The following is a 57,129-nucleotide window of genomic DNA, read 5'->3' on the forward strand; positions in this document are numbered from 1 at the left end:
CGGCGCTGGTGTCGGTGCTCACGGGTATTCCGGTGCGAGCCGACGTTGCGATGACGGGCGAGATCACGCTGCGCGGTGAAGTGCTGCCCATTGGTGGCTTGAAGGAAAAGCTGTTGGCAGCGCACCGTGGCGGCATCAAGCTCGTGCTGATTCCGGAAGAGAACGTGAAGGATCTCGCAGAGATTCCGGACAACGTGAAGAACGCGATCGAGATCGTGCCGGTCCGCTGGATCGACAAGGTTCTTGAGCTGGCGCTCGAACGTACGCCGGAAGCCTTGCCGGAAGAAGAGGTGAAGAGTACGCCGCCGGTTGGCGAGCCGGGCAAAGAGTCTGGTGCGACGGATGTCGTGAAGCACTAGGAACCGATAGCCGTTCTTCTTGCAGTCGTCCTGAAACCCGCGGTTTTTGCCGCGGGTTTTTTATTGCCCAGAAAGCTTCGAAAGTTCGCCGGGAAGGCCTGCCCGATCAGGCTCAACCCCGCTTGACACAAGGGTTTCGGCCTCTTCTAATGACCGGGCCCGGCGCGTTGCCGGGGCCGTCATTTCCCGCGCTTCGTGCGCACTCAGAATTGCCCAAACACATTCTCGGGGGCTGGAATGAATAAAACGGAATTAATCGACCACATCGCTCAACAGGCTGACATCTCGAAGGCCGCAGCGGGACGTGCGCTCGAAGCCGTGATCGCTGGCGTGAAGGGGACGTTGAAGAAGGGTGGTACGGTCACGCTCGTCGGCTTCGGCACATTCGCCGTCGGCAAGCGCACCGCGCGCACGGGCCGCAATCCGCGTACGGGCGCGGCGATCAAGATCAAGGCAGCCAAGGTGCCGAAATTCAGGCCTGGCAAAGCTCTGAAAGATGCGCTAAACTAGCGGGCTCGTTGGTTGATGAGTTGGGCGCTGCAAACAATGCCGCGTCTTACGCGCAGTCAACCGGCAGGCAGTCATGAAGCGTCGCAGCCGAAAGGTAATGGCGCAAGACCGAGGGACGGGTGCTTAGCTCAGTTGGTAGAGCGGCGCCCTTACAAGGCGTAGGTCGGGAGTTCGAGCCTCTCAGCACCCACCAGTTCCCGGTCGGTCCGCCACGTGATTCAGGTACATCGAGCTTGAGGCAGGTGGCAGGGCATCAATAAGGAGTGGTAGTTCAGTCGGTTAGAATACCGGCCTGTCACGCCGGGGGTCGCGGGTTCGAGTCCCGTCCACTCCGCCAGTCAAGCAAGAAGGCGAACTCCGGTTCGCCTTTTTTATTGCCCGCTGTTGTAATATCGGGCGTTCTGTTTTAGGGCTAACGGCTACGCATGCTCGATTTTTTCCGCAATCACCAACGGCTGATGATGTTCATGCTCATCCTGGTTGTGCTGCCAGGTCTGGGCTTCGTAGGCATCCAGGGTTTCCGCGGCTTTTTTGACGACAGCGCGAATATCGCGAGCGTCAACGGGCACAAGATCACGCGTGTCGAGTACGACAATGCGATCCGTCAGCAACTCGATCGCGCCCGGCAGGTGCTCGGCGCGCGCTTCGATCAGAAGCAGTTCGATACACCCGAGCGCCGGCGCCAGATGCTGGACGGACTGATCCAGCAGCGCGTGCTCGCCGATGAAACCCAGCGTCTGCATCTCACGGCATCGGACGAAGCAGTGCGGCGCGTGCTGCTGGCCGACCCGATCATCTCGTCGCTGAAGAAGCCTGACGGCACGATTGACCTGGAGCGATACAAGGAACTGCTCGCCATGCAAGGCATGACGCCCGAGCAGTACGACGAACGTATCCGTTATGGCCTCGCGACTCAGCAACTGCCCGACGCAATTCAAAGTTCTGCGTTCACACCCAAGGCGCTCGCCACGCAGCTCACGGATCTCGCTGAGCAGCAGCGTGAGGTTCAGGGGTTTGCGTTCCGCGCGCGGGACTACGCCTCGAAAGTGCAGCCTACCGATGCGCAACTTCAGGCCTTCTACGACGCACACCGCAACGACTTTGCGACGCCCGCCACGGCTACGATCCAGTATGTCGTGCTGTCCCCGGCCACGGTGGCTGCGGCCGTCCAGCCTTCCGATGCCGACCTGAAGAAGTACTACGACGACAACATCGCGCGCTATCGCACCGAAGGCGAAGTACGTGCGAGCCACATCCTGATCGCGGCGCCGAAGGATGCAAGCGCGGCCGACAAGGAGAAGGCGAAGCAGAAGGCGCTCGCCGTGCTCGCCGAAGTGAAGGCGCACCCGGACCAGTTCGCGCAGATTGCGCAGAAGGAATCGCAGGATCCGGGCTCGGCATCGAAGGGCGGCGATCTTGGCTATTTCACGCGCGGCATGATCGCAGGCGGCCAGGCGTTCGACGACGCAGCGTTCAACCTCAAGAAGGACGAAGTGAGCGACGTCGTGCAGACGGACTTCGGCTATCACATCATCAAGGTCACGGACGTCAAGCCGTCCGCCACGAAGCCGTTCGATGAAGTGAAAACCGCGATCGCGAGCGAAGTGAAGTCCCAACAGGCCGCGAAGCTGCTTGCGGACGAATCGGAGGGCTTCTCCTCGACGGTGTACGAACAGGCGAAAAGCCTGCAACCCGCTGCGGACAAGTACAAACTGACGCTGCAGACCGCTACCGTGTCCCCGACGCCCAACCCGGCGCTGCCGGCTGACAGCCCGCTCAACAACCCGAAGTTGCTGGCCGCTGTGTTCGCAGACGACTCCGTGAAGTCGCACAACAACACCCAGGCCATCGACGTGGGCAACAGTACGCTCATTTCGGCCCACGTCACGGAGTACAAGCCGGCCGCCGTGCCTGCCTTCGACGCCGTGAAAGACGCTGTACGGCAAAAGGTGATCGCGGAACAATCCGCTGAGCTTGCACGCAAGGACGGCACGGCCAGGCTGGCCGCGTTGCAGAAGTCGAAGTCGACGGACGGTTTCTCCTCGCCCCTCAAGGTGTCGCGCAACGATACGCAGGGCGTGCCGCCCGCTGCGCTGAGCGCAATTTACAAGGCCGATGCGAAGAACTTGCCAGCCTACGTTGGAGTGGATCTTGGCGCCGACGGTTACGCAATCTACCGCGTGAACTCGATCGTTCCTGCCGCTCCCGTCGATGCTCAGCGCCTTGCAGGTGCCCAGCAGCAGATCGCTCAGGTGTCCGGGCAAGCGCAGGTGCAAGCCTACGTCGATGCTGTACGCGCCCGTTCGAAGGTGAAGTTGTATGGCTCGGCGGATTCGCCGAGCCAGTCTCAGAGCAGTAACTGAGCCGAGCGCACGCGCCCGCTAACAACCGTATCGGGCGGGCCCGTTCGTGGCGCTGCACATGAGAACAAAGCCCCGCATTCGCGGGGCTTTGTTTTTCTACACACCGGTTTGGCGTGCGTCGTTTGCAGACGAACTCAACGGTACACGCGAACGATCAAACGAACGCCCGAGCGAACACGACAGTCACAGGCACGCACTGATGTCGCCCGTTGCGTCGCTGCCCGCGGCGCCGTTCGGGCGGAAACCAGCCCACGTGCCGCCCTTGCCCGACCACGACGGACGAATCACGGCAGCCGCGCCATTGGGTGGCTGCTGGCCCGGCGCGTAGACATCGACGGCCTGGCCGTTTGCCAGCATGACCTGCGACGTGACCTGCTGCTGCGACTTGTCGGCCCATTTCTGGGCGACGCACTGCGCGACAGTGGCCGGCGGCTGCCGGCTTTCTCCAACGGATTGCACGCCCGCGGGACGCGTGGCGCACGCCGATATTGCAACCGTAAGCGCGATAAGCGGTAAGTATTTCACGGCATCTCCCTCCTGTTGCGCTCTGAACGAGCCGGTTGTTGAAGGTGAAGCGAACGTGTCAGATCACCCCTTGCCGGTCATGTTCCGCATCTTCCGGAAACAAGATGTAAAGCGCGCCTTACTGCGTGGCGGGGTTGCGCAGGAGCGGCTTGAGCGTCGGCCAGACGTTGTCGAGCAACGCGGGCTGTGCCTGCTGCGTGGGATGGATCTGGTCCGCCTGGAACATGTCCGGTTTGTTCTCGATCCCTGCGAGCAGGAAAGGTACCAGGGGTATGCGCATGTCCTGCGCGAGCTGGCCGTACAGGCTGTGGAACTTTTGCGTGTAGGCCGGGCCGTAGTTGGGCGGTACGTACATACCGACCAGCACCACTTTCGCGTTGCCGCGCCGCACGCTTTCGACGATTGCGCGCAGGTTGGCTTCCGTGGTCGCGAGCGGTACGCCTCGCAGGGCGTCGTTGGCCCCCAGTTCCACGATCACGATGGCGGGCTTGAGCCGTTGCATCAGCGCAGGCAGGCGCGAGCGGCCGTCGCTGGTGGTGTCGCCGCTGATGCTTGCATTGGCAACGTTATAATCGAGCCGCTCGCTGGCGAGGCGCTGACGCAGCAGCGCCACCCAGCCGCTGTCGCGCGGCAGGCCGTATTCGGCGGAGAGGCTGTCGCCCAGCACCACGATGACGGGCTTGCCGGACGGCTGATCGTTCGCGGCAGACGCATCCTGCGGCAAGCAGGCGGCTCCCACGGTGACAACGGCCGCAGCAGCCGCAACAATGCCCCGTGCCGCGACAAGTCGCATGGCGCGTACTTTCAACCTGTGCTTCATCATGCAAAAGAAAACCGATCCAGTCATCGAAGTGCGGGGTGTGTGCAAGAAGGTGAAGGACGCGACAGGCGAGCTCACGATTCTCGACGACATCAATCTGTCGATCGAGGCCGGCAGCAGCGTGGCGATCGTCGGCGCGTCCGGCTCGGGCAAGTCCACGTTGCTCGGATTACTCGCCGGATTGGACAGTGTCACGTCCGGCTCGGTTCGGCTGCTGGGTCATGAACTCACCGAACTCGACGAAGACGGCCGCGCCGCATTGCGCAGCGGCTCGGTCGGTTTCGTCTTCCAGTCATTCCAGTTGATGCCTCACCTCACGGCGCTTGAAAACGTCATGCTGCCGCTCGAACTGCAAGGCGGCGTGTCGGCTCGTGAAGCCTCGGCGCGCGCGCGGGAACTGCTCGAGCAAGTGGGCCTGCGCGAGCGCACGGGGCACTATCCCAAACTGCTTTCGGGCGGCGAGCAGCAGCGCGTGGCGTTGGCGCGCGCGTTCGTCACGCGCCCGGCCATCCTGTTTGCGGACGAGCCCACGGGCAGCCTCGACGCCGCAACCGGCCACGCCGTGATCGACCTGATGTTCGACATGAACCGCGCACAGGGCGCGACGCTCGTGCTGGTCACGCATGATGTCGAACTTGCGCGCCGCTGCGACGCCACCGTGACGATCGAAGCGGGCCGTCTCGTCTGAGCGGCCCTCTGCCTTTCCCCGCTTCGTTTGCCGTTCAGCGTTTCAACGCCGCCCGCGCCCGCGCGATCAGGGCGGACGTCGACGAATCGTGTGCCTTCACGTCGCCGGCAGCGGCAGTGAGATCGGCCTCGACTACCTTGCCGAGAATCTTGCCGAGTTCCACGCCCCATTGGTCGAACGGGTTGATGTTCCACACCGTGGCCTGAACCAGCACCTTGTGCTCGTAGAGCGCGATGAGCGCGCCGAGCGAGCGTGCCGTCAGGGCATCGACGAGCAGCGTGGTGGTTGGGCGGTTGCCCGGAAACACAATGTGCGGCACGAGTTCGGGCTTGTCCGGGCCGGCGATCTTGCGTGCTTCCTCGACCGTGCGCCCCAGCATCAACGCCTCGCTCTGCGCGAAGCAGTTGGCGAGCAGCTTCGCATGGTGGCTCGCGAGCGGATGCTCGGGCGTGAGCACGGCGATGAAGTCGATGGGTACGATCGTCGGGCCCTGATGCAGCATCTGGAAGAACGCGTGCTGGCCGTTCGTGCCGGGTTCGCCCCACGTCACGGCGGAGGTCGGGTAATCCACCGTCGCGCCGTCGAGCCGTGCCGACTTGCCGTTGCTCTCCATCTCCAGTTGCTGGAGGTACGAGGGCAGGTAGTGCAGCGCCTCCGAGTAGGGCGCAACGAGATAGCTCTGCGAGCCGAAGAAGTTGCGATACCAGATACCGACGAGCGCTTGCAGCACCGGCAGATTGCGTTCGAGCGGCGCCTCGCGGAAGTGCCGGTCCATGTCGTTCGCGCCGGCGAGCAGTTCGTCGAACTGCGCGGGGCCCACGGCAATCATGATCGAGAGGCCCACCGCCGACCACAGCGAATAGCGTCCGCCCACCCAATCCCACATTTCGAATACGTTTTCGCGGTCGATGCCGAACTTCACGACTTCCGCCGGGTTCGCCGAAACGCCGACGAAATGCTTCGCGAGCCCGCTCTCGGCGCAGCCGCTCGCCACGAACCAGTCGCGCATGGAGCGCGCGTTGGTCATGGTTTCGAGCGTGGTGAACGTCTTCGACACCACGATGGCGAGCGTTTCCTCGGGGTTCAGTCCTTCGAGCGCGCGATGCAGGTCCGCGCCGTCCACGTTGGACACGAAGTGCGTCGAGATGTCGGGCGTCGCGAGGTGATGCAGTGCGTGCACGACCATCTTGGGACCGAGGTCCGAGCCGCCAATGCCGATGTTCACCACGTGGCGGATGCGCTTGCCCGTGTGTCCCGTCCAGGCGCCGCTGCGTACCTTGTCGGCGAACGCGGCCATCTTCGCGCGCTCGGCCTTCACCTCGGCGTGGAAGGGCGTTTGGGGGTCTGTGGCGCGCAGCGCGGTGTGCAAGGCCGCGCGGCCTTCGGTGGGGTTCACGACTTCGCCCGCGAACATCGCGTCCCGACGCGCTTCGACACCGGTCTCGCGTGCAAGCTGAACGAGCAGGCGCAGGGTTTCGTCGGTGATGCGGTTCTTCGAAAAATCGGCGGCGAGGCCGCCGCCCGTGAACGTGAAGCGTTCGGCGCGGGTCGGCGCGGTATCGTTCTGCGGCGCGAACCAGTCGCGCAGTTGGGCGTCGCGAATTTGCCCGTAGTGCGTTTGCAGGGCGGACCAGGCGGGAAGCGATTTCAGCGTCGTCATAACGGTTCGTCTAACGATGGGGGCGAAGGGGAAAGGCGGCGCAGTCGCAAATCACCGCCGGCGATGAGGCGTACGAGCCCCGGCGCGCCATGCACCTGCTGCTCATGAGGAACGACGGGCTTGCCGCGAAACAGAGCGACGTGGGGCGCAGTCGCATCACGTCGATCACTCGCGGGATCACATCGCATCGCGAAGGCAACAGGACCGCCGATCAGGCATTGCAACACATAAGCATTGCAGCAGGGCGGCGGCGGAAGGCGGCGCAGTGGGTCAGTATAGCGTCGTCGTGTGATCGCGGCATGCTCAGGGCTCAGGGGCTTAGACCGCGTCGCGATAGAAGAGCCGGTTGAGCAGCGCACGGACCATCGGCGCGAGTTCGCCCGCCGTGAGCCCCGCGGGGCCGTCGCCGCGTGCCGTGAGATGTTCCGCGGCAAGACCATGCAGATAGACACCGGCGAGCGCGGCTTCCCAGGCCGGCAGCCGCTGCGCGAGCAGCGCACCGATGATGCCCCCCAACACGTCGCCGGTCCCTCCCGTGGCGAGGCCGGCATTGCCCGTGGGATTCACCGCGAGTCGGCCGTCGGGCGCAGCAATCACCGTGCCGCTGCCTTTGAGCACCACAACCGATGCGAAGCGCGAGGCGAGCGCCCGTGCGGCAGCGAGCCGGTCGTGCTGCACGCTGCGCGCGTCGGTCCCGAGCAGGCGCGCTGCTTCCAGCGGATGCGGTGTGAGCACGCAGGGCGACGCAGGCGCCTTGCGTGTCGCCAGTTGGCCGGCCAGTGCTTCGTCGCGGGAAAGCAGGTTCAGCGCGTCGGCATCGAGCACTGCGGGCACGCCCGTTTGCAACGCGCGGGTCACCACGTCGCGCGCGTGGTCGCTGCCGCCCATGCCGCAGCCCACGGCGAGCGCGTCCATCGTGTCGAGCGGCAGATCGTCTGCGGCATGGAGCATGAGTTCGGGATGCGGCGCGTCGTAGGGCGGCCAGCCGCTACCGATGAACGCAACGTGAACCTTCCCCGCGCCCGCGTAGAGCGCGGCGCGTGCCGCGAGCACCGGTGCGCCGCACATGCCGGTGTCGCCGCCCACCACCGCGAGGCTGCCGAACGTGCCCTTGTGCGTGGCGAAGCCGCGTGCCGGCAGATGCGATGCGAAGAGGGCGGGCGCGTTGAGCAGCGCGGGCGTATTGAGAAGTGCGGGCGTCTGCATATCGACGCCGATGACGCCGATGGGCGCGACCGTGACCGCCCCCGCGCAATCACGCCCCGCGGTCATGAAGAGTCCCGGCTTCGCACCGATGAAGGTGAGCGTGTGCGTTGCGCGCACCGCCACGCCGCCGCCCACGATGTTGCCGGTATCGCTGTCGAGCCCGCTCGGCACGTCGAGCGCCAGCACGCGCCCGTGAGTGCGCGCATGCTCGCCCAGACGCCCGGCGAGGGCAGCGAACACGCCGTCGAGCGGCCGTCCGAGCCCAATGCCGAACATGCCGTCCACCAGCCAGCCGAAGTTTTCGAACGAAGCGGGCGGCTCCACCGAAATGGGCACGCCCGCGGCGCGGGCTTCGGCCAGCGCCCAGCGCGCATCCTCGGGCTTCACGTCGACCGGCATGCAGACCTCGACGGCGACGCCTGCGCGCAGGAGTTGCGTCGCCATCACGAGCGCATCGCCACCGTTGTTGCCGGGGCCGGCGACCAGCCAGACCGGGTGGGCCGCATCGACGGAACCGTCATGCGCGGCGTGCTCCCGCAGCCAGTGCGCCGCAGCGGCGCCGGCCCGCGCCATCAGCGTGTGGGCGGGCAGCGTGGCTTCGGCGTGCGCCTCGCAGGCGCGCAGGTCCGCTACCGTGAGCAGCGGCAGCGCGCGGTCCTGAGTGGAAACAAGCGCGGGGGAGGTAGGCGAGACGGGCGAAGAGACGGGCGAAGAGGCGTCGGTCATGGCGGCGGGTCGGAGAGGAGCCCCGCCACGGCGCGTCGGCTAGTCTTGCAGCCGCTCGGGCCGCAGCGCGGCGAGCGTGTCGGGCGGCACGGCAGGCGTTGCGCCCGACACGAGGTCTGCAACCACTTTAGCAGAGCCGAGCGCCACGCCCCAACCGGCCGGGCCATGTCCGGCGTTGACGAACAGTCGCGGGTGGAGCGCATTGCCGACAGCGGGCAGGCCGTCCGACGCGAGCAGCTTGAGCCCTTCCCACGGCAGCGCAGCGGAAATCTTCGCCGCCCCGGGCACCCAGTCGCGCGACGCTTCGCCGAGCAGCGCGAGCGCGTCTTCGGTGAGCGCTTCGGGCAACGGCTTGTCGGCAAGTCCGGCCGCCTGCAGCACCGCGCCCCCGGCAATGCGCAGGCGTTGGCTGAGCGGCGCGATCACGATGCGCTTCACGCTGTCGATCACGGTCATGTGCGGCGCGCATTCTTCGTGCGCGATGGGCGCGGTGAGCGTGTGCAGCCGCAGCGGATAGAGCGGCAGGCGCAGCCCGAGGCGAGCGGCGAGCGGCAGGCTGCCCGCGCCCGCGGCGAGCACCACGGCGTCACCCGAAATCACGTCGACTTCACGCGATCGTGCCGGTTCGCCTTCGCGCGGCGCCAGCTCGACTGCGGCGCGCGTGTTATCGAGGCGGATCGCGGTGACTTCGCGGCCGGTCTGGAATTGCACGCCGCCTTCGGTGTCGAGCACCTGTTTGAGCAGTTTGACGAAGAGCGGGCAGTTCGCGGTGCGTTCGGACTCGAACAGCACGCCGCCCGCAAAGGCGGGCTCGGACGGCACGGCGCGCTCGTGTTCGGCGCATTCGGCAGGCGTGAGCACGTGATGCGGCACCTCGAAGCGGCGCAGCAGGTCGAGTGCAGGCTGCGTGAGTTCCCAGTCGGTGCTGCCGCGCACGAGGTGCAGCACGCCGGTGCTCTGCTCGAATTCGAGTCCGAAGCGACTTTCGATATCGGTAAGCGCGTCGCGCGCGGATTCCACGAGCGGGCGCAGCCGCTCGTACTGCGCGGCGAACGCATTCGCGTCCTGCAGCGCGGCGAGCCGGCGTACGAAGGCGCGCGCGGGCCCGTTGAAGCCGGTCTTGCTGATGACGCCGCTTGCCACGCCGCGGCGGCCTGACATGAAGGTCGGTCCGAACCAGACGTCGAGCGGCGTGGGCAGCACGATGCCGCTGTGTCCCCACGTGGCGCCCTGCGCGACCGTGGCGTGGCGTTCGACGACGCACACGCGGTGACCCGCGGCGCGTAACTGGTAGGCGGTGGCGACGCCGACAATCCCGCCGCCGATGACGATGACATTCATGATGATTCGATCTGCCGGCCGGAGCACCGCCGTGCGCTGTGCTTGCCGCGCGGTGCTGGCTCTGTAGGGACATGCCCTTTGGGAGCATGTGGCGCGCACAGCGCGCGCCGGTCCGATGAAACCGGCAATGATAGCAGTCAAACGGTGCAAAGAGCCGCACGCATGCGGCAGCGAGCGCGGCCGGGGACGAGCCCGGGGCGAGGCCGCACAGGAACCCGAAAACGCCCGGCACAGCCCCGTCGCGCCAAGCCGGGCGGCCCCCACGAGGGGCGGAAAGAGGCGCTTCCGGGTTATAATCGCGGTCTCCCTTTCGCCTCACGTCGCCCTCTCGCGCGACGCATCAGTCCACCGACGCAAGGTCTAGTCCAGTCCATGGCTCACTTCTCGTGTTTCCCCGGCGCGTCCGCGCTTTCCGATTTCCGTCAAACCCGCCTGCTCGAAACGCTCGGCCGGATCGACGCCAACATCGTCGGCGTGCGCGGCCAGTTCCTGCATTTCGTCAACGCGACGAGCCCGCTCGGCGAGGAAGACCGCGCGAAGATCGAGGCGCTCATGCACTACGGCGCGCCGTTCGACGCGGACGAGGCGCGTGGCGCCGAGGAAAGCTTCCTCGTGCTGCCCCGTTTCGGCACCGTGTCGCCGTGGGCCAGCAAGGCGACGGACATCGCCCACCATTGCGGTCTGCATCAGGTGCGCCGCATCGAACGCGGCATCGAATACACGGTGGTGCTGAAGACCGGCCTCTTCGGCGGCAAGAAAGGGCTCACGGACGAGGCGCGCGCCGCGGTGGCCGCCGCGCTGCATGACCGCATGACCGAGAGCGTGGTGGCCTCGCGTGACGACGCCCGCCATCTGTTCGACGAACTGCCCGCGAAGCCGCTCGCGACCGTCGACGTGATTGCCCACGGGCGCGCCGCGCTCGTGACCGCGAACGGCGAGCTGGGGCTCGCGCTGGCGGAAGACGAGATCGATTACCTCGTGGAGGCGTTCACGAAGCTCGGACGCAATCCCACGGACGTCGAACTCATGATGTTCGCGCAGGCCAACAGCGAACACTGCCGCCACAAGATCTTCAACGCGCAATGGACTATCGACGGCGAGCCGCAGGACGTGTCGCTGTTCCAGATGATCCGCAACACCGAAAAGCTCAATCCGCAGGGCACGATCGTCGCGTACTCGGACAATTCCGCGATCATGGAGGGCGCCACCGCCGAGCGCTGGTTCCCGCGCAAGGCAACGGACGGTCCGAACGAGAAGTACGGCCGCCACACCGAACTCGTGCACACGCTGATGAAGGTGGAGACGCACAACCACCCCACGGCGATTTCGCCGTTCCCGGGTGCCGCCACAGGCGCCGGCGGCGAGATCCGCGACGAAGGCGCGACCGGGCGCGGCGCGCGCCCCAAGGCGGGTCTCACAGGCTTCACGGTGTCCAACCTCGAGTTGCCCGATGCCCGCGAGGCCTGGGAAAACGCCCGCGACGTGGCCCAGCCGCTCGCGCACCGCGATCCGTCGGCAGAGGGCACGTACGGCGCATATGGCCGCCCGGACCGCATCGCGTCGCCGCTGCAGATCATGATCGACGGCCCGCTCGGCGGCGCCGCGTTCAACAACGAATTCGGCCGGCCGAACCTGGGCGGCTACTTCCGCGTCTACGAGCAGAACGTGGCCGGCACCGTGCGCGGCTATCACAAGCCCATCATGATCGCGGGCGGCATCGGCAACATTTCGTCCGGGCATACGCACAAGCACGATTTGCCGGAAGGCTCGCTGCTGATCCAGATCGGCGGACCGGGCATGCGCATCGGCATGGGCGGCGGCGCGGCCAGCTCGATGGCCACCGGCACCAACACGGCAGAACTGGACTTCGACTCGGTCCAGCGCGGCAATCCTGAAATCGAACGGCGCGCGCAGGAAGTCATCAACGCGTGCTGGCAGCTGGGCGACGGCAATCCGATCCTGAGCATTCACGACGTGGGCGCCGGTGGTCTCTCGAACGCGTTCCCGGAACTGGTCGACGGCGCGGGCAAGGGTGCCTGCTTCGAGTTGCGCAAGGTCGCGCTCGAAGAGAGCGGCCTCTCGCCGCGCGAAATCTGGTCAAACGAGGCGCAGGAGCGCTATGTGCTCGCCATCGCGCCGACCGACCTCGCCCTGTTCGAAGCGATCTGCGCGCGCGAGCGCTGCCCGTTCTCCGTGGTCGGCGTGGCGACCGCTGAGCGTCAGTTGAAGCTGATCGATGCCGAGCATGCCGCCGCGGGTGAACCGCAGCCCGTCGACATGCCCATGGACATCCTGCTCGGCAAGCTGCCGCGCATGCATCGCGACGTGAAGCGCGAGGCGAAGACGCTGACGCCCGTGGACGTGACGGGCGTCGCCTTCGACGAAGTGGCTACGAGCGTGCTGCGCCACCCGACGGTGGGCAGCAAGTCGTTCCTCATTACGATTGGCGACCGCACGGTGGGCGGCACCAGCGTGCGCGACCAGATGGTCGGCCCGTGGCAGGTGCCGGTGGCCGACTGCGCGATCACGACGATGGACTACGCCGGCTTTCACGGCGAAGCCATGACGATGGCCGAGCGCACGCCGCTCGCCGTCATCGACGCGCCCGCATCGGGCCGCATGGCCGTGGGCGAGGCTATTACGAACATCGCGTCGGCGCCCATCGCGTCGCTCGACAAGCTCAAGCTCTCCGCGAACTGGATGGCCGCGTGCGGCTCGCCCGGCGAGGACGCGGCGCTCTTCGAAACCGTGAAGGCGATCGGCATGGAGCTGTGCCCGGCACTCGGCATCGGCATTCCCGTGGGCAAAGACTCGCTTTCCATGCGCACGAAGTGGGGCGAGAACGGGGTCGCGAAGGAAGTCGTGGCGCCGGTCTCGCTCATCATCTCGGCCTTCGCGCCCGTGGAAGACGTGCGCCGCCACCTCACGCCGCAACTGCGCACCCACGACGAAGCCGGCGAGGCGCTGGACTCGGTGCTGATCGCCATCGACCTCGGCCGCAGCAAGCATCGCATGGGCGGCAGCATCTTCGCGCAGGTCACGCAGCAGATCGGCGACGCGGTGCCTGACGTCGACGACGCCGAAGACCTCAAGCGCTTCTTCAACGCTATTCAGTCGCTCAACGCGAAGGACCAGTTGCTCGCCTATCACGACCGCTCGGACGGCGGCCTCTGGGCCACGGTCTGCGAAATGGCGTTCGCGGGGCACGTGGGCGTGTCGCTGAACGTGGACATGCTGACGCTGGACGCGGACCACGAGTTCGACTACGGCGACGCCAAAGACTGGGCGAAGCAGACGAGCGGCCGTCGCGAAGACCGCACGCTGCGCGCGCTGTTCTCCGAGGAACTGGGCGCCGTAATCCAGGTGCGCGCAGCGGAGCGCGACGCGGTGCTGGGCGCGCTGCGCGAGCATGGTCTTTCGACGTGCTCGCATGTGATCGGCAAGCCGAACACACACGACACCATCGAGATCTATCGCGACGCGAAGAAGGTCTACAGCGCGCCGCGCACCGAACTGCAACGTGCGTGGAGCGAAGTAAGCTGGCGCATCTCGCGCCTGCGCGACAACCCCGCGTGCGCCGACGCCGAATACGACGCGCTGCTCGACGCGAACGACCCCGGCATCACGCCACGCCTCACGTTCGACCCGGCCGAAGACGTGGCTGCGCCGTTCATCGGCAAGGGCGCGCGGCCGCGGGTGGCGATCCTGCGCGAGCAGGGCGTGAACTCGCATCTCGAAACGGCCTATGCCTTCGACCGTGCCGGCTTTGACGCGCACGACGTCCACATGAGCGACCTGCTGGAAGGCCGCGCGACGCTCGCCGACTTCACGGGCGCCGTGGCTTGCGGCGGCTTCTCGTACGGCGACGTGCTGGGCGCAGGCGAGGGCTGGGCGAAGACGATCCGCTTCAATGCCCAACTGGCCGACATGTTCGCCGCGTTCTTCGCGCGCGAGGACACGTTCGCGCTCGGCATCTGTAACGGCTGCCAGATGCTGTCGAGCCTCGCCTCGATGATTCCGGGCGCCGAGGCCTGGCCCAAGTTCACGCGCAACAAGTCGGAGAAGTTCGAAGCGCGCTTCTCGTTCGTCGAAGTTCAGGCGTCGCCGTCGCTCCTCTTCGCGGGCATGGAAGGTTCGCGCATTCCGGTGGCGGTCGCGCACGGCGAAGGTTTCGCCGACTTCTCGCAGCAGGGTGACGCGTCGCGCGTGGCCGTGGCCATGCGCTTCGTCGACCATCAAGGCACGGCGACCGAGCGCTATCCGTTCAATCCGAACGGCTCGCCGAACGGCATCACGTCGGTCACCACGCCGGACGGCCGCTTCACGGTGCTGATGCCGCACATGGAGCGCGTGCATCGCACGGTGCAGATGAGCTGGCACCCCGAGGGCTGGGGCGAAGCGAGCCCGTGGATGCGCGTGTTCCAGAACGCGCGTCGCTGGCTCGGTTGACGGGTCTTTCGGGCGGCACGCCGCCATAAACGACAATGCCGCCCGAGGGCGGCATTGTTTTTGGAAGCGCGCCGCTGTGCAACAGCAACGGCGCCGTTCCGTTCGGCGTTACTGGATCTTCGCCTGCTTGCGCAGGTTTTCCTCGAACGCCTGAAGCTTTTCCTGCTGCATCTGCTGGACGATCTGCGTCTTCACCTGTTCGAGCGGCGGCGGGGTGATGTCGCGAATGCCGTCCACGCGGATGATGTGCCAGCCGAACTGCGTGTGCACCGGCGTATCCGTCATCTGGCCTTGCTGGAGCTTCTGCGCCGCTGCGGCGAACTCGGGCACGTAGGCGCGCGGATCCGACCAGTCGAGGTCGCCGCCGTTCTTGCCCGATCCCGGGTCCTTCGAGTACTGCTTCGCGAGGTCTTCGAAGCTCGCGCCGGCCTTGATCTTTGCGATCAGGTCTTTGGCCTGCTGCTCGTTGTCCACGAGGATGTGGTGCAGGTGATATTCCTTGCCGCCCGCCTCATGAACCAGCTTGTCGTAGCGTGCCTTGATATCCGCGTCCGTGGGCGCGTTGTTCTTCATGAAGTCTTCGATCAGCGCGCGCAGCACGACGGTCTGCTGGGCAACGGCGATCTGCGCCTTGATGTCAGGCCGCGTGGGCAGCCCGCGGCGCGCCGCTTCCTGCATGAGGATTTCGCGATTGACCAGCTCTTCGCGCACCGCCGTCTGAAGTTGCGGCGTGTCCTGCTGGCCTTGATGCACAAGCTGTGCGATCAGCGCGTCGGCGCGCGACTTCGGAATCGGCGTGCCGTTCACGACGGCGATGTTCTGTGCAAACGCGGGCGCGGCCGCGAACGCAGCCAGCATCACCCAGAGACGGGTCTTCTTCAAGGTCATCGGAAAAGTCCTAACGGAGCAAAGAAATGTGGGCTTGCTAGCGGGGCAGCGAGCCGGCTTCTTCGGGCGTGTACGCCGTGATGGCGAGCGCGTGAATGCCGCGCTGCAGCGCATCGGCCAGCGCATCATACACCATGCGATGCCGCGCCACGCGTGGCTTGCCGGCGAATGCGGCGGCCACGATCGTCACGCTGTAATGGCCGCCGGCAGAGGCGCCGGCGTGGCCCGCATGCTGCGCGCTGTCGTCGCGAACGTTGATGGAAACCACGGGCGCAAGCGCTGTGCAAAGGCGGCTGCGGATGAGCGCGAGGCGCTCGTCGGGGCTGGCGTGCAGGAAGGTGTCGCTCACGTCTTACTCCTCTTCCTTCATGTACTTCGCGAGCCACAGGCTCTGCCCGACGATGAACACCACCAGCAGGCCGGTTGCGCCGAAGAGCTTGAAGTTGACCCAGGTGTCGGTCGTGAAGTTATAGGCAACGAACAGGTTGACGAAGCCGAGCAGCACGAAGAACACGGCCCACACGATGTTGAGCTGGCCCCACACGCGGTGCGGCAGCGTGATCTGCTTGCCCATCATCGCTTCGATCAGATTTTTGCCGAATGCGAACTGCGAGAACACGAGCACGACGGAAAACGCCCAGTACAGCACCGTGGGTTTCCACTTGATGAACGTGTCGTTGTGAAACACGAGCGTTGCGCCGCCGAACACGGTGACGACGCCGAGACTGATCCACAGCATCGTGTCGACCTTGCGATGCCGGAACGCGACCCATGCGATCTGCACGAGCGTCGCGGCAATCGCGACGGCCGTGGCCGGGAAGATGCCCCACACCTTGAACGCGATGAAGAACAGGATGATGGGGAACAGATCGAACAGGAATTTCATCGTGGGTTGAGGTTCCGGAGAATGGGAGGTGCGGGCGCAGCCGGGGCGGGTACGGCGCGCGAAACATCTTGCGTCGTGCCGCGTTGCCGCCCGGCGCGAGGCGGCGTGGAATCGCGGGGCCGGGCAATACGCTCAGTCGTTGCCGGAATCGGGGGCGTACCGGCGATGATCAGCCAAGACTGGCAAAACCCGGCGCCACCAGCAAAACCCGCCGCTATTTCGGCTCGAATTGTAGCGCAGCCGAATTGATGCAGTACCGCAGGCCGGAGGGTACGGGACCGTCTTCGAAGACGTGGCCCAGATGGGCGCCGCAATGCTTGCAGCGCACTTCGATGCGAAGCATGCCGTGCGAGCGGTCGGTGCGTTCTTCGATGACCTCGCCGTTGATCGGGCGGAAATAGCTCGGCCAGCCGCAACCCGCGTCGAACTTCGTGTCCGATTCGAACAGCGGCGTGCCGCAACAGACGCAGTCGTAGACGCCGCGGTCCCAGTGGTCCCAGTAGCGGCCCGTGAACGGGCGCTCGGTCGCGGCGTGGCGCGTCACCTGGTACTCGGTTTCGGAAAGCTTCGAGCGCCAGTCAGCGTCGTCCTGGTGTCCGGGGTAGGCGTCGGAGTTGTGATCGTCCTCGGTCATGGTGTGTCCTGTGGGTTGTTTCTGTGGGTCTCTCCCGTGGGTCTTTCCCATGGGTCTTTCCCGCTAAAGGGCGAAGAACGGTGGCATCGCGAATCGTGCGATCACGACGAGCAGCTCACTTCGAGCGAGCCGGCCCAGTCGGGCGGCAGCGCCGCATAGCGCTCGTATTCGGGCTGTTCGTCGAATGGGTGTTGCAGCACGGCGGCGAGGCGTTCCACCTCGCTGAAGTCTTTTTCCTTCGCGCGGCGAATCGCCGTTTCCGCAAGGTGATTGCGCAACACGAACTTCGGATTCACGCGATTCATGGCCGCGGCACGCGACGCGTCGTCGCGCGCTTCCGCTGCGAGCCGCGTGCGATAGTCGGCGGCCCAGGCGTCGAAGGCGGCGCGGTCGAGGAACAGGTCGCGCACCGGCGCGTCGGCGCTCACGTCGTCTTTTCTGTGCTTGGATACACGGGCGAGATGGCGGAACGTCAGCGTGAAGTCGGCGCGGTTGGCGTGCATGATTTCGAGCAACCGGTTGGCGAGTGCGTCGTCGCCGTCGCGCGCGGTCTCGAGACCGAGCTTGTCGCGCAGCCGCTGTTCGAGTGACGGCGCGAAGCGTTCCTTGAAGCCTTCCAGCACGCGCTGCGCGTCTTCCACGGCACGCTCGCCGCGCTTCGCTTCTTCATGGCGCTCACCGATGACGGGCAGCAGCGCCTGCGCGAGGCAGAACAGGTTCCAGTAAGCGATCTGCGGCTGCATGCGGTACGCGTAGCGGCCCTGCGAGTCCGAGTGATTGCAGATGTGACCGGCGTCGAAGCCGTCCATGAAACCGAACGGACCATAGTCGATGGTGAGGCCGAGAATCGACATGTTGTCGGTGTTCATCACGCCGTGGCAAAAACCCACCGCTTGCCACTGCGCGACGAGTCCGGCCGTGGACTGCACTGCCTCGGCAAGCAGCGCGAGGTATGGGTCGTCGGCTTCGCGGCAGTGCGGATAGAAGCGGTCGATGACGTGATCGGCGAGTGTGCGCAACGCGTCGACGCGGTCGTTCGCGTAGAAGTGTTCGAAGTGGCCGAAGCGCACAAAGCTGGGCGACACGCGCGTGACCACTGCCGCCGTTTCGATCTCCTCGCGTCGCACCGGCTGGTCCGAGCCCGTTACGCAAAGCGCGCGCGTGGTCGGAATGCCCAGGTGGTCCATGGCCTCGGAGCACAGGAACTCGCGAATCGACGAGCGCAGCACGGCGCGTCCGTCGCCCATGCGCGAATAAGGCGTGCGGCCGCTGCCTTTCAGTTGCAGCTCATAGCGCCGGCCGGCGTGCTCGACTTCGCCGAGCCCGATCGCGCGTCCGTCGCCCAGTTGCCCGGCCCACACGCCGAACTGGTGTCCCGAATACACGGACGCGTAAGGCATCGCATGATCGGACCAGTCGCGGGTGGTGTTGCCGCTGAACCAGGCGGCGAAGCCGGGGTCTTTTACGACAGCAGGATCGAATCCGAGCAGCCGCGCCGTCTCTGCCGAAAAGCCCACGACGTAAGGCTCCGGCAGCGGCGCGGCGGGCAATCGCGTCATGAAGGTCGGCCCGAGCCCCGCGAACGCGCCTTCGCGCGACGTCGTGATGGACGACGTGACGCGCGAGAGCTCGGACGTGGATGCGCCCCGTTCGACAGTGCCCGCCGTGGCGGAAGAATCATCGGAATGGGCGGTCGCAGCCGCGTCGCTACGGCCGGCGGCTTGTGAAGTGCCTGGTGAAAACGACATGTTGAGCGCCTCTGGATTAACCGATATTGTAAGTCCGCGTCCGCGGGCCTGCAGGCGGCCTGGCCGGCCCGGTCAAGGCCTCACGGCTGGGCCGTAGCGAGGCTTCAGTGGCGAGGGCTTCACACTGCCGCCGCGGCTACCGCGGTTCTGTCCGCCGCGGCGCCTCGCGCAATGTCGAGCGGCCTGCCATCGCAGCGCCGTGACAGACACGGTAAAGACAAAACGAGCACAGAACGAGGTGAGGAGACCCGTGCCAATGACAACGCCGCTCCTGGGACAGATGATGGACGTGCCGCTCAACGTGTCGTCGTTGATCGCGCACGCCGCACGCTATCACGGCACCACCGAGATTGTGTCGCGCCGCATCGAAGGCGACATTCACCGCTACACCTATCGCGATTGCGAACGGCGCTCGAAGCAGCTTGCCCAGGCGCTCATGAGGCTCGGCATCACAGCGGGCGAGCGCATCGGCACGCTGGCCTGGAACGGCTACCGGCATCTCGAGGCCTACTTCGGGGTGACCGGTTTCGGCGCGGTGTGTCACACCATCAATCCACGCCTTTTTCCCGAGCAGATCGCGTTCATCGTCAACGATGCCGACGACCGCTACGTGCTGTTCGACACCACCTTCGCGCCGCTCGTTGCGCAACTCGCGCCGCAGTGCCCGAACGTGCGCGCCTGGGTCGCGCTGACCGACGAGGCGCACCTTGCTGCCTGCGCGTCCATCGCGGCGCCCGTGCTCTGCTACGAAACGCTGCTCGCAGCCGAAGACGGCGCGTTCGACTGGCCCGTGCTCGACGAACAGAGCGCATCGAACCTCTGCTACACGTCAGGCACCACGGGGCATCCGAAGGGGGCGCTGTATTCGCACCGGTCGTCTGTGCTGCATGCGTTCGGGGCGTCGCTGCCCGACGCCATGGGGCTGTCGTCGCGCGATTCCGTGCTGCCCGTCGTGCCGATGTTCCATGTGAACGCATGGGGCATTCCGCATGCCGCGCCGCTTTCGGGCGCCAAGCTTGTGCTACCGGGCAAGGACCTCGACGGCAAGTCGCTGTTCGAGCTCATGGAGGCCGAACGCGTCACGTTTTCAGCGGGCGTGCCGACCGTCTGGATGGGCCTGCTCAACCACGTGCGGCAACACGGCACGCGGTTTCACTCGCTCGAACGAACGGTGATCGGCGGCTCGGCCTGTCCGCCTGCGATGCTGCGCGCCTTCGAGGACGACTACGGCGTGCGCGTGATCCACGCCTGGGGCATGACGGAGATGTCGCCGCTCGGCACGCTGGCGAGCCTCAACTGGGAGCAGTCCCAGCGGCCGCGCGAGGCGCAGCACGCGCTGCTGCAAAAGCAGGGCCGAACGATGTTCGGCGTGGACATGAAAATCGTCGGACCGGACGGCGCGGAGCTGCCCTGGGACGGCGTGGCGTTCGGCGACCTGCACGTGCGCGGGCCATGGGTGATCGACCGCTACTTCCGCCACGACGAATCGCCGCTCGTGAACGGCTGGTTCCCGACCGGCGACGTCGCCACGATCGACGCCGACGGCTTTCTCAACATCACCGACCGCAGCAAGGACGTCATCAAGTCGGGCGGCGAGTGGATCAGCTCCATCGACATCGAGAACATTGCCGTGGCGCATCCCGCCGTGGCCGAGGCCGCGTGCATCGCCTGCGCGCATCCGCGCTGGACGGAGCGGCCGCTGCTCGTGGTCGTGAAGCGTGCGGGCAAGACGGTGACGCGCGAAGACCTGCTCGCCTTCTACGAAGGCAAGGTCGCGAAGTGGTGGATTCCGGACGACGTGGTGTTCGTCGACGAACTGCCGCACACCGCAACGGGCAAGCTGCAGAAGCTCAAGCTGCGCGACATGTTCCGTCACCACGTGCTGCCGACTGCGCTGGCTGGGGAATGCGGTGGCCTGGGTGGAGACTGAGCCACCACTCGCGCAGTTAAATTGAACGACCGTTCTTTTTTGTGTATGCTCCAGCTGACCCGGGTTTGTCGGACAATGCAGCCGACAGCGCCCAACGCGCACCGGCAAGCATGGAGACAGACACATGGCAGTCGACTACACGACCCGGGACGGCGTCGCCGTCCTTACCCTCAATAACCCGCCCGTCAACGGATTGGGCCACGCCACGCGGGCCGGCATCGTGGCAGGGCTCGACCGCGCGAATGCCGACCCGGACATCGTCGCGATCGTGCTCACGGGCGCCGGCAAGGCCTTTTCGGGCGGCGCCGACATCACCGAATTCAACACGCCCAAGGCCACTCAGGAGCCGATGCTCGGCACCGTCATCAAGGCGGTCGAAGCGAGCGCCAAGCCGGTCGTAGCCGCCATTCACAGCGTCGCGATGGGCGGCGGACTGGAGCTTGCGCTGGGTGCGCATTACCGCATCGCGGCCCCCGGCGCGCAGATCGCGCTGCCGGAGGTCAAGCTGGGCCTGCTGCCTGGCGCGGGCGGCACGCAGCGTCTGCCGCGTGCGGTGGGCCTCGAAACCGCGCTCAACATGATCGTGTCCGGCACGCCGGTGATGTCGGAAAAACTCGCCGGCACGGGGCTCTTCGATGAAATCGCGCAAGGCGACCTGCTCGACGCGGCGCTCGCGTTTGCGCGCAAGGTGGCGCACAAGGGCGGCACGCATCCGCTGTTGCGCAAGCGCGAGATCGAGCATGCGAACGCCGCGGGCTTCATCCAGTTCGCGCGCAACAGCGTGGCCGCTGTGGCAAAGCACTATCCGGCGCCGCACAAGTGCATCGACGCAGTCGAGGCTGGCGTGAAGAACGGCTTCGACAAGGGCCTCGTCATCGAGCGTGAATGCTTCATGGCGCTCGTGCAAACGCCGGAAAGCCGCGCGCTGCGCCACGCGTTCTTCGGCGAACGGGCAGCAAGCAAGATTGCCGACGTACCCGCCGGCACGCCGGTGCGCAAGATCGAAAAGGTCGCGGTGATCGGCGCGGGCACGATGGGCGGCGGCATCGCGATGAACTTCGCCAACGCCGGGTTGCCGGTTACGCTGCTCGAAACGAAGCAGGAAGCGCTTGACCGTGGCCTCGCCACGATCCGCAAGAACTACGAAGCGAGCGTGAAGAAGGGCAAGCTCAACGCCGATTCGCTCGAAAAACGCATGGCGCTGATTCGCGCGACGCTCGCGTGGGACGACCTGAAGGACGCGGATCTCGTCATCGAAGCCGTATTCGAAGAGTTGGGCGTGAAAGAGCAGGTGTTCCGTCAGCTTGACGAAGTGGCGAAGCCGGGCGCGATTCTCGCCTCGAATACCTCGACGCTGGACCTGAACCGCATCGCGTCGTTCACGAAGCGGCCGCAGGACGTGGTGGGCATGCATTTCTTCAGCCCCGCCAACGTGATGAAGCTGCTCGAAGTGGTGCGCGGCCGCGAGACCGCCAGGGACGTGCTTGCCACCGTGATGCAGGTCGCGAAGACCATCCGGAAGACCGCAGTGGTCTCCGGCGTGTGCGACGGCTTCATTGGCAACCGCATGATCGAGCAGTACCTGCGCCAGGCGCTCTTCATGCTGGAAGAAGGGGCGCTGCCTGCGCAGATCGATCGGGCCATCGAAAAATTCGGCTTCGCCATGGGCCCGTTCCGCATGAGCGATCTCGCCGGCAACGACATCGGCTGGGCCATCCGCAAGCGCCGCTATCGCGAACAGCCTGAAATGCACTACTCGAAGATCGCCGACCGCCTTTGCGAAGCCGGCCGCTTCGGCCAGAAAACGGGTGGCGGCTGGTACGACTACCAACCGGGCGACCGTACGGCGCAACCGTCCGTCGTGGTGGACGAGATGATCGTCGCGTACTCGAAGGAAATCGGCGTGGCGCGCCGCAAGATCGCCGACGACGAGATCGTGGAGCGGCTCGTGTTCGCGCTCGTCAACGAGGGCGCGAAGATTCTGGAAGAGGGCATCGCATCGAAGGCATCGGACATCGACATGGTCTATCTGACCGGCTACGGTTTTCCGCTGTGGCGCGGCGGCCCGATGCTGTACGCCGACACGGTGGGCCTTTACAACGTGGAGCGGGCCATTCGCCGCTACGCCGCGCAACCCAACGGCGACGCCTGGCAGATCGCGCCGCGCATCGTCGAACTGGCGGCGCAGGGGCGTGGTTTTAATTGACTCATTGACCTTTAGCCGCAGCGAACACCAGCGGAGTGACGAGATGAAAGGCGTACACGAAGTCCTGCTCGTCGTGGACGTGCAGAACGATTTCATGCCCGGCGGCGCGCTCGCCGTGCCGCACGGCGACGAGATCGTGCCGCTCGTGAACCGGCTTGCGCGCGGCTTCAGTCACGTGATGCTCACACAGGACTGGCACCCGGCCTCGCACGTTTCGTTTGCGGCGAACCATGCGGGCCGTGCGCCGTTCGAAACCATCGCGCTGCCGTACGGCGACCAGGTGCTGTGGCCCGTGCACTGCGTGCAGGCCACGTCCGGTGCGCAGTTCCATAGCGAGCTCGACGTGCCGCATGCGCGCGGCGTGATCCGCAAAGGGCACCACGCGAACGTGGACAGCTACTCGGCGTTTCTCGAAGCCGACCGCAAGACGCCCACGGGTCTTGCAGGCTATCTGCGCGAGACGGGCGTCACGCGCGTGTGGTGCTGCGGACTCGCCACGGACTACTGCGTCGCGTGGTCCGCGCTCGATGCGCGCGCGGCCGGGTTCGAAGTAGCCGTGATCGAAGACGCCTCGCGCGCCATCGACCTCAACGATTCGCTCGCCGCCGCCTGGCAGCAGTTGCAGGCCGCGGGCGTGAGCCGCGTGCAGAGCGCCGAGGTGCTGCGCTGAAGGCAGAGCCGCTAAAAGCGCCCCAAAAGCGCGGCTACACCCACACATCAACAGCAACATGAATGGCAGGAGACAGGCATGACTGACGCAGTAATCGTATCGACGGCCCGCACGGGTCTCGCCAAATCGTGGCGGGGCGCATTCAACATGACGCACGGCGCGACGCTGGGCGGCCACGTGACGAAGGCCGCCGTCGAGCGCGCGAAGCTCGACCCTGCGCGCATCGAAGACGTCATCATGGGCTGCGCGAATCCCGAAGGCGCGACGGGCGGCAACATCGCGCGCCAGATCGGCCTGCGCGCGGGGCTGCCCGTCAGCGTGCCCGGCATGACGGTGAACCGTTTCTGCTCGTCGGGCCTGCAAACCATCGCACTTGCCGCGCAGCGGGTGATGGCGGGCGAGGGCGACGTCTACGTGGCGGGTGGCGTGGAGTCAATCTCGTGTGTGCAGAACGAGATGAACCGCCACATGATGGCCGAAGGCTGGTTGCTCGAACACAAGCCCGAAATCTACTGGACGATGCTGCAGACGGCGGAGAACGTCGCGAAACGCTATTCGATTTCGAAGGAGCGCCAGGACGAATACGGCGTGCAATCGCAGCTGCGCGCGGCCGCGGCGCGCGAGGCGGGGTTGTTCGATGCGGAGATCGTGCCCCTGACCGTGCTCACCGGCGTCGCGGACAAGGCGAGCGGCCGTCTCTTCACGCAGGAGGTGACGATTGCCGCCGACGAAGGCATTCGTGCGGACACCACGCTCGAAGGCGTGACGAAGATCCGCACGGCGCTGCCGGGCGGCGTCGTCACGGCGGGCAACGCGAGCCAGTTCTCGGATGGCGCCTCGGCCTGCGTGGTGATGAACGCCAAGGTGGCGGAGCGGGAGGGGCTCGAGCCACTCGGTATTTTCCGCGGCTTCGCGGTGGCGGGCTGCGAGCCGGACGAAATGGGCATCGGCCCGGTCTTCGCCGTGCCGAAACTGCTCAAGCAGGCGGGGTTCAAGGTCGAGGACATCGACTTGTGGGAACTCAACGAAGCGTTCGCCGTGCAGGTGCTCTATTGCCGCGACAAGCTCGGGATTCCGAACGAACGGCTCAACGTCAACGGCGGCGCGATTGCGGTGGGCCACCCGTACGGCGTGTCGGGCTCGCGGCTCACGGGGCATGCGCTGATAGAAGGCAAACGCCGCGGCGCGAAGTTCGTGGTGGTCACGATGTGCATCGGCGGCGGGCAGGGCGCGGCGGGATTGTTCGAGGTGGTGTGAGGCGAGTAGGAGGGCGGGAGCGGCGGGGCAGTAAGAAGTGACGTTGGCGTTTATCGAGGGCTGCGCCACGAAGTTGCCCCCCGAAGTTGCGCCATGAAGCTGCGGGCGCGGCCGGATAAACGGCGGCGCGCCCGCGAACCTTGCTGCCTGTCGGACCATAGGACCATAGGACCATAGGACCATCAGCCCATCAGGCTTGCGGATCGGCGTTCTGATCCGCGGATGCATCCGCGGCGGGCTGGGCGGCTGCATCGTCTGCCTGCTCGTCGTCTTTTTTCTCCAGACGCTTTTCGAGTGCGCTGGCGCCTTCGAAGCCGGCGACTGCGGCGAGCCCCTTGGTGAGAAGCGATGCGTCCGGATCGACCTTCTCCGTTGCCTCCACTGCTGCGATCGCACCCGCGATCTCACCTACCGTATTCAGAATTCCCATGGCAATCACCGTCAAAGTGGAACATCAATCGTACGAATCGACTCGCTGGCCACTCGGGTAGCAGGCGGATAGCGAGTCTCTGCGGCGGCCGTTACCGTCGCGCCGCCGGAGGGAACATTAGCACCGCGACGCGCTGGAAAGTGCGAAGAATTGTTAAACGGAAACCCGGCATGAAGCCGACGCATGGCGTGCGCGAGGAGTCGCGACTGAAGCGGCCAACCGGATGACGGAGAAGGCACGATGCCTCCGCGCGGCGCGGTTCGCGGCCATCCAGGCCGCTCAGGCGAGCAGGTATCATGGCGGCTTGCCACCCGCACGGCGTGGCACCGCGCGCCACGGCGGGCGAGCCCGCGCCGTTTCAGACCAACCCGACTACAGGTGAACAAGTTGATCCGTCATATCGTGATGTGGAAGCTCAAGGAAACCGCCGAAGGCGCCACGCGTGAACAGAACGCGCAGACCCTCAAGGCGAAGCTCGAAGCGTGCCGCGGCATCGTGCCGGGCATCGAGCATCTGGAAGTGGGGCTTGCGGCGCCCGGTCTCGAATCGACCTACGACGTGGTGCTGGTCTCCGATTTCGCCGACAAGGCCGCGCTCGACGCCTATCAGATCCATCCCGTGCACGAGGAAGTGAAGAAGTTCATCTCCGGGGTGCGCGAAGCGCGCCAGTGCGTGGACTACGAAGTGTGAGCCTCGCGATGAGCGACGCACAGCCTCCGGCGGGAGCAAGCCCACAAACGCCGCCCATGGTCGAAAGCCCATTCGTCGATCATCTCGGCGTGCAGGTCGTCCGTGCCGCCGACGGCGCGAGCGAAGTCGTGCTGCCGCTTGCGCCGATGCATCTGAACACGTGGGACGTCGCGCATGGCGGCGTCACCATGACGCTCGCCGACGTCGCGCTCGCCATGGCGGCGCGCAGCCTCGCGCCGGACGGCGTGGGTGTAGTCACCGTCGAAATGAAAGTGAACTTCATGCAGCCGGGCCGCGGCGAATTGCGTGCGTCGGCGCGCGTGCTGCATCGCTCCACCACCATGGCCTACTGCGAAGGCGAGATTCGCGACACGGCAGGCCACTTCGTCGCCAAGGCGCTCGGCACCTTCAAGTACATGCGCCGCCTCGCCGTGGGCCGCGAGATCACGCAGCAGCGGCTGCGCACCGATCCGACAGCGCGTCCCGGGCCGAGCGACGGCTGAGCATTTCATTCGCCGCGCGCGCCGCGCATGAATCGTGGTGCGCCGTTTTTCTGTCTCGCTTCTGTCCCACCACCTGTCCCGCTGGCTCAACCCACTCGAAGAAGAGGTGCCTGTCATGTCACCGACCAATCGTCAGATCCTGCTGGTCTCGCGGCCGCCCATGCCGGGGCCCGCCACGCCGGACAATTTCCGGCTCGTCGAAACGCCGTTGCTGCCGCTCGAAGCGGGTCAGGTGCGCGTGCGTAATCACTACCTGTCGCTCGATCCGTACATGCGCGGCCGCATGAACGATGCGAAGTCGTATGCGCCGCCTCAACCGCTCAACGAAGTGATGCTGGGCGGCACGGTGGGCGAAGTGGTGGAGTCCACGCATCGCGACTTCGCTGTGGGCGACAAGGTGGTCGGCATGTTCGGCTGGCAGGAGTACGGCACCTCCAACGGCGAGGGGCTGCACAAGGTGGACGACACCCACGTGCCGCTGTCGGCTTATCTAGGCGCCGTCGGCATGCCGGGCGTGACCGGCTGGTATGGCCTCAACCGCATCATCGGACCGAAGCCGGGCCAGACCGTGGTGGTGAGCGCGGCGAGCGGCGCGGTGGGCAGCGTGGTCGGGCAGCTGGCGAAGCTCGCCGGATGCCGCGCGGTGGGCATCGCGGGCGGCGCGGAAAAATGCCGCTACGTGGTGGAGACGCTCGGCTTCGATGCCTGCGTCGACTACAAGGCCGGCAATCTCTACGCCGACCTCAAGGCCGCGACGCCGCAGGGCGTGGACGGCTACTTCGAGAACGTGGGCGGCGCGGTGCTCGACGCCACGCTTGCGCGCATGAATCCGTCCGGACGCATCGCGCTGTGCGGCATGATCGCCCGCTACGACGGCGCGCCCACGCCGCTCGCCCATCCCGAACTGATGCTCACGCAGCGGCTGCTCGTACAGGGTTTCATCGTGACCGAACATCTCGATTGCTGGCCGGAGGCGCTGCGCGAACTCGGCGCGCTCGTCGCGCAGAAGAAGCTGCATTACCGCGAGAGCATTGCCCAAGGGCTCGAACGCGCGCCCGAGGCGTTCATCGGTCTGCTCAAAGGCCAGAACTTCGGCAAGCAGCTAGTAAAGCTCATCTGAACTGTGCGGAGCCTATCTTCGATATGACCGTTCCTTTCGAGTTCGACGGCAAGGTCGCCGTCATCACCGGCGCCGCGAGCGGATTCGGCCGGGCTTTCGCGCAGAAGGCAGCCGCGCTCGGCATGAAGCTCGTGCTCGCCGATGTCGACGGCGACGCGCTCGCCGCGTGTGTGACCGCGCTGCGCGACGACGGCGCCGAAGCCGTGGGCGTGGCGACCGACGTGTCGCAATCCGCGCAGGTCGAGGCGCTCGCGCAAACGGCGCTCGATACCTTCGGCAAGGTGCATCTGCTTTTCAACAATGCGGGCGTCGGTACGGGCGGCTTCCTGTGGGAGAACACCGAAAACGACTGGACGTGGGTGCTCGGTGTCAACGTGATGGGCGTGGCGCACGGCGTGCGCGTGTTCGCGCCCATCATGCTGCGGCAGAAGGAGCCGGCACACATCGTGAACACGGCGTCGGTAGCCGGGCTGCTGGCGCCGCCCGCCATGGGCGTCTACAACGTGTCGAAGCATGCGGTGGTGGCGTTGACCGAAACGCTCTATCACGATCTGAACATCGTGGGCGGCGAGGTGGGCTGCTCGCTGCTGTGCCCGGCGTTCGTGCCCACCGGCATCGCCGAATCGCATCGCGCGCGGCCCGAGGCGCTGCGCAACACAGAGGCGCCCACGCGCTCCCAGGCCGTTGCGCAAGTGCAGCTTCAGCGCGCGGTGAAATCGGGCAAGCTCTCGGCCGCCGACGTGGCCGAGCTCACCTTCGACGCCGTCCGCGAACGGCGCTTCTACATCCTCACGCATCCCGCGATTCTGCCCTCCGTGCATCTGCGCCACGAGGACATCGAATTGATGCGCAACCCTACCGATCCGATGTCGTTGAAGCCTGAGACGGGGTACTCGGCGTGACGCCACTGAACCCCAAGATCGCGCTGGTTCTCGATATGGTGGCGCGCGCAAAGCGGCCGCCGTATCACGAACTGACGCCGGCCGAGGCACGCGCCTCTTACGAGCGCAGCGCGCCCATTCTCGAGATTGCGAGCGCCCCGATGTTCTCCGTGGAGGACATCGAGGTGCCCGTGCGCGACGGCGCCGCCATTCGCGCGCGGCTCTACTTTCCCGTCGAGCCGCAATGGGCGGAGCCGCTGCCCGCGCTCGTCTACTACCACGGCGGCGGGTTCACGGTGGGCAGCGTGGATACGCACGATGCGCTGTGCCGCATGTTCGCGCACGACGCGCATTGCGCGGTGCTCTCCGTGGACTACCGGCTTGCGCCCGAGCATCGCTTCCCCACTGCGGTGAACGACGCATTCGATGCGCTCGCGTGGCTTCATGCGAACGCAGCCGTCTACGGCATCGACGCGGCGCGCATCGCGGTGGGCGGCGACAGCGCCGGCGGCACGCTCGCCACGGTCTGCGCCGTGCTCGCGCGCGACGCGGGCATCCCGCTCGCGCTGCAACTGCTGATCTATCCGGGCGCCTCGGCGCACCAGCAGACGGAGTCGCACGCGCGGCTCTCCGAAGGCTATCTGCTCTCGGGCGACACCATTCAATGGTTCTTTGCCCAGTACGTGCGCGAGCCCGACGATCGCAACGACTGGCGCTTCGCGCCGCTCGACGGCGAGCGTGATGCGCCGTCGTTCGATCGTCTCGCGCCGGCGTGGATCGCGATTGCCGGGTACGACCCACTCAGCGACGAAGGCAACGCTTACGCCGCCAAGCTCCGGGCTGCGGGTAACGTCGTCACGTTGGCCTGCTATCCGGACATGATCCACGAGTTCTTCAAGATGGGCGGCTTCGTGCCCGAGGTCGCACACGCGCATGCCGATGCGGCAGCGGCGCTGCGCGCGGCGTTTGGGGCGGTTTGAGGTGGTCTGAGACGGTTTTGGGGCGGTTTGAGTGGCGCGAGCGGGCGGCGCGGTATTTCACCGCGTGGCCTGCCTCTTGCCGTGACCGCGCTCTGTGTGCGCTGCGACTACCACGCGCCACAACGCGTCGCAACGCGCGCTACGTCCCGCTACAACGCGCGCGTCACGTCGAACGCGTACTCGCGTTCATAGTGGCCGGGCCGGGCGATGCGGTGAGAACCGTTGTCGTCGCTGCGCTCGGTCGCTTCCACGCTGATCGCTTCACCGTGTACGGCCACGCGTAAGGCCGTCGTGCCGCGCGTGCCGTAGTCGGGCGTGTCGATGAACGCCGCCGAAAGCGCGCGCTCGCGTTCGAGCGTGATGCCGGTGGCCGGCAGTTCGTCGTCGCGCGCAAGCTGCGGGTCGCGCATCATCTCGACGAGGCTCGCGAGCGGCGCATGAGGGTCTGCCGCGAGGCGCGCGGCCAGCTCGCTGCGCTTTCGCACGAGCTTGGGCCACGGCGTGTCGAGCACGGCGTTCGAAATGCCGTGCGTGCCGGCTTCGAGCAAGGCGGGCGGGGCGCTCGACCGGTTGCAGTACCAGCCCAGTTCGCGCCGCGTCCAGTCGCCCACGATCAGGTTGAAGCCGTTGTAGATCTCGCCGTCGCGCGCCACGCGCCGCAAGTAGTCGAGCGGCGTTGTGCGGGGTTGCGTCAACCACGCCGAGACGAGTGTGCCGCGTGTCGGCGCGTCGGCGCGCATTTCACGCGGCGCGCGGTAGTTCGTGAGCGCGGCGAAGCGGCCGTCGCGCGTCATGCCGAGCCACGTGCCGCCGCCCACGAGATCGCGCCCGGCCAGCAGCGTGGGCGCCTCCGACCACCAGTGCATCGGCTCGGCGGTGCGCCGGAAGAATTCGTCGCGGTTGGCAGCGAGCGTGAAGAGCGCGCCCTCGGTGGCGTCGGGGCGCCAGTCGAACACGATCAGGCACATGGCGTCGCACCGGCCACGCCGTGAAGACTGCCGGCCGTCACCGCGTCAAGCCTCGACCGGCAGCGAATAGGGCAGCGGCTCGAACGCGAGCGCCGGGCCGTCTGCGGCGCCCAGGTGCACGGAGCCGGATTCGAGCGCGGCGAGCTTGATTTCCGCGAGCACGTCGTACACGCCGGCGGGCGCCGCCGCGGCGTTGACCACCATCCCGCACGGTTGGCCGGGATCGTCCGAATGGAACAATTCGGCGCCGGCATGAAGAGCGCCGGCTGCAGCCCCGGCAGCCGCGTCGGCCTCGGCGCCGATTCGCGCGAGCGCCGTGCGCCGCTTGATCGTGCCGCGATACTGGCTGCGCGCCACCACTTCCTGGCCGGGGTAGCAGCCTTTGCGGAAATTGACGCCGCCCAGCACGTCGTAATTGACCATCTGCGGCACGAACTGCTCGACGACGGGCTGCGTGATGCGCGCTTCACCCGCGCGGATGTCGAGCCAGTCCCACACGGCAGGCGACACCTGCGCGAGTTCGGAGAGCGTCCCAAGCCGCGCTTCGACCTCGGCCTTCGGCCCGACCCACAGATAACGCAGGCGCCCCGCGGCGTCCGGCACGCGGATGAGCGACCCCGCCGCGCCGTCCACCTTCACGTGCACGCCGTCGGACAGCGCGTCGAACACGCGCGAAAGCGCACCGCGCACGTCGCCGGCGAGGCCCACCACGGCGACCGCATCGCTTGCGTCCGCGAGCCTGGCCTTGGCGCGCAGGATGAACATCGAGAGGCGCTTTTGCACCGCCGGCTGCACGTCCTTCGACACCAGCAGCCGGATCGTCTCGCCCGTGCGCCAGGTGAGGAACGACGCGAGCAGCCGGCCCTTCGGCGAGCAGTAGCCCGCAAGGCGCGCGTTTGCGGCGTCGAGGTGCTGGATGTCGTTGGTGAGCTGGCTGTGCAGGAAGTTGGCGGCGTCGTCGCCCGTGGCGTCGATGGCGCCGAACTGCGTGAGACGCATCCAGGCGCCGCGTTCCAGCACGGCGTCGAAGTCGCCGGCAGCGGGGCGTTCAAGGGGAGCAGCGGCGGTGGTGACGGCCGCCGTGGCCGGAGCGGGAGCGAGCGGTGAGTTCATGGAAACGGGATTGAGTCAATCCTGACTTGAGCGAGGGCAAGCAAGTATTATATGGGGTCCATCTGAGCCCTGTTTCGCATGTCCCTGCTGAAGAAATGTCTCGCCGCCGGCACGGCGCTCGTCGTCCTGGCGGTTGCCGCTCTGGCGGGCGGTGTCTGGTATTGGGCGACGAGCCCCGTCAAGCTTGCCGCTTCCCAACTCGACGTCTCCATCGCTCCGCACAGCACCTTGCGCAGCGTGACCGCGCAGCTCGTGCGCGGCGGCGTACCGGTGCAGCCGGAGCTGTTCGTCGCCATGACGCGCGTGGTGGGCCTGCAGAGCCAGGTCAAGGCGGGCAATTACGAGTTCAAGGCGGGCGTCACGCCGTGGCAGGTGCTGCAAAAGCTCGCGCGCGGCGACGTGAACGAGTTCGCGGCGACCATCATCGAAGGGTGGACGTTCAGGCACATGCGCGCGGAGATCGACGCCAATACCGCGCTCACGCACCAGACGGCCGGCATGAGCGACGCCGAACTGCTGAAAGCCATCGGCGCCGCCGATACACCGCCCCTCGGCAACGCCGAAGGGCTGTTCTTTCCGGATACGTACCTGTTCGACAAGGGCACGAGCGATCTGGACGTGTACCGCCGCGCCTACCGCCTGATGCAGCAGCGCCTCGCCGAAGCGTGGGCCGGCCGCGCGCCGGGCTTGCCGTTCCGCACGCCGTACGAGGCGCTGACCATGGCATCGATCATCGAGAAGGAGACCGGCAAGCCCGCGGACCGGCCGCTCGTGGCCGCCGTCTTCGCGAACCGGCTGCGCGCGGGCATGCCGCTGCAGACCGACCCCACCGTGATCTACGGAATGGGCGCGAGCTATACGGGGCGAATCCATCGGCGCGACCTGCAGACGGACACTCCCTACAATACCTACACGCGGATGGGGCTGCCGCCGACGCCCATTTCGCTGCCGTCGGTCGCGTCGCTGCAGGCGGCCGTGAATCCGGCACCCAGCGCGGCGCTCTATTTCGTGTCGCGCGGCGACGGCACCAGCATCTTTTCTGACACGCTCGGCGATCACAACAAGGCCGTCGACAAGTACATCCGAGGGCAATAAATGGCGCGCGGCAAATTCATTACGCTCGAGGGCATAGACGGCGCGGGCAAGACCACCCATCTCGCGTGGCTGCGCGAGCGCCTCGAGCAGCAGGTCGGCCCCACCGGGCACGCCGTGGTGATGACACGCGAGCCGGGCGGTACGCCGCTTGGCGAAGCGCTGCGCAATATCCTGCTGCACGAATCCATGGACCTCGAAACGGAGGCGCTGCTGATGTTCGCCGCGCGCCGCGAGCACCTCGCCCAGGTGATCGAGCCGGCGCTCGCGCGCGGCGACTGGGTGCTCTCGGACCGCTTCACCGACGCCACCTTCGCCTACCAGGGCGGCGGCCGCGGACTGCCGCGCGACAAGCTCGAAGCGCTGGAGCGCTGGGTGCAGGGCGGCTTCCAGCCGGACCTCACGGTGCTTTTCGATGTGCCGCCGGAAACCGCCAGCGCCCGGCGCGGCGCGGCGCGCGAACCGGACCGTTTCGAAAGCGAGTCCGACGCCTTTTTCACGCGCACGCGGGCCGAGTATCTGCGTCGCGCCGAAGAGGCGCCGTATCGTTTTGCGATTGTCGACTCGACGCAGAGCATCGAAGAGATTCGCCGGCAGCTGGATGAGATCGTGACGGCGCTGTGAGACCGGCAATATCCTCATGCATCGCACGAACAATTTCTCGTAATCGATTGATTCAAAAATAGAAAAGATGATCTATCCGTGGCAGGCCGACGACTGGAATCGCCTTCAGCAACTCCGTGCGCACTGGCCGCATGCGCTGCTGCTGCATGGGCAGGCCGGCATCGGCAAGCTCGACTTTGCCCGGCATCTCGCCAAGGGGCTGCTCTGCGAGGCGCCTCAGGCCAACGGTGAGCCGTGCGGCGCCTGTGCCGCCTGCAACTGGTTTGAACAGGGCAATCACCCGGACTACCGGATCGTGGTGCCCGAAGCGCTCGCCGCTGAACTGGGCGCCATCGCCGCAGACGAAGGCAAGCCCGAAAAGGACGACGCCGACGACGGCAGCGGCAAGAAGACCCGCACGCTGAGCAAGGAAATCAAGATCGAGCAGGTCCGTGCGCTACTGGACTTCAGCGGCATCGGCTCGCACCGGGGCGGCATGCGCGTGGTCGTGCTCTATCCAGCCGAGGCACTCAACGTCGCGGCGGCCAACGCGCTGCTCAAGACGCTCGAGGAGCCGCCGGCGGGCGTCGTGTTCCTGGTGGTGTCGGCGCGTATCGACCGGTTGCTGCCCACCATCGTGAGCCGCTGCCGCCAGTGGCCGATGGGCACGCCCTCGGCGCAAGACGCCACCGCCTGGCTCAAGGCGCAAGGCGCCGATGACGCCGAAGCGCTGCTCGCCGAAGCAGGCGGTGCGCCGCTCGCCGCGCGCGCGCTTGCGCACGACGAAAACCGTACGCTGCGCGACTGGACGCTGGCCCAGCTCGCCGCCGGGGCACGCTGCGACGCGTTCGCCTGCGGCGAGACGCTGCAGAAACTGCCCGTGCCGCTCGTGATCGGCTGGCTCCAGCGCTGGCTCTACGATCTTCTGGCGCAGCGCACGGCGGGCCGGCCGCGTTACTTTCCGCAGGCGTCATCGGCGCTCGCGCGTTGCGCCGGCGAGATGAACACCGACGCGTTCGCGCGTTTCCAGAGAACCGTGACGCGCCAGCGCAGGGTGGAGAACCACCCGCTCAACGCGCGTCTGGTATTCGAGGAACTGTTTCTGGGTTATCGGGAGCTGTTCGGCTGACGGCGGGCGCGGTCAAGTCGACATTGCGGCGTCATTGCGCCACCGTCGCTTTGCCCCGTTGCCGTTGCAGGCGCCTTGCCTTCCCGAAATCCTCTGTAAGCCTAGCCGGATACTTGCCATGACCCTTTCGTATCGCGATGCCACGCTCGACGATCTGCCCGCCATTGTCGCCATCTACAACTCCACGGTCGCTTCCCGCCAGGTCACGGCGGATCTGGAGCCGGTCAGCGTAGACAGCCGGGTGCCGTGGTTCCATGCGCACGGGCCCGCCACGCGACCGCTGTGGGTCGTGGAGGAGGCCGGCCGCGTGGTCGCGTGGCTCAGCTTCTCGGACTTCTATGGCCGCCCGGCTTACCGGTATACGTCGGAGGTCAGCATCTATCTGGACGAGGCCGTGCGCGGCAAAGGCCTCGGCCGGCAATTGCTCGCCGCAGCCCTTCAGGCAGCGCCCGGGCTCGGCATTCACTCTGTGCTGGGCTTCATCTTCGGCCACAATGAGCCGAGCCTGCGGCTCTTTCGCGGCTACGGCTTCGAGACCTGGGGCACGCTGCCGCGCGTCGCGGTGCTCGACGGCGTGGAGCGCGATCTCGTGATTCTCGGCAAGCGGGTCGATGCCGAGGGGTGATAGCCGGTCGATCCCGTCGCGCTGATGCCGCGTAACGGTCGCTGAGGCTGGCGCCTCGCGCGTTGCCGGTTACCGGACGCAAACCTGGACACAAGCTATCCGCACGTCCGCCGCACGTCCGGCACACTTGCCGGTCAAACCCGCAACCGTCATTCATAACCCACCACAACCGACCCGCGCAGGATTTCCCCATGTTTGTCGACTCGCATTGCCACATCAACTTCGAAGGACTCGGCGACCGCCTGCCGCAGGTGCTCGAAAACATGCGCGCGCATGACGTGAGCCACGCGTTGTGTGTTTCCGTCGATCTGGAAACGCTGCCCTCGGTGCTCGACATCGCGGGCACCTACGAGAACGTCTACGCGTCCGTGGGCGTGCATCCCGATCACGAGGAGGCGAAGGAGCCGACCGTGGCCGAACTCGTCGAACTGGCGCAGCACCCGAAGGTAGTGGCGATCGGCGAGACCGGGCTCGATTACTACCGCCTCGGCGAGCGCACCATCGCGGACATGGAATGGCAGCGCGAGCGTTTTCGCACCCACATTCGCGCGGCGCACGCCACGGGCAAGCCGCTCATTGTCCATACGCGGGCGTCGTCGGACGACACGCTGCGCATCATGGAAGAGGAGCGCGCCAGCGGGCCCGGCGGCGTGATGCACTGCTTCACCGAGCCCTGGCCCGTGGCCGAACGCGCGCTGGCGCAGAACTTCTACATTTCGCTCTCGGGCATCGTCACGTTCAAGAGCGCCACCGACGTTCAGGACGTGGCGCGGCGCGTGCCGCTCGAACGCCTCCTGATCGAAACCGATTCGCCGTATCTCGCGCCGGTGCCGTACCGCGGCAAGCCCAATGAACCTGCGTACGTGAGTTATGTCGGAAGGTTCATTGCCCAGCAACGCGACGTCACCGACGCCGTGGTGGCCCAGGCCACCACGCGCAACTTCTTCCGCCTGTTCCGCATTCCTGCTCCACAGGATGTCTGAAGGCACGGCGGTACATGCGGCGAGTGTGCGGGCAATATTTCAGTATTATCAGTAAGATAGACAAATAATTTAAGGTAAAACATGAAATTCGATCTTCGGCCTTCGCGCGCTATTGCAGGCTTCCTGGCAGACGGTTCTTCGGTGAACCGTCGGGCTGCATCGTCCCGGCATGCCGGTGTTGCATCGGTATCGGCTTTGCTGCGGCGCGGCGTTGCGTCTCTGGCGCTCGCCGCCGGGTTCGCCGGCACGCTGGTGGCCACGCCCGCGCAGGCAGCGCCTGCGGACACGATGATCAAGGCCGTGAAGTTCGACGACGTGAAGGAAGTCAACAAGCAACTCGCGAACGGCATGGACCCGAACCTGACCGACGACCAGGGCATCCCGCTCCTCGTGCTGGCGGCGCGCGAGCAGTCCAACAAGGTGGCCGCGGCGCTCGTCGCGAATCCGAAGACGAATATCGAGGCGCAAGACAAGGCAGGCGAGAACGCGATGATGCTCGCGGCGCTGAACGGCGACCTCGACCTCGTGAAGCTCTTGATCGCGAAGGGCGCCGAGGTCAACAAGAAGGGCTGGGCGCCGCTGCATTACGCGGCGGCGAACGGCCACGACGACGTCGTGAAGTTGCTGCTCGATCAGTCGGCCTATGTCGACGCGGGCTCGCCCAACGGCACCACGCCGCTCATGATGGCCGCGCGTGGCAACCACATTTCGACAGTCAAGCTGCTGCTCGACAATGGCGCGGATCTCAACGTGAAGAATCAGCTGGGTCTCACGGCGCTCGACTTCGCGAAGCACTACAAGGCGCCGGACGTGGTGGAAGGCTTGACCGCCCGTATCGCCCAGATGCAGCAGCAGGCGCCCGCGGCTGCGTCGGCACCGCAAAACAGTGCAAAATAGCGGATTGATGCGCCGCGCGCGGAAATGAAGGGCCGCCCACGCGGCGCATCGTTGCATTGCTCGCTTTTCTTGCGCGATCGTTGCATCCTCTTTTTCGGCCGGCAGCGGGGCCGGGCGCATCCTGCGCGCGACCGCGCCGGACCACACGTATGCATCAAGGGAGAATCATGCTGCGGGTTCTGATCCGGGCCGGCGCTTGCGCCGGCGCGCTTGTCTTGCCGGTTGCCGCCTTCGCGTTCACGGCGAGCGACCTCAACCGCCTTTGCATGAAAACGGACGTGGCGTCGCGCGCCGCATGCGCTGCCTACATCGAAGGCGCGGCAGACGGCGTGTTCAATACCATCGACGCCATTGGCGGCACCACCGGCCCGCGCGTGGGTCAATACTTCTGCCTGCCGCCGGACGCGCGCTCCGCGCAACTGACGGACGCGGTACGCAAGTACATTGCCGACAATCCGAACGTGGCCGGCTACAACGCGAGCACGGCGGTTTCTTTGGGGCTCGGCAAGGCCTTTCCCTGCAAGACCGGCAACTAGCCGCGAGCCGCCGGGTAACGGGGCGCCGTTGCCGGCCTGGGGCTGTGCCAGCGGTGGACTGCGCGGGCGGGCAGCGTTGCTGAGGGCGGCCACGCGGGCGCGCCGCGGCAGATTGCGGGAGCGGCGTCGCTGCGTGACGCAAGGCTGCTTGCGTGAAAGGTCGCCCGGGAGGCTGCCCCGCAGGCCGCACCACAGGTTGCCTGATAAGTCGCCCGTCTTCCCGCTACCGGGAGAAGGAGGAGAAGGTCGCTCATGATCACGATCGACGATCTCGAACGCATCGCCTCGGCACCGCTGGAAGCGTGGCCGGGAACGTTGCTCTTCACCGTGATCGGGCTTGCGTTCGCTTTCGGCGTCCACTGGGCGGGCGGCCGCGTGCTTATCCGCATCGCGCGGCCTTATCCGATTCTCAGCGTCTTTCTGCGCTACATCGACAAGCCGGCGCTCTTCGTCGTCGCGATTCTCATGCTCGAAATCGTCTGGTGGGAGGCGCCGGACACGCTCCATTTCATCGGCAGCCTGCGCGATCTCGCGGCGTTCGCGCTGATCGGCGGGATGACCTGGCTTTCCGTGCGCTCGGCCGCCGCGATCGGCGAAGCGATCATCGAGGCGCATCCGCTCGATACCGCGGACAACCTGCAGGCGCGGCGCATCCATACCCAGGCGCGGGTGCTGGCGCGCTCGGTGATGGTGGTGATCGTGATCGTCGGCGTAGGCGCGGCGCTCATGACCTTTCCGAACGTGCGGCAGATCGGTGCGAGCCTGCTCGCCTCGGCCGGCGTGGCGGGTCTGGTGGCCGGTATCGCTGCGCGGCCGGTGCTCGGCAACCTGATTGCGGGCTTGCAGATCGCACTGTCCCAACCGCTTCGCCTCGACGACGTGGTGGTCATTCAGGGCGAGTGGGGCCGCATCGAAGAGATCACGGGCACCTACGTTTCGGTACGGCTCTGGGACCAGCGCCGGCTCATCGTGCCGCTTCAGTGGTTCATCGAAAACCCGTTCACGAACTGGACGCGCAGCAGCGCGGAGATTATCGGCACCGTGTATCTCTGGCTCGACTACCGCATGCCGCTCGCACCGCTGCGCGAGGAACTCGCGCGCATCGTCGCCGAAGCGCCCGAGTGGGACCGGCGTGTGCAGGTGTTGCAAGTGACCGACACCAGTGAACGCGCGATGCAGTTGCGTATTCTCGTCAGTTCGCAGGATTCGGGGCTGAACTGGGACCTGCGCTGCCGCGTGCGCGAAGGGCTGCTCGACTTCGTGAACCAGCATTACCCGCAATACTTGCCGCGTGCACGGGCCGAAGTGTCGGCGGAACTGGAGAGCAGCACGCATGGCGCGCACGGCCGCCACGTGCCAGGCTCGCGACACCACGCATCGAGCACGGCGGCGCATACCGAGGCGGACCCGGTGGCGGGCCGCAGCGCGCGTGCCGGAGGTCGCGCGGCGCGTCCGTCTGACGGCGACGAACGGGCTGCCGGCGACGTGCCTGCCCCCGTCGACGGCGAGGCGAGAGGCAGCCAGCCGGCCCAGGCGCAAGCGCCGGACCGATAGCGCGCGACTGGACGCGGCCACGGTGGCTGGCCCGCCAGATCGGTCCGCCTTGATACGACACGGCAGCCATCGCGTTCACGGCGACCGCCACGGCCAAGCCGCGCAGGTTCCGGCAACCCGCACAAACACAAGAACGAGGCACCGCAGCGACAGGCGCGATAACCTCACCACCACACGCCACGAGACCGGCGCAACGCGAGCAGACGAACACTCGGCACAACAGGAATCGGGAGAACAGGTTTCATGGGCAGACTGATCGTAGTATCAAACCGTGTGGCCACGCCCACGGAGACGAAAGGGTCCGCGGGCGGCCTCGCCGTCGGCGTATTCGGCGCGCTCAAGGACGCGGGCGGCGTGTGGTTCGGCTGGAGCGGCGACGTGGTGAGTGAGACGGTGGCCAACGCGGGGCCCGTGCTGGAGCAGGAGGGGTCGGTGACCTTTGCTACCGTGGGCCTCACGCGCAAGGACTACGACCAGTACTACCGCGGTTTTTCGAACGCCACGCTGTGGCCGGTTTTCCATTACCGCAACGATCTGGCCCGCTACGAGCGCGACGAATACGCGGGCTACCGGCGCGTCAACGCCTGGCTCGCGCACAAGCTCACCAGGCTGATTGAGCCCGACGACGTCATCTGGGTCCACGACTACCACCTGATTCCGTTTGCCGAGGCCTTGCGCGCCGAAGGCGTGACGAACCTGATCGGCTTCTTCCTGCACATTCCGTTTCCCGCGCCTCAGATCCTGCTCAACATTCCGCCGCACGAAGAACTCGTGAAGTCGTTGTGCTGCTACGACCTGATCGGCTTCCAGACGCGCAACGACCAGGTCGCATTCCACGACTACCTGGTGCGCCATGCACGCGGCGAAGTGACGGACACGGGAGAAAGCGAAGGCGCAGTTGCTTCGGCCTTCGGCCGCATGCTGCACACCGGCGTGTATCGCATCGGCGTGTTCCCCGACGAGATCGCCGAGCAGGCGAAACGCTACGAAAGCCGCCAGCACGTGCTCGACCTCAAGCAGAGCCTGGAGGGCCGCAAGCTCATCATGAGCGTCGACCGGCTCGACTATTCGAAGGGGCTCGTCGAGCGCTTTCGCGCCTTCGAGCAACTGCTGGAGCGCGCGCCCGAATGGCGCGGCAACGTTACGCTCGTGCAGATCGCGCCGCCCACGCGCTCGGATGTCGATACCTATCAGCAGATCCGCCAGGAGCTGGAAGGGGAAGCCGGGCGCATCAACGGCCGCTTTTCCGCGCTCGACTACACGCCCATCCGCTATCTCAACCAGCGCTACGACCGCTGGAAGCTGATGTCGCTGTTCCGCGAATCGCAGATCGGGTTCGTCACGCCGCTGCACGACGGCATGAATCTCGTCGCCAAGGAATACGTGGCGGCGCAGAACCCCGACGATCCCGGCGTGCTCGTGCTCTCCATCTTCGCGGGCGCGGCTGCCGAGCTTTCGGGCGCGCTGCTCGTCAATCCGCACGACGCCATCGGCATGAGCGAGGCGCTGCAAGAGGCGCTGGCGATGCCGCTTGCCGAACGCAAGGCGCGCTACGAAACCAACATGACGGCGCTCCGGAAGAACGATCTCGGCGTGTGGCGCGACTCGTTCCTGCGCGACCTGCGCAGCCTGGAGCGCGAGGCGTGACGGCGTGGCGGCATGGCGGCGCGACGACATGAGCTCAGCAAACGGGACAGCCGCGGCATGAACGGCGAGCGCGAACGCGAGCCGATGCTCGGCACGCTCGCCATCGCGGGTTACCGGTCGCTGCGCGAACTGGTGGTGCCGCTCGCGGCGCTCAACGTGGTGACGGGACCGAACGGCAGCGGCAAGTCGAACCTCTATCGGGCGCTGCGCCTGCTCGCGGCGACGGCGCGCGGCGGATTGATTGCGTCGCTTGCGCGCGAAGGCGGCTTGCCGTCCACGCTCTGGGCCGGCCCCGAGCGCTTCTCGCGCGGCATGCTCGCGGGCGAGGTGCCCGTACAGGGAACGCGCCGCAAGGAGCCCGTGAGCCTGCGGCTCGGCTTTGCGGGCAGCACGTTCGGCTACGCGATCGACCTCGGCTTGCCGCTGCCGGGCATCTCGCAGTTCCAGCTCGACCCCATCGTCAAGCGCGAGTGCATCTGGAGCGGGCCGGTGCTGCGCCCGTCGGCGTTGCTCGTGGACCGGCAGGGCCCGACGCTGCGCACGCGCGACGAGGAGGGCGAGTGGGCGCCCGTGGCGCAGCCCATCGCGAGCTTCGATAGCATGATGACCGAGTTCTCGGACCCGAAGACCGCGCCCGAGATGATCGCGGTGCGCGAACAGATCCGCTCGTGGCGCTTCTACGACCATTTCCGCACCGACGCCGAGGCGCCTGCGCGCCAGCCGCAGATCGGCACCCATACGCCGGTGCTGGCCGACGACGGCGCGGACCTCGCCGCGGCGTGGCAGACCATCCGCGAGATCGGCAATCCGCGGGCGCTCGACGCTGCCGTGGAAGACGCGTTTCCCGGCTCGAGCGTGGCCGTGGTCAACCACGAGGGGCGCTTCGAGGTGACGATGCAGCAGCACGGCCTGCTGCGCGCCCTCAAGGCGGCCGAACTCTCGGACGGCACGCTGCGCTATCTGCTGCTCGTCGCGGCGCTGCTCACGCCGCGCCCGCCTGCGCTGCTCGTGCTCAACGAGCCGGAAACCAGCCTGCATCCCGACCTGCTGCCCGCGCTGGCGCGGCTGATTGCCGATGCGTCCACGCGCTCGCAGGTGCTCGTCGTCTCGCATGCGGCGCGGCTCATCGCGGCGCTGGAGCGCGAGGGCGGCAGCCACTCGATCGTGCTCGAAAAGACGCTGGGCGCCACGCGCATCGCCCAGGCCGACGAACTCGATTTGCCCGCCTGGAAATGGCCGGCACGCTAAGGCCGACACGCTAAGGGCCCGCACGCTAAGGGCCGCCACACTGAGCGCCGGCACGCTGAGCGCCGTCCGCGACGAGGCCGGGCGCGCCATTTTCTCTTGAAAAGCATACTGTTTCGCGACTGTAACAGCGCTTTTCAATTGAAATACCAGGGGCGCGGGCGCGGCGGCTGAACAATAATCCACCCATCGGCCGTACCCGCCGCGCGGGCAGACGCGTGCGCGCGAGCCAGCGTTCAAGGTTCAGGCCGTTTCATGGAGAGACCAATGAGAATTGCGCAGATCGCACCGTTGACCGAATCGGTGCCGCCGAAGCTCTACGGCGGCACCGAGCGCGTCGTGTCGTACATCACCGAAGCGCTGGTGGAACTCGGTCATGACGTGACGCTCTTTGCCAGCGGCGACTCGATCACGAGCGCGAAGCTCGAACCCGTGTGGCCGCGCGCGCTGCGGCTCGACCCGGGCATTCGCGACCGCGTCGCGCCGCACATGCTGCTCATGGAACTGGTGCGCCGCCAGGCCGACCAGTTCGACGTGCTGCATTTCCACATGGACTACTACTCGTTTTCGGTATTCAAGCGCCAGGAAACGCCGTTCGTGACCACGCTGCACGGGCGGCTCGACCTGCCCGAACAGCAGCCGGTGTTCGATACGTTCAACACGCAGCACGTCGTCTCTATCTCGAATGCGCAGCGCCAGCCGCTGCCGCAGGCGAAGTGGCTCACCACCGTTTATCACGGGTTGCCGGAGCGGCTCTACACGCCGCAGCCGGTGGAGCAGCGCTACCTTGCGTTCCTCGGACGCATCTCGCCGGAAAAGCGCGTGGATACCGCGATCCGCATCGCGGGCCGCTGCGGCATGAAGCTGCGCATCGCGGCCAAGGTGGATGCCGCGGACCGCGAATACTTCGACCGCGATATCCGGCCGCTGCTCGAACTGCCGCATGTCGAGTACATCGGCGAAATCGACGATTCGCAAAAGGCCGCGTTTCTCTCGGGCGCCCATGCGTTGCTGTTTCCGATCGACTGGCCCGAGCCGTTCGGGCTCGTGATGATCGAGGCGATGGCTTGCGGCACGCCGGTGATCGCGTTCAATCGCGGCTCGGTGCCGGAGGTGCTGGACGAAGGCGTGAGCGGCTTCATCGTGGAAGACGAGATCGGCGCGTGTGCCGCCGTGAATCGGCTCAATCGCGTGTCGAGGGCTGGGGTGCGCCGCCGCTTCGAGGAGCGCTTCACGTCGCACCGCATGGCGCAGGAGTACGTGGACGCTTATCAGTCTGTGATTCGCGCGCAAAAGCGCTCGCGCTTCAAGGTGATCGACGCGTCCACGACGTGAAGCGCTTTCACGCTGCGGCGCACGCGAACGAAGCCGTGCCGTCGCGGCCGTGCTGATGTGCTGATGAAACGACACAGGCGCAGCCGAGGCCCGCAGAGCAGGCTCCGGCTGCGCCTGAGACATGGCGGGCCCGACGCCCGCCGACGCCCGTGATACTCAGATGTGAAGGCGCGAAACCTTCGTGCCAGTCAGCGACAGGTCGCCCATCAGGCCGGCGTTGGTCAGCACGATGACCTGCACTGGCGCGGTGGCCGTGTTCGAGTCGATGGCGCCGTTGGCGCCCACCTTCACGAGCGCGACCGAGGCGTCGCCGCCCACCGCCCAGCCGTCCGAACTGCGGAATTTGTCGAGGGAGTCCTGCGTCATGAACAGGAAGACGATGGCCTTCGACTGCGCGCCCGCCTGCAGTCCGAACGAGCCGGTTGCGGTGCTGTAGTAGCCCACGCTGCTGCCGCCCACGCGCAGCGCGCCTTCGCCGTACTGGCCGCCCACGATGAAGCCGGCCTGGATCACCGACGGGAACACGAGCACGCCACGCGCCTTGGCCACGAGTTCGCGCGAGCCCGGCACGGTCTGATACAGGCGCGACAGGGTGCCGTCCACGCTCGCGTCGATGGAGTGGCGCTTGGACGCATTGGTCGACGCCGTATTCGACTCGTTGGGCGTGGTCGTGCAGCCCGCGAGCGCCAGCGCGCCGAGCAGGACCGCGGTGGAAGCCTTCAGAATCAGGTTGCGTTTTTGCATCGTTTTTTCTCCGTTGTGGTTTCCGGAAGCGGCCGCCGACCCTCGGCGGCGGCCGGGAACTGCCTGGCCCGTTATAACACGGGGACCATGACGGCCGCCCTGGACGCGACATCGTGCTACATCGCACCCGTCACGCTTGTGGCTGTGTGCTCGAGGGCGTTTAGCCATGCGCGGCGGGTCTCGCTTGCCGTACGGGGACGCCCGCGGCAAGCGGAGGGTGACGTCGGCTACTCGAGGTTAGCCACTGTGTCACTGCGCGGCGGGTTCACATGCCGCGCGTGGCTCAGTCATGGCTGGAGTAGCAAGCGGTGTGCCCCGGTGGCATCAGGGCTCGCGGGCGAATGGACGGCGTGCGGGGGAAGTTGTGACCGACTGGAATGCCAATCGAAAGGAATCGGGTGCGCGACACACACTCAATGGGGAGCCGGCCGCTTGACGGGAGGGCGCTCGACGGGCGGCCGTCTGAGCGCGCGGCGGATGCCCGCGATCAGGAGCCCCACGGCGAAGAGGGTGGCAGCCGGCACGATCCAGTAACCCACGAAGGCGTGCCACAGATAGCTGGCGAGGGTGGCGCGCCGCACGGCGTATTCGTCGCGCGCCTCCTGTTGGCGCGTGGCGTTCGCGGCGAGCACGTCTTGCGGACACCCGGCGCCGGCCGCTTCATCGGGGGTGCCGTGGCAGCGTTGCGGAGCACCGGCGGCACGCTGGGCATCGGTGAATGTCCAGGTGCTCAGCGCCTGTTGCAGGTCCGCCCGGTTGTAAGCCATTTCTTCCTGGATCTCGCGCACAGCCACGATCGCCACGGGCACTGCCCAGAAGACGATCACGATCAGCCAGCGCCGTACCCAGCGGTTTTGTCTCCATGCCATCCCTGCCTCCGTTCAATGCACTGCGGCATCAACGACCGGTCGGCGCCCGATGGCTCATTGTGTTTGCATGTGATGGAAGCGCCGCCTTGGCCGCCATCATAGAAGAAAACGGCCGACGTGGTGTACGGGCGCGCTGCGGCAAGGGGAAGGGGAAACGGGGCTGAACAGAAGGACTGCGCTCGGCCCAGGCGGGCGCCCGGGCCGGATAGAGCGTGTACGACCGGCCGGTGTCAGTTCTTGGTCGAGAGGCACGACTTCATGAACGCCTTGCGCTCGTCGCCTTTCTTGCCGGTGGCCTGCTGGTTGCACATCTTCATGCGGTCTTGCTGGCTCATCGGGCCGGACGCGGCGGCGGGAGCATCGGCCGAAAGGCACTGCTTCATGAACGCCTTGCGCTCGTCGCCCTTCTTGCCGCTGGCTTGCGTGTTGCAGGCCTTCATTTTTTGCTGCTGCGTATTGGCAGCGGCAGGTGCAGCAGGAGCGGCGGTTTGAGCAAACACCGGCGCAGCGAATACGCCACCCAGCACGACTGCGGCGATAGCAGATTGGATTTTCATGGACACACTCCCATCAGAGATTGGACTTTCTCGTTGTCATGTCAGGGCGGCATGGACGGCGCCAGTTTATCGGCACCGTCCCGCGCGTGGCAAAGCCGCTCTGAAAACGAGGCGGCGGCGGCTTTGGTTGACACAGGGCAGGCAGGTTATACCCTGGGCAGGCGAGGACACACGGCCTGGCGCGCACGCTTTCACGTTTGGCCTGCGGCGATATGATTCACATGCAATGCGCCGTGGCCGGCACAGATTGCGGCCGCCCGGTTTTACCTCAAGCTTCGTCACGGAGACGTCAATGCACTATCTGCTCATGTACGACGTTGCACCCGACTATCTTCAGCGCCGCGGCGAATATCGCGCCGCGCATCTGGCGCTCGCCTGGGCCGCGGCCGAGCGCGGCGAATTGCTGCTGGCGGGCGCATTGACCGACCCCGTCGACGGCGCAGTGCTGCTCTTCACGGGTGAAACGCCCGCCGTCGCCGAAGACTTCGCACGCGCCGATCCCTACGTGCGTGAAGGGCTCGTCACGCGCTGGCACGTGCGGGGCTGGCAGACCGTGGTCGGCGAGCAGGCCGCCACGCCCGTGCGCGCCCAGTGAAGCGCGTTTACCCAGGCCGTATCGCAGATTGAAGCGCTGTGCAGACTATGCGTGAAGCATCGCAGGCGTATTGCGCATTACGCAATTGGCATGGAATGACGGTATTCAGCGCAAGCTATATCGACGTGATAAGAAATTCATAAAAAAATCGATAAGCAGCGAGTGCTCCGCTGATATGTGACATTAGCTGTCACAAAGCCGGTTGAAGCCGCCGGACCTGCGTCCGGCGTGCTGCCGCTGCCATCATTTCCGTTTTCAAGCCAGCCGCATCTACGCCGCAAAAAGGACAAGTTTGTTTCCATGCGTAACAACTGTCTCTGTCATATTCATGCAAACCCTGGTGATGGTATGCTTCGTGCACAAATTCTCCCATGCACGAGTGAGACCCCGTTTTGTGCGTCGCGCCGGGGAATGTTCGCACTACCTCAGTGCGACCGTTCGAAAGTGGCACAAAACGCATAAGCCTATTGTGCAACCGAGGGCACGACACGAATCACCGTTTCATGAAATTCGTGCGTGTTCAAAGCCGCAGCCCGGCCTGGCTGCGTGGAGAAACACATGTTTTTCGATGAGCTAAGCAATGAAGAATGGGCGCAGGTGGCCGCGCTCGTTTCCGACGAGCCAGTCGTGCGCCTGAACCGGCGCGGCCGGCCCCGTGCCGAGCCTCGCGTCGTGGCCAACGCTGTCCTCTGGATACTGACCACGGGCGAGCCGTGGTCGAAACTGCCGGGCCGTTATCCGTCCGGGCCAACCTGCCGGCGCCGCTTCGAAGAGTGGCAACTGAACGGCACGCTGGCCGAGGTGGTCCGCATTCTCTCGCAAGGCGGCCGCAAGTTCGCCTACGTGCCTGAACCGTCGGCCCCGGTCGTACGCCAGACTGCGCCCGCCAGCCCCCCGCCCGCGCGCGAAGAAAGCGGGCGCGCGGACGGCATGCGCGGCGTGTTCTGGAAGAGCCCCGAATCGTGGCAGACACCGGATGCCACGCCGGGCTGGCGCGCGTTCGGCCGTTCGCTCGATTCGCTCGGCCGTCTCGATCCCATCGCGAACATCACGCGTCAGCTTACCGGTGCACCTGAAAGCGATGCGGCGGATGCGAACGCGTCGGGCGCAGCGGCGGCGGCCGGGCAGAACGTTACAAATTTGCCTTCGTCGCCCCAGTCGACTCGCCCGCTTCAGACGTCCGACGGCCAGGAGGTCGTTACACGCGACCCGATGTGGTCGAGCCTGCCTGTACAGGGCGAGCAACTGGTGGATCGCCGCGGCTATGTGATTTACGCGATGGCGCAGCCGATTCCCAATCGTCTGTATCGGGCCGCCGCCGAAATCATGCGCGATGGACGCCGTGTCGAGCGCTCGGGTCTCGTCGGTCCGCGTTTCGACGATGCCGACGCTGCGCAACGCTATGCGCTGGAGTGGGCGCAGCAGTGGATCGACCGCGATTGCCGCACGCGTGCAGCGGCGCAGCAGCTCGCGCAACAACGCGAAGGCGGCGCCGTGAGCGCGCCCGTGGCCAGCCGGCCGCCGCTTGCCAATCAGGTGCAGCGGGCATTGCCCACCGTGCCGAACGCAGGCCCTGTAACGCGCAGTGCGGCGGACGCGCTCAACGTGAACGCGCGATGGGTGGCGCTGCGTCGCTACCCGACCGACGTCGTATCAAGAAGCGAAGATGCCGCGCTGGATGGGCTCGGCAACAGCGAAGCGCAAGGCACGAGCCTTTCGACGAGTCTTTCGCAGCCCGCGCAGCAACGCACGGCCGAACGCATGCCGGAACGCGCACCGGACCACGGGCCCGAACGCGCACCGAGAGTCTCGCAGTTCCTGACGCATGCGAACTGAGGCACGTGAACTGAAGCATCGCAGGCCACTGCACGCGACCCGCGTCTGAACTAATGCAGTGATCTAACGCAGTGATCCGAGGCAAGGGCACAACCTCATCGCAATCGCGACCGGCCCATGGGCGGCAGGCGAGCGAAAGTCGCTTCGCCGCCGCAGGAGCCGTCTAAACAGGCAAACAGGCTCACCCCGCCGGTCCACCTCCACGCGTCACTGTCGCCCGTAGGTATCGTCGAAGCGCACGATGTCGTCTTCGCCCAGATAGGAACCCGACTGCACCTCGATGATTTCGAGCGGCATCTTGCCCGGGTTCTCGAGCCGGTGCGTGACACCCAGCGGGATATAGGCCGATTCGTTTTCGGAGACGATGAAGCGCTCCTCGCCGCGCGTGACGAGTGCCGTGCCGCGCACGACGATCCAGTGCTCCGCGCGATGGTGATGCATCTGCAGCGAAAGGCGCGCGCCCGGTTTCACGACAATGCGTTTCACCTGGAAGCGCTCGCCCATATCCACGGAATCGTAGTGGCCCCAGGGGCGGTGGACCTTGCGATGGTTCGCCGCCTCGGTGCCGCGGCTGCTGCGAATGCGGCCCACCACTTTCTTCACGTCCTGCACGTGCGCCTTGTCGGCCACGAGAATGGCATCGGGCGTTTCCACCACGACGAGATCGTGCGTGCCGACGCAGGCAATCAGGCGTCCTTCCGAATGAGCGAAGGTGGTTTGCGCGCCTTCGAACAGCACGCGGCCGCGGCCCACGTTATGGGCCTCGTCCTTCGGCGAAATCTCCCAGATCGCGTCCCACGATCCCACGTCGGACCAGCCCGCCGCGAGCGGCACCACGACGCCCGTGACCACGGAAGTGTCGCTGCCCAGTTGTTCCATCACTGCATAGTCGATCGAATTGGACGGCGACGAGGCGAACGCTTCGCGGTCCACGCGAAAGAAGTCGCCGTCGTCACGGCCGCGTTCGCAGGCCGTGACGCACGCTTCGTGAATGGCCGGCTCGAAGTGGCGAATCGCCTTGAGCCACGTGGACGCACGCATGATGAAGATGCCGCTGTTCCACCAATACGCATTGGAGGCCACGTACTGCTGCGCGAGTTCGAGATGCGGCTTTTCGACGAAGCGTTCGAGGCGCCGCGCTTCATCGCTTGCCTCGTCGCTTGACCCGTCGTTCGACCCGTCGCCCTGAGCGAACGGCTCGCCCACGCGGATATAGCCGTAGCCGGTCTCCGCACGCGTCGGCACGATGCCCATCGTCACCACGCGACCCGCCGCGGCATGCTGCACGCCGGCCGCCACCGCGGCCTGGAATGCGGCGAGGTCGGTTACGGCGTGGTCTGCGGGCATGATGACCATGATGCCGTCTTCATCGGCGGCCGTAATCGAGAGTGCTGCAACGGTGAGTGCGGGCGCCGTGTCGCGCCCCGCGGGTTCGAGAATCAGGCGGGCCACCTTGCCGCTCACGCGCAATTGCTCCGCTGTCGTGAAGCGGTGCTCCTCGTTACCCACCACGACGATCCGCTCGGCGAGCGGATAGCCCGCGTCGAGCGCATCGAGCCGGCATGCCGTGGATTGCAGCAGCGAATCATCGCCAAGCAGTCCGATCAATTGCTTCGGATACTGCTCGCGCGACATGGGCCACAGGCGCGTGCCGGAGCCGCCCGCGAGTATCACCGGATGGACCTTCAGCTTCACGCCGGCCGGAGCGGCCATACGAGCGCCGGCGCCAGCCGCCGCCGCAATTACCGGATGAGACATATCGTTCTCCTCACACAGGATCGAAGATCAGTGCGAGCAGTTGTAGCACGACGTAAATAGTCAATAAAACGCATTACGAAACTTCTGCAAAAGCGCTTTATTGAAACGAATTCGATATTCGATAAATCGCATAACGATTTGTGGCGTTTTTATTTCGCCGGCAGATGAAATTAAAAAAATAAAAGGAAAGAAAAGCCGCCATGGCTCGACCCGGGAAAGGTGCACATTGGACGAACTGCGGAGCGGGGCGGCGCGAAATGTCTGACAAGATGCGCCCGTGTACCGCTGGAGGGCCTCTGCGGCGCCCCGTTGGCCCCGTAAACGCCACAAAAAAGCAGCAATTACCGAACAAAAATAGACAAAATTCGGTAATGTCTACCGATACATTTCGAGATATTTTGCGTGCTTGCGGGCCGAATTTTAATACCGCTTTATTGATACCTGTACGAGGGTATTCACTCATATTCCCGGACGGAACACGAACTTGATCGACAATCCGAGGTGCGGTTCATGCTGAGCGTTCTATCCAGAGTCATCGATATTGCGATGGTTGCCGCGGGCGCGCTGATTGCCGCTGCCTTGCATGGTGGGTCGCTCGTCTGGCTCACGGACATGCAGAACGTCGCGCTGGCGTTCAACTGCCTGCTGATGATCTGGATATTTCCGGCCTTCGGCATCTATCAGTCGTGGCGCGGCAAGCCGCTCTACGACCTGCTGGGCCGCGTGGCGCTCGCGTGGCTCGCGGTGGAAGGCATGGGCATTCTCATGAGCTTCAGCCTGCACCGCGCGGACATGCTGTCGCGGCTGTGGCTCGGCTACTGGGCAATTGCGACCGTCGCGCTCCTGATCGTGACGAAGACCGTCGTGCATACGGTGCTCAAGGGGCTGCGCCGCGAGGGCTACAACCAGAAGGCCGTGGCGATCGTGGGCAGCCCACGCTATGCGCGTTTTCTGATCGAGCAGATGCGCGGGCGCCCCGAAGCCGGTTTCAAACCTGTCGCGGTATTCGACGACGGCAGCTTCGGCGCAACGGGCGAGGTGGCCGCACCCGACACGGGCGCGATCGAAGGCGTGCCAGTCGAGCACGGGTTCGCCGCGATGATCCAGGTGATCCGCCATCGCGGTATCCGCGAACTGTGGCTCGCGCTGCCCATTTCGCAGGAGCGCACGATCCATCGCTTCGTGAAGGAATTGCGCCACGACTTCGTCAACATCCGGTTCATTCCGGACGTGCAGAGTCTCTCGCTCTTCAGCCAGCCCGTGGTCGATCTGCTGGGCGTGCCGGCGATCAACCTGGCGGCGTCGCCCATCACGGATCTGCGCGTGCTGCCGAAGCTCGTGTTCGACCGGCTCTTCGCGCTCGCGGCGCTCACGGCGCTCTCGCCGCTGATGCTCGTGATCGCCGTGCTCGTGAAGCTCTCGTCGCCGGGCCCGGTGTTCTTTCGCCAGAAGCGCAAGGGCATCGACGGCAACGAGTTCGAGATCTACAAGTTCCGCTCGATGAAGGTGCATCGCGAAGAAGCGGGCAAGGTGACGCAGGCGCGTCGCGGCGATCCGCGCATCACGGCGGTTGGAGCCTTCCTGCGCCGCACGAGTCTCGACGAGTTGCCGCAGTTCATCAACGTACTGAAGGGCGAGATGTCGGTGGTAGGTCCGCGCCCGCATGCGCTGGAACACGACGACATCTACAAGGACCTCGTGAAGGGTTACATGCACCGCTACCGCATCAAGCCTGGCATTACGGGCTGGGCGCAGATCAACGGCTATCGCGGCGAGACGGACCGCATCGAAAAGATGATGGGGCGCGTGAAGCTCGATCTCTACTACATGCAGCACTGGACCTTCTGGCTCGACCTCAAGATCGTCGCGCTGACCATGTGGAAGGGCTTCGCGGGCCGCAACGCGTATTAGTGGAATAGCGCAACAGAGCGGCGCTGCGGTGCACGAGACGCACGCCACACGATTCGACACGGCGCGGCCCGTCCCGCTCCGTTTTCTGAAACCGGATGTTTTGTTCTCGAGGTGTGATTCATGAACCTGACGATCATTGGAAGCGGCTACGTTGGCCTCGTTACCGGCGCGTGTCTTGCCGACATCGGCAACGACGTATTCTGCCTCGACGTGGATGCACGCAAGATCGACGTGCTCAACAGCGGCGGCGTGCCGATCCATGAACCGGGTCTGCAGGAACTCATCGCGCGCAACCGCAAGGCGCGCCGTCTCACGTTTTCAACCGACGTGGAAGCCGCGGTCGCCCACGGCGACGTGCTCTTCATCGCCGTGGGCACGCCGCCCGACGAAGACGGCTCGGCGGACCTGCAATACGTGCTCGCCGCGGCGCGCAACATCGGCCGCTACATGAACGGCTTCAAGGTGATTGTCGACAAATCGACGGTGCCGGTGGGCACTGCGGCGCGCGTGCGCGAGGCCATTGCGGGCGAGCTGCGCGCGCGCGGCGTGCAGCACATGTTCTCCGTGGTCTCGAACCCCGAGTTCCTGAAGGAAGGCGCGGCCGTGGAAGACTTCACGCGGCCCGACCGCATCGTACTGGGCTGCGACGACGACGTGCCCGGCGAAAAGGCCCGCGAACTCATGAAACGCCTGTACGCGCCGTTCAATCGCAACCGCGAGCGCACGCTGTACATGGACGTGCGCTCCGCGGAGTTCACGAAGTACGCCGCGAACGCGATGCTCGCCACGCGCATCTCGTTCATGAACGAGCTTGCCAATCTGGCTGACCGTGTGGGCGCCGACATCGAAGCCGTGCGTCGCGGCATCGGCTCCGACCCGCGCATTGGCTACGACTTTCTGTATGCGGGGTGCGGCTATGGCGGCTCGTGCTTTCCGAAAGACGTCCAGGCGCTCGTGCGCACCGCCGACGAGCAAGGCCAGAGCCTTCGCATCCTGCAGGCGGTCGAGGCGGTCAATGAAACGCAGAAGAAGATTCTTGCGCACAAGATCGTCGCGCGTCTGGGCGAAGACCTGACAGGGCGCACGTTCGGTGTGTGGGGTCTCGCGTTCAAGCCGAATACCGACGACATGCGCGAAGCGCCCAGCCGCGCGCTGATCGCGGCGCTGCTCGCGCGCGGCGCCACGGTGAAAGCCTACGACCCGGTCGCGACCGATGAAGCGCGCCGCGTGTTCGCGCTCGACCTCGAAGGCGCGCCGCAGCAGCAGGCCCGTCTCGTGTTCGTCGACGACGAGATGGAAGCGGCCGAAGGCGCGGACGCGCTCGTGATCCTCACCGAATGGAAGGTCTTCAAGATGCCGGACTTCGAAGCGCTGAAGGCGCAGCTGACGATGCCGCTCGTCTTCGATGGCCGCAATCTCTACGAGCCCGAAGCGATGGCCGAACTCGGCATCGAGTATCACGCCATTGGGCGGCAAGGCGCGATTGCAGGCGCACGCGCCAACGTGCAGCCGCGCACGGCAGGCAGCGTGCCGGCGGACGAAACCGCCAGGGCATGAGACCGCAATGAGACCGCTGTGAGATCGCAATGAGATCGCAACAGGCGACGGAGAACCCGCGATGTTCAACAACGTCCTGATCGTTTGCCATGCGAACGTGTGCCGCTCGCCGGCCGCGGAGCGGCTCTTCCGCGCGCAGGCGGGGCACGCCGCAAGGGCGGCCCGCTCGCCGCGCACGCCGGCCTTTCACTCGGCCGGCATTCGCGCCATGGAAGGCGGCGGCATGGACCCCGTGATGGAGCGCCTGCTCGCGGAGCGCGGCATCGCGGCCGGCGCCCATCACGCGCGGCGTCTCACGCGCCGGCTCGTTCGCGACGCGGACCTCGTGCTCGTGACCGAGCGCCGTCAGGTGAAAGACGTGGAAGCGCTCGAGCCCACCTCGCGCGGCAAGGTCTACGCGCTCGGGCAGTGGGAAGACTCGGACGTGATCGACCCGCATGGCCGCGACGAAGCGGCATACCGCGACAGCTTCGCGCTGATCGAACATCTGGTGAAGGGATGGCTGGACAAAATATGCTGAAGAGAAACATCGGAATCGTCTTGACGCTGACCGCTTTCCTGTCGGCCTGCGCAACCGCGCCCGGTAACTACCTCGATACGTCGAGTCTGAAAGACTCCAACGAGCAGAAGCAGCAGGAAACGTATCCGGTGCACCTGATCGACTCGCAGCTCGTGGCCACGCAGATGCAGGCCGCTGCGGTGCCCGTGGATCTGCCGGCCTCGCGCTACGCGAGCCCCGCGGACTACGTGTACCACCTCGCGCCGCAAGACATTCTCGGCGTGACTGTCTACGACCATCCCGAACTTTCCACGCCCCAGGGCAGCACGTTTTCCACGGGCGGCAATACCACGCAGACCGTCGCGCAGGCGCTCACGCAGCCCTACACGAACGCGCTCTCGGGCCAGGCCGACCCGTATGGCCAGACCGTTGCCGCCGACGGCACCATCTACTTCCCGTTCGTGGGCCGTATCCGCGCCGCGGGCAAGACCGTCAACGAACTGCGCGACGAACTCTCGAAGGGGCTCGTGCGCTACATCCGCAATCCGCAGGTGGACGTGCGCGTGCTCGCGTACCGCAGCCAGAAAGTGCAGGTGACGGGCGAAGTGAAGCAGCCCGGACCGCTTGCCATCAGCGACGTGCCGCTCACGCTCGTGGATGCCATCACGCGCTCGGGCGGCACGACGGCGGACGCCGACATCCAGCGCGTGCGCCTCACGCGCAACAACAAGCTCTATGTGCTCGACGCGAACCGTCTGCTCGATCGCGGCGACGTCACGCAGAACGTGATGCTGCAAAACGGCGACATCGTCAACATTCCGGACCGCTCCGACAGCCGCGTGTTCGTGCTGGGCGAAGTGAAGACGCCCACGCAGATGCCCATGCTGAAGGGCCGGCTCACCATTGCGGACGCGCTCACGCAGGCCGGCGGCATTCTGGACACCGACGCGAACCCGCGCCAGATCTACGTGATGCGCGGCATGATGGACAACCCCACGAAGCCGGACGTGTACCGGCTCGACATGACGCAGCCGAACTCGATCATGCTCTCCACGAAGTTCCAGTTGCAGCCGCTCGACGTGGTCTACGTCGGCACGGCCGCCTCGACGACGTTCAACCGCGTCCTTCAGCAGGTGCTGCCGACCATCCAGACCATCTTCTACACGAAGCAGATCACGCGCTGATGCACGACATGACGCGCACGAACTGCCTCTTATCCATCGGGACCGAACTGTGAGCACGCAAGCAAACACTCCACTGGGCATCACGGCCCGAACCGAAGAAGAGGACGTGGTCCTCGGCGATCTGCTGCAGGTATTGCTCGACGACATCTGGTGGTTGATCGCCATTGCCGCCATGGTCGTCGGCATCGCGGTGTTCTACTGCTACGTCGCGAAGCCCGTCTACACGGCCGATGCGCGCGTGCGCGTGGAGGCGGCGGACTACACCTCGCAGCCGCTCACGCAAACGCAGACGGGCGCCGCGGTGTCCACGGGTTCGTCCGCGCTGCCCACCGACGCCGAGATCGAAATGATCAAGAGCCGCAGCGTGGTGGAGCCCGTGGTGGATCAGTTCAAGCTCAACTTCTTCGTGGCGCCGAAGACGTTCCCCGTGCTCGGCAGCCTTGCCGCGCGGCTCGCCACGCCGGGCGAGCCCGCGAAGCCGTGGCTCGGCCTCGATTCGTACGCGTGGGGCGGGGAAGTGGCGAACGTCGATTCGATCGACGTGGACCCGTCGCTGGAGGGCAAGAAGCTCACGCTCGTCGCTCAAGGCGCGAACCGCTACACGCTGGAGGACAGCGAAGGCCGTCTGCTGTTGCGCGGCGAAGCAGGGCAAGAGGCGCAGGGCAACGGCGTGACGATGCTCGTGAACCGGCTCGTGGCGCGGCCCGGTACGCGCTTCACAGTGGTGCGCCTCAACAACCTCGATGCGATTACGGCGTTCCAGTCGGCCATCAACGTGCAGGAGCAGGGCAAGCAGACGGGCGTGATCCAGATCTCGCTCGAAGACACCGATGCGGGCCGTGCCGCGCAGATCGCCAACGCGCTCGCGCAGTCGTACGTGCGCGAGCACGTGGCCACCAAGCAGGCCGACGCGAACAAGATGCTCGACTTCCTCAAGGCCGAAGAGCCGCGCCTGAAGGGCGACCTCGTGCGTGCGGAGGCGGCGCTCACGGCTTACCAGAGCAAGTCCGGCTCCATCAACGCGAGCGACGAAGCGAAGATTTACCTGGACGGCAGCGTTCAATACGAGCAGCAGATCTCGGCCATGAAGCTGCAGATCGCCTCGCTCGACCAGCGCTTCGGCGAAGACCACCCCGTGCTCGTCGCGGCGCGCCAGCAACTCGCGCAGCTCGAAACCGAACGCGCGAAGTACGACACGCGTTTTCGCGATCTGCCCGCCACGGAAGTGAAGGCCGTGCAGCTGCAACGCGATGCGAAGGTGGCCGAAGACATCTACGTGCTGCTGCTCAACCGCATCCAGGAACTCTCCGTGCAGCGCGTGGGCACGGGCGGCAACGTGCATATCGTGGACGCCGCCATGCGGCCCGGCATGCCGTCGAAGCCGAAGAAGGCGCTCATCGTATCGGCTGCCGCGATACTCGGCCTCATCGTGGGCACGGGCTTCGTGTTCGTCCGGCGCAACATGTTCAAGGGCATCGCGGACCCCGAGCACATCGAACGCACCTTCCACCTGCCCGTGTACGGCATGATCCCGCTTTCCACGGAACAGACCGCGCTCGAAAGCGCCGTGGTGCGCGGCGGCAATCGCCTGCGCTCGGTGCTTGCCAGCGTGCGGCCCAAAGACGTCACCGTGGAAAGCCTGCGCAGTCTGCGCACCGCGCTGCAGTTCACGATGATGGACGCGAGCAACCACGCCATCATGTTCACGGGCTCCATGCCCGGTGTGGGCAAGAGCTTTCTCACCGTGAACCTCGCCGTGCTGCTCGCGCACTCGGGCAAGCGCGTGCTCATGATCGACGGCGACATGCGGCGCGGCGCACTGGAACGCTACCTGGGCGGCCCGCAGGACAACGGCTTCTCGGAACTGCTCTCGGGGCAAATCGCGCTCGAAGAAGCGATCCGCACCACCGAGGTCGACAACCTCCAGTTCATTTCCTGCGGACGCCGGCCGCCGAACCCGTCCGAGCTGCTGATGTCGCCGCGGCTCGCCCAATACCTCGACGCGCTCGCCAAGCGCTACGACGCGATCCTGATCGACACGCCGCCCGTGCTGGCCGTGACCGACGCCGCCGTGATCGGCGCGCACGTGGGCACTACGTTCGTCGTGGTCCGCTCGGGCATGCATAGCGAAGGCGAGATCGGCGACATGCTCAAGCGCCTGCGCGCAGGCGGCGTGCACGTGCAGGGCGCCATCTTCAACGCGATGCCGCAGCGGGCGCGCGGCGCCTACGGGCGCGGCTATGCAGCCGTGCAGGAATATCTGAGCGCGTGACGTCTCAGCCCAGGTACCTGTTCAGTCATACGTCAAACGATACCCAGGAGCCAGAATGAAAGTCTCGGTACTCGTTCCCACCTTCCGTCGCCCCGCGGATCTCTCGCGGTGTCTCGCCGCGCTCCAGCGGCAGCAGCGCCAACCCGACGA

The 57,129-nt window shown here is 66.1% G+C and carries 50 protein-coding genes and 2 tRNA genes (2 of these 52 running past the window's edge); 35 read left to right on the plus strand and 17 right to left on the minus strand.

Features of this window, described 5'->3' with window-relative positions; genetic code table 11:
• The 5 genes from lon to PXJ20_RS16925 all read left to right on the plus strand — a co-directional run.
• Positions 1–359, plus strand: partial view of an endopeptidase La gene (gene lon / locus PXJ20_RS16905; protein ID WP_017773869.1) — the 3' end only. It extends 2,062 nt beyond the left edge of the window; 359 of the gene's 2,421 nt are visible here — the last part of the coding sequence; its start codon lies off the left edge, out of view; it ends in the stop codon at positions 357–359.
• Between the two features lie 195 nt (positions 360–554).
• Positions 555–869 carry an HU family DNA-binding protein gene (locus PXJ20_RS16910; protein ID WP_267880070.1) on the plus strand — a complete coding sequence of 105 codons (315 nt, stop codon included), beginning with the start codon at positions 555–557 and terminating at the stop codon, positions 867–869.
• A 117-nt stretch (positions 870–986) separates the two neighbouring features.
• Positions 987–1,062 (plus strand) — tRNA-Val (locus PXJ20_RS16915).
• A gap of 67 nt (positions 1,063–1,129) precedes the next feature.
• Positions 1,130–1,206, plus strand: a tRNA-Asp gene (locus PXJ20_RS16920).
• Positions 1,207–1,294: 88 nt separating this feature from the next.
• Entirely contained in the window at positions 1,295–3,232 is a 1,938-nt protein-coding gene (locus tag PXJ20_RS16925) for a SurA N-terminal domain-containing protein (protein ID WP_421029300.1), read from the plus strand.
• A gap of 183 nt (positions 3,233–3,415) precedes the next feature.
• Here PXJ20_RS16925 and PXJ20_RS16930 read toward each other — a convergent pair whose 3' ends face one another.
• Together PXJ20_RS16930 and PXJ20_RS16935 are read right to left on the minus strand one after the other, a co-directional pair.
• Positions 3,416–3,757, minus strand: a complete 342-nt coding sequence (locus tag PXJ20_RS16930) for a hypothetical protein (RefSeq protein ID WP_126877320.1) — start codon at positions 3,755–3,757, stop codon at positions 3,416–3,418.
• 118 nt (positions 3,758–3,875) lie between these two features.
• Complete coding sequence (locus PXJ20_RS16935) at positions 3,876–4,550, minus strand: arylesterase (protein ID WP_421029299.1); 675 nt, start codon at positions 4,548–4,550, stop codon at positions 3,876–3,878.
• Positions 4,551–4,578: 28 nt separating this feature from the next.
• Here PXJ20_RS16935 and PXJ20_RS16940 point away from each other — a divergent pair, with 28 nt between their 5' ends.
• Complete coding sequence (locus tag PXJ20_RS16940; RefSeq protein WP_026121257.1) at positions 4,579–5,265, plus strand: ABC transporter ATP-binding protein; 687 nt, start codon at positions 4,579–4,581, stop codon at positions 5,263–5,265.
• 34 nt (positions 5,266–5,299) lie between these two features.
• Here PXJ20_RS16940 and pgi read toward each other — a convergent pair whose 3' ends face one another.
• The 3 genes from pgi to PXJ20_RS16955 all read right to left on the minus strand — a co-directional run bounded on the left by pgi (position 5,300) and on the right by PXJ20_RS16955 (position 10,198).
• Positions 5,300–6,925, minus strand: a complete 1,626-nt coding sequence (gene pgi, locus PXJ20_RS16945) for a glucose-6-phosphate isomerase (protein ID WP_421029298.1) — start codon at positions 6,923–6,925, stop codon at positions 5,300–5,302.
• 318 nt (positions 6,926–7,243) lie between these two features.
• Positions 7,244–8,857, minus strand: coding sequence for an NAD(P)H-hydrate dehydratase (locus PXJ20_RS16950; RefSeq protein WP_421029297.1), 1,614 nt, complete (start codon positions 8,855–8,857; stop codon positions 7,244–7,246).
• Positions 8,858–8,896: 39 nt separating this feature from the next.
• Entirely contained in the window at positions 8,897–10,198 is a 1,302-nt protein-coding gene (locus tag PXJ20_RS16955) for an FAD-dependent oxidoreductase (protein ID WP_413211870.1), read from the minus strand.
• 372 nt (positions 10,199–10,570) lie between these two features.
• Here PXJ20_RS16955 and purL point away from each other — a divergent pair, with 372 nt between their 5' ends.
• On the plus strand, positions 10,571–14,647 hold the full coding sequence (purL, locus tag PXJ20_RS16960) for a phosphoribosylformylglycinamidine synthase (protein ID WP_421029296.1): 4,077 nt from the start codon (positions 10,571–10,573) through the stop codon (positions 14,645–14,647).
• A gap of 108 nt (positions 14,648–14,755) precedes the next feature.
• Here purL and PXJ20_RS16965 read toward each other — a convergent pair whose 3' ends face one another.
• From PXJ20_RS16965 to PXJ20_RS16985, 5 genes are all read right to left on the minus strand, one after another.
• Entirely contained in the window at positions 14,756–15,535 is a 780-nt protein-coding gene (locus PXJ20_RS16965) for a peptidylprolyl isomerase (RefSeq protein ID WP_017773879.1), read from the minus strand.
• A gap of 37 nt (positions 15,536–15,572) precedes the next feature.
• A complete protein-coding gene (locus PXJ20_RS16970; RefSeq protein WP_421029295.1) occupies positions 15,573–15,884 on the minus strand; it encodes a BolA family protein in 312 nt (103 codons plus the stop codon).
• A gap of 3 nt (positions 15,885–15,887) precedes the next feature.
• A complete protein-coding gene (locus PXJ20_RS16975; RefSeq protein ID WP_126877313.1) occupies positions 15,888–16,421 on the minus strand; it encodes a septation protein A in 534 nt (177 codons plus the stop codon).
• 214 nt (positions 16,422–16,635) lie between these two features.
• The gene (gene msrB / locus PXJ20_RS16980; RefSeq protein ID WP_413211868.1) at positions 16,636–17,055 is read right to left on the minus strand and encodes a peptide-methionine (R)-S-oxide reductase MsrB; all 420 of its coding nucleotides are present in this window, start codon (positions 17,053–17,055) and stop codon (positions 16,636–16,638) included.
• A 101-nt stretch (positions 17,056–17,156) separates the two neighbouring features.
• Positions 17,157–18,803, minus strand: coding sequence for a protein adenylyltransferase SelO (locus tag PXJ20_RS16985; protein WP_421029294.1), 1,647 nt, complete (start codon positions 18,801–18,803; stop codon positions 17,157–17,159).
• Positions 18,804–19,059: 256 nt separating this feature from the next.
• On the opposite strand from PXJ20_RS16985, the gene PXJ20_RS16990 reads away from it, so the two are divergent.
• The 4 genes from PXJ20_RS16990 (at position 19,060) to PXJ20_RS17005 (ending at position 24,866) form a co-directional block, all read left to right on the plus strand.
• Positions 19,060–20,733 (plus strand): 3-(methylthio)propionyl-CoA ligase, encoded by a 1,674-nt coding sequence (locus PXJ20_RS16990; protein ID WP_421029293.1) that lies wholly within the window; start codon positions 19,060–19,062, stop codon positions 20,731–20,733.
• A 124-nt stretch (positions 20,734–20,857) separates the two neighbouring features.
• Positions 20,858–22,939, plus strand: coding sequence for a 3-hydroxyacyl-CoA dehydrogenase NAD-binding domain-containing protein (locus tag PXJ20_RS16995; protein ID WP_421029292.1), 2,082 nt, complete (start codon positions 20,858–20,860; stop codon positions 22,937–22,939).
• Positions 22,940–22,982: 43 nt separating this feature from the next.
• Positions 22,983–23,609, plus strand: coding sequence for a bifunctional nicotinamidase/pyrazinamidase (gene pncA, locus PXJ20_RS17000; RefSeq protein WP_421029291.1), 627 nt, complete (start codon positions 22,983–22,985; stop codon positions 23,607–23,609).
• A 78-nt stretch (positions 23,610–23,687) separates the two neighbouring features.
• Positions 23,688–24,866 (plus strand): acetyl-CoA C-acyltransferase, encoded by a 1,179-nt coding sequence (locus PXJ20_RS17005; protein WP_421029290.1) that lies wholly within the window; start codon positions 23,688–23,690, stop codon positions 24,864–24,866.
• A gap of 190 nt (positions 24,867–25,056) precedes the next feature.
• Here PXJ20_RS17005 and PXJ20_RS17010 read toward each other — a convergent pair whose 3' ends face one another.
• Positions 25,057–25,296, minus strand: a complete 240-nt coding sequence (locus PXJ20_RS17010; RefSeq protein WP_421029289.1) for a hypothetical protein — start codon at positions 25,294–25,296, stop codon at positions 25,057–25,059.
• A gap of 387 nt (positions 25,297–25,683) precedes the next feature.
• Here PXJ20_RS17010 and PXJ20_RS17015 point away from each other — a divergent pair, with 387 nt between their 5' ends.
• From PXJ20_RS17015 to PXJ20_RS17035, 5 genes are all read left to right on the plus strand, one after another.
• Entirely contained in the window at positions 25,684–25,986 is a 303-nt protein-coding gene (locus PXJ20_RS17015; RefSeq protein WP_026121261.1) for a Dabb family protein, read from the plus strand.
• A gap of 8 nt (positions 25,987–25,994) precedes the next feature.
• Positions 25,995–26,489, plus strand: a complete 495-nt coding sequence (locus PXJ20_RS17020) for a PaaI family thioesterase (RefSeq protein ID WP_421029288.1) — start codon at positions 25,995–25,997, stop codon at positions 26,487–26,489.
• A gap of 115 nt (positions 26,490–26,604) precedes the next feature.
• On the plus strand, positions 26,605–27,609 hold the full coding sequence (locus tag PXJ20_RS17025; RefSeq protein ID WP_421029287.1) for an NADP-dependent oxidoreductase: 1,005 nt from the start codon (positions 26,605–26,607) through the stop codon (positions 27,607–27,609).
• A 23-nt stretch (positions 27,610–27,632) separates the two neighbouring features.
• Positions 27,633–28,511, plus strand: coding sequence for an SDR family oxidoreductase (locus PXJ20_RS17030; RefSeq protein WP_413211859.1), 879 nt, complete (start codon positions 27,633–27,635; stop codon positions 28,509–28,511).
• Positions 28,512–28,546: 35 nt separating this feature from the next.
• Positions 28,547–29,470, plus strand: coding sequence for an alpha/beta hydrolase (locus tag PXJ20_RS17035; protein ID WP_051061962.1), 924 nt, complete (start codon positions 28,547–28,549; stop codon positions 29,468–29,470).
• Positions 29,471–29,619: 149 nt separating this feature from the next.
• On the opposite strand, the gene PXJ20_RS17040 is transcribed toward PXJ20_RS17035, so the two are convergent.
• Both PXJ20_RS17040 and PXJ20_RS17045 read right to left on the minus strand, forming a co-directional pair.
• Entirely contained in the window at positions 29,620–30,438 is an 819-nt protein-coding gene (locus PXJ20_RS17040; protein ID WP_421029286.1) for an NRDE family protein, read from the minus strand.
• 45 nt (positions 30,439–30,483) lie between these two features.
• The gene (locus tag PXJ20_RS17045; protein ID WP_413211857.1) at positions 30,484–31,551 is read right to left on the minus strand and encodes a YgfZ/GcvT domain-containing protein; all 1,068 of its coding nucleotides are present in this window, start codon (positions 31,549–31,551) and stop codon (positions 30,484–30,486) included.
• A gap of 78 nt (positions 31,552–31,629) precedes the next feature.
• Here PXJ20_RS17045 and mltG point away from each other — a divergent pair, with 78 nt between their 5' ends.
• The 11 genes from mltG (at position 31,630) to PXJ20_RS17100 (ending at position 43,197) form a co-directional block, all read left to right on the plus strand.
• Positions 31,630–32,646, plus strand: coding sequence for an endolytic transglycosylase MltG (gene mltG / locus PXJ20_RS17050; protein WP_421029285.1), 1,017 nt, complete (start codon positions 31,630–31,632; stop codon positions 32,644–32,646).
• Positions 32,647–33,267 carry a dTMP kinase gene (tmk, locus tag PXJ20_RS17055; protein ID WP_421029284.1) on the plus strand — a complete coding sequence of 207 codons (621 nt, stop codon included), beginning with the start codon at positions 32,647–32,649 and terminating at the stop codon, positions 33,265–33,267. It abuts the gene before it with no gap.
• A gap of 67 nt (positions 33,268–33,334) precedes the next feature.
• On the plus strand, positions 33,335–34,375 hold the full coding sequence (locus PXJ20_RS17060; RefSeq protein WP_421029283.1) for a DNA polymerase III subunit delta': 1,041 nt from the start codon (positions 33,335–33,337) through the stop codon (positions 34,373–34,375).
• 118 nt (positions 34,376–34,493) lie between these two features.
• Complete coding sequence (locus PXJ20_RS17065) at positions 34,494–35,000, plus strand: GNAT family N-acetyltransferase (protein WP_413211854.1); 507 nt, start codon at positions 34,494–34,496, stop codon at positions 34,998–35,000.
• Between the two features lie 191 nt (positions 35,001–35,191).
• Positions 35,192–35,983 (plus strand): TatD family hydrolase, encoded by a 792-nt coding sequence (locus PXJ20_RS17070; protein ID WP_277598008.1) that lies wholly within the window; start codon positions 35,192–35,194, stop codon positions 35,981–35,983.
• Positions 35,984–36,064: 81 nt separating this feature from the next.
• Entirely contained in the window at positions 36,065–36,880 is an 816-nt protein-coding gene (locus PXJ20_RS17075) for an ankyrin repeat domain-containing protein (protein WP_421029282.1), read from the plus strand.
• Between the two features lie 167 nt (positions 36,881–37,047).
• The gene (locus tag PXJ20_RS17080; RefSeq protein ID WP_017773902.1) at positions 37,048–37,416 is read left to right on the plus strand and encodes a Rap1a/Tai family immunity protein; all 369 of its coding nucleotides are present in this window, start codon (positions 37,048–37,050) and stop codon (positions 37,414–37,416) included.
• Between the two features lie 252 nt (positions 37,417–37,668).
• Entirely contained in the window at positions 37,669–38,970 is a 1,302-nt protein-coding gene (locus PXJ20_RS17085; RefSeq protein WP_421029281.1) for a mechanosensitive ion channel family protein, read from the plus strand.
• Positions 38,971–39,213: 243 nt separating this feature from the next.
• On the plus strand, positions 39,214–40,617 hold the full coding sequence (otsA, locus tag PXJ20_RS17090) for an alpha,alpha-trehalose-phosphate synthase (UDP-forming) (RefSeq protein ID WP_421029280.1): 1,404 nt from the start codon (positions 39,214–39,216) through the stop codon (positions 40,615–40,617).
• Between the two features lie 84 nt (positions 40,618–40,701).
• Positions 40,702–41,865, plus strand: a complete 1,164-nt coding sequence (locus PXJ20_RS17095; protein WP_421030914.1) for an AAA family ATPase — start codon at positions 40,702–40,704, stop codon at positions 41,863–41,865.
• A gap of 264 nt (positions 41,866–42,129) precedes the next feature.
• Positions 42,130–43,197, plus strand: a complete 1,068-nt coding sequence (locus PXJ20_RS17100) for a glycosyltransferase family 4 protein (RefSeq protein ID WP_017773906.1) — start codon at positions 42,130–42,132, stop codon at positions 43,195–43,197.
• Positions 43,198–43,353: 156 nt separating this feature from the next.
• Here the strand turns inward: PXJ20_RS17100 and PXJ20_RS17105 are convergent, their stop codons facing one another.
• The 3 genes from PXJ20_RS17105 to PXJ20_RS17115 all read right to left on the minus strand — a co-directional run bounded on the left by PXJ20_RS17105 (position 43,354) and on the right by PXJ20_RS17115 (position 45,367).
• Entirely contained in the window at positions 43,354–43,941 is a 588-nt protein-coding gene (locus tag PXJ20_RS17105) for a BPSL1445 family SYLF domain-containing lipoprotein (RefSeq protein WP_042298810.1), read from the minus strand.
• A 413-nt stretch (positions 43,942–44,354) separates the two neighbouring features.
• Positions 44,355–44,810 (minus strand): hypothetical protein, encoded by a 456-nt coding sequence (locus PXJ20_RS17110; protein WP_421029279.1) that lies wholly within the window; start codon positions 44,808–44,810, stop codon positions 44,355–44,357.
• 230 nt (positions 44,811–45,040) lie between these two features.
• Positions 45,041–45,367, minus strand: a complete 327-nt coding sequence (locus tag PXJ20_RS17115; RefSeq protein WP_126877295.1) for a PsiF family protein — start codon at positions 45,365–45,367, stop codon at positions 45,041–45,043.
• Between the two features lie 292 nt (positions 45,368–45,659).
• Here PXJ20_RS17115 and PXJ20_RS17120 point away from each other — a divergent pair, with 292 nt between their 5' ends.
• Positions 45,660–45,962: a YciI-like protein gene (locus tag PXJ20_RS17120; RefSeq protein WP_126877294.1), complete on the plus strand. Its 303-nt coding sequence runs from the start codon at positions 45,660–45,662 to the stop codon at positions 45,960–45,962.
• A 558-nt stretch (positions 45,963–46,520) separates the two neighbouring features.
• Positions 46,521–47,798 carry a transposase gene (locus PXJ20_RS17125; RefSeq protein WP_421029278.1) on the plus strand — a complete coding sequence of 426 codons (1,278 nt, stop codon included), beginning with the start codon at positions 46,521–46,523 and terminating at the stop codon, positions 47,796–47,798.
• Positions 47,799–48,005: 207 nt separating this feature from the next.
• Here PXJ20_RS17125 and PXJ20_RS17130 read toward each other — a convergent pair whose 3' ends face one another.
• Entirely contained in the window at positions 48,006–49,511 is a 1,506-nt protein-coding gene (locus PXJ20_RS17130; protein WP_421030913.1) for a mannose-1-phosphate guanylyltransferase/mannose-6-phosphate isomerase, read from the minus strand.
• 555 nt (positions 49,512–50,066) lie between these two features.
• Between PXJ20_RS17130 and PXJ20_RS17135 the strand changes: the two genes are divergently transcribed.
• The 6 genes from PXJ20_RS17135 to PXJ20_RS17160 all read left to right on the plus strand — a co-directional run.
• Positions 50,067–51,467, plus strand: coding sequence for an undecaprenyl-phosphate glucose phosphotransferase (locus tag PXJ20_RS17135; RefSeq protein ID WP_421029277.1), 1,401 nt, complete (start codon positions 50,067–50,069; stop codon positions 51,465–51,467).
• A gap of 120 nt (positions 51,468–51,587) precedes the next feature.
• A complete protein-coding gene (locus PXJ20_RS17140) occupies positions 51,588–53,024 on the plus strand; it encodes a UDP-glucose dehydrogenase family protein (protein ID WP_421029276.1) in 1,437 nt (478 codons plus the stop codon).
• Between the two features lie 61 nt (positions 53,025–53,085).
• The gene (locus PXJ20_RS17145) at positions 53,086–53,544 is read left to right on the plus strand and encodes a hypothetical protein (RefSeq protein WP_017773915.1); all 459 of its coding nucleotides are present in this window, start codon (positions 53,086–53,088) and stop codon (positions 53,542–53,544) included.
• Positions 53,523–54,707: a polysaccharide biosynthesis/export family protein gene (locus PXJ20_RS17150; RefSeq protein ID WP_199540029.1), complete on the plus strand. Its 1,185-nt coding sequence runs from the start codon at positions 53,523–53,525 to the stop codon at positions 54,705–54,707. The genes PXJ20_RS17145 and PXJ20_RS17150 overlap by 22 nt, the downstream gene beginning before the upstream one ends.
• A 49-nt stretch (positions 54,708–54,756) precedes the next feature.
• Positions 54,757–56,979 (plus strand): polysaccharide biosynthesis tyrosine autokinase, encoded by a 2,223-nt coding sequence (locus PXJ20_RS17155; protein ID WP_421029275.1) that lies wholly within the window; start codon positions 54,757–54,759, stop codon positions 56,977–56,979.
• A gap of 55 nt (positions 56,980–57,034) precedes the next feature.
• Positions 57,035–57,129 carry the 5' end (the start) of a glycosyltransferase gene (locus PXJ20_RS17160; RefSeq protein WP_421029274.1) on the plus strand. Its footprint extends 829 nt past the window's final position, so the window shows 95 of its 924 coding nt (coding positions 1–95); the start codon lies at positions 57,035–57,037; its stop codon lies off the right edge, out of view.

The sequence above is a fragment of the Paraburkholderia sp. A1RI_3L genome, assembly GCF_048957895.1.
Taxonomy (GTDB): Bacteria; Pseudomonadota; Gammaproteobacteria; order Burkholderiales; family Burkholderiaceae; genus Paraburkholderia; species Paraburkholderia kururiensis.

What these genes read in the sequence shown, in the direction of transcription:
- PXJ20_RS16925 (WP_421029300.1), top strand. Translation starts at nt 1,295, where the DNA reads ATGCTCGATTTTTTCCGCAATCACCAACGGCTGATGATGTTCATGCTC.
- PXJ20_RS16935 (WP_421029299.1), bottom strand. Translation starts at nt 4,550, where the DNA reads ATGCGACTTGTCGCGGCACGGGGCATTGTTGCGGCTGCTGCGGCCGTT.
- PXJ20_RS16940 (WP_026121257.1), top strand. Translation starts at nt 4,579, where the DNA reads ATGCAAAAGAAAACCGATCCAGTCATCGAAGTGCGGGGTGTGTGCAAG.
- pgi (WP_421029298.1), bottom strand. Translation starts at nt 6,925, where the DNA reads ATGACGACGCTGAAATCGCTTCCCGCCTGGTCCGCCCTGCAAACGCAC.
- PXJ20_RS16950 (WP_421029297.1), bottom strand. Translation starts at nt 8,857, where the DNA reads ATGACCGACGCCTCTTCGCCCGTCTCTTCGCCCGTCTCGCCTACCTCC.
- PXJ20_RS16955 (WP_413211870.1), bottom strand. Translation starts at nt 10,198, where the DNA reads ATGAATGTCATCGTCATCGGCGGCGGGATTGTCGGCGTCGCCACCGCC.
- purL (WP_421029296.1), top strand. Translation starts at nt 10,571, where the DNA reads ATGGCTCACTTCTCGTGTTTCCCCGGCGCGTCCGCGCTTTCCGATTTC.
- PXJ20_RS16965 (WP_017773879.1), bottom strand. Translation starts at nt 15,535, where the DNA reads ATGACCTTGAAGAAGACCCGTCTCTGGGTGATGCTGGCTGCGTTCGCG.
- PXJ20_RS16975 (WP_126877313.1), bottom strand. Translation starts at nt 16,421, where the DNA reads ATGAAATTCCTGTTCGATCTGTTCCCCATCATCCTGTTCTTCATCGCG.
- msrB (WP_413211868.1), bottom strand. Translation starts at nt 17,055, where the DNA reads ATGACCGAGGACGATCACAACTCCGACGCCTACCCCGGACACCAGGAC.
- PXJ20_RS16985 (WP_421029294.1), bottom strand. Translation starts at nt 18,803, where the DNA reads ATGTCGTTTTCACCAGGCACTTCACAAGCCGCCGGCCGTAGCGACGCG.
- PXJ20_RS16990 (WP_421029293.1), top strand. Translation starts at nt 19,060, where the DNA reads ATGACAACGCCGCTCCTGGGACAGATGATGGACGTGCCGCTCAACGTG.
- PXJ20_RS16995 (WP_421029292.1), top strand. Translation starts at nt 20,858, where the DNA reads ATGGCAGTCGACTACACGACCCGGGACGGCGTCGCCGTCCTTACCCTC.
- pncA (WP_421029291.1), top strand. Translation starts at nt 22,983, where the DNA reads ATGAAAGGCGTACACGAAGTCCTGCTCGTCGTGGACGTGCAGAACGAT.
- PXJ20_RS17005 (WP_421029290.1), top strand. Translation starts at nt 23,688, where the DNA reads ATGACTGACGCAGTAATCGTATCGACGGCCCGCACGGGTCTCGCCAAA.
- PXJ20_RS17010 (WP_421029289.1), bottom strand. Translation starts at nt 25,296, where the DNA reads ATGGGAATTCTGAATACGGTAGGTGAGATCGCGGGTGCGATCGCAGCA.
- PXJ20_RS17020 (WP_421029288.1), top strand. Translation starts at nt 25,995, where the DNA reads ATGAGCGACGCACAGCCTCCGGCGGGAGCAAGCCCACAAACGCCGCCC.
- PXJ20_RS17025 (WP_421029287.1), top strand. Translation starts at nt 26,605, where the DNA reads ATGTCACCGACCAATCGTCAGATCCTGCTGGTCTCGCGGCCGCCCATG.
- PXJ20_RS17030 (WP_413211859.1), top strand. Translation starts at nt 27,633, where the DNA reads ATGACCGTTCCTTTCGAGTTCGACGGCAAGGTCGCCGTCATCACCGGC.
- PXJ20_RS17035 (WP_051061962.1), top strand. Translation starts at nt 28,547, where the DNA reads ATGGTGGCGCGCGCAAAGCGGCCGCCGTATCACGAACTGACGCCGGCC.
- PXJ20_RS17040 (WP_421029286.1), bottom strand. Translation starts at nt 30,438, where the DNA reads ATGTGCCTGATCGTGTTCGACTGGCGCCCCGACGCCACCGAGGGCGCG.
- PXJ20_RS17045 (WP_413211857.1), bottom strand. Translation starts at nt 31,551, where the DNA reads ATGAACTCACCGCTCGCTCCCGCTCCGGCCACGGCGGCCGTCACCACC.
- mltG (WP_421029285.1), top strand. Translation starts at nt 31,630, where the DNA reads ATGTCCCTGCTGAAGAAATGTCTCGCCGCCGGCACGGCGCTCGTCGTC.
- tmk (WP_421029284.1), top strand. Translation starts at nt 32,647, where the DNA reads ATGGCGCGCGGCAAATTCATTACGCTCGAGGGCATAGACGGCGCGGGC.
- PXJ20_RS17060 (WP_421029283.1), top strand. Translation starts at nt 33,335, where the DNA reads ATGATCTATCCGTGGCAGGCCGACGACTGGAATCGCCTTCAGCAACTC.
- PXJ20_RS17065 (WP_413211854.1), top strand. Translation starts at nt 34,494, where the DNA reads ATGACCCTTTCGTATCGCGATGCCACGCTCGACGATCTGCCCGCCATT.
- PXJ20_RS17070 (WP_277598008.1), top strand. Translation starts at nt 35,192, where the DNA reads ATGTTTGTCGACTCGCATTGCCACATCAACTTCGAAGGACTCGGCGAC.
- PXJ20_RS17075 (WP_421029282.1), top strand. Translation starts at nt 36,065, where the DNA reads ATGAAATTCGATCTTCGGCCTTCGCGCGCTATTGCAGGCTTCCTGGCA.
- PXJ20_RS17080 (WP_017773902.1), top strand. Translation starts at nt 37,048, where the DNA reads ATGCTGCGGGTTCTGATCCGGGCCGGCGCTTGCGCCGGCGCGCTTGTC.
- PXJ20_RS17085 (WP_421029281.1), top strand. Translation starts at nt 37,669, where the DNA reads ATGATCACGATCGACGATCTCGAACGCATCGCCTCGGCACCGCTGGAA.
- otsA (WP_421029280.1), top strand. Translation starts at nt 39,214, where the DNA reads ATGGGCAGACTGATCGTAGTATCAAACCGTGTGGCCACGCCCACGGAG.
- PXJ20_RS17095 (WP_421030914.1), top strand. Translation starts at nt 40,702, where the DNA reads ATGCTCGGCACGCTCGCCATCGCGGGTTACCGGTCGCTGCGCGAACTG.
- PXJ20_RS17100 (WP_017773906.1), top strand. Translation starts at nt 42,130, where the DNA reads ATGAGAATTGCGCAGATCGCACCGTTGACCGAATCGGTGCCGCCGAAG.
- PXJ20_RS17105 (WP_042298810.1), bottom strand. Translation starts at nt 43,941, where the DNA reads ATGCAAAAACGCAACCTGATTCTGAAGGCTTCCACCGCGGTCCTGCTC.
- PXJ20_RS17110 (WP_421029279.1), bottom strand. Translation starts at nt 44,810, where the DNA reads ATGGCATGGAGACAAAACCGCTGGGTACGGCGCTGGCTGATCGTGATC.
- PXJ20_RS17115 (WP_126877295.1), bottom strand. Translation starts at nt 45,367, where the DNA reads ATGAAAATCCAATCTGCTATCGCCGCAGTCGTGCTGGGTGGCGTATTC.
- PXJ20_RS17120 (WP_126877294.1), top strand. Translation starts at nt 45,660, where the DNA reads ATGCACTATCTGCTCATGTACGACGTTGCACCCGACTATCTTCAGCGC.
- PXJ20_RS17125 (WP_421029278.1), top strand. Translation starts at nt 46,521, where the DNA reads ATGTTTTTCGATGAGCTAAGCAATGAAGAATGGGCGCAGGTGGCCGCG.
- PXJ20_RS17130 (WP_421030913.1), bottom strand. Translation starts at nt 49,511, where the DNA reads ATGGCCGCTCCGGCCGGCGTGAAGCTGAAGGTCCATCCGGTGATACTC.
- PXJ20_RS17135 (WP_421029277.1), top strand. Translation starts at nt 50,067, where the DNA reads ATGCTGAGCGTTCTATCCAGAGTCATCGATATTGCGATGGTTGCCGCG.
- PXJ20_RS17140 (WP_421029276.1), top strand. Translation starts at nt 51,588, where the DNA reads ATGAACCTGACGATCATTGGAAGCGGCTACGTTGGCCTCGTTACCGGC.
- PXJ20_RS17145 (WP_017773915.1), top strand. Translation starts at nt 53,086, where the DNA reads ATGTTCAACAACGTCCTGATCGTTTGCCATGCGAACGTGTGCCGCTCG.
- PXJ20_RS17150 (WP_199540029.1), top strand. Translation starts at nt 53,523, where the DNA reads ATGGCTGGACAAAATATGCTGAAGAGAAACATCGGAATCGTCTTGACG.